This window comes from Pseudoxanthomonas sp. UTMC 1351 (assembly GCF_040948865.1).
In the GTDB taxonomy this organism is placed as follows: Bacteria; Pseudomonadota; Gammaproteobacteria; order Xanthomonadales; family Xanthomonadaceae; genus Pseudoxanthomonas_A.
This window is the reverse complement of the sequence record NZ_JAVGJT010000001.1, coordinates 57,672-115,342: the sequence shown is the minus strand read 5'-3', so window position 1 is coordinate 115,342 and position 57,671 is coordinate 57,672. Positions and strand designations below refer to the sequence as shown.

General features: G+C 62.1%; 47 protein-coding genes and 1 pseudogene (2 of these 48 cut by a window edge). 18 read left to right on the top strand and 30 right to left on the bottom strand.

Annotation, left to right across the window (positions count from 1 at the left end; all coding sequences use genetic code 11):
- From mscL to AB6O04_RS00465, 4 genes are all read left to right on the top strand, one after another.
- Positions 1-169, top strand: the final stretch of a protein-coding gene (gene mscL / locus AB6O04_RS00480) for a large-conductance mechanosensitive channel protein MscL (protein WP_368561649.1). The gene continues 233 nt to the left of window position 1, outside the view; only the last 169 of its 402 coding nucleotides appear in the window; its start codon lies beyond the left edge, outside the window; its stop codon occupies positions 167-169.
- An 81-nt stretch (positions 170-250) separates the two neighbouring features.
- Complete coding sequence (locus AB6O04_RS00475; RefSeq protein WP_368561648.1) at positions 251-1,657, top strand: M28 family peptidase; 1,407 nt, start codon at positions 251-253, stop codon at positions 1,655-1,657.
- Between the two features lie 63 nt (positions 1,658-1,720).
- Complete coding sequence (locus AB6O04_RS00470) at positions 1,721-2,770, top strand: LacI family DNA-binding transcriptional regulator (RefSeq protein ID WP_368561647.1); 1,050 nt, start codon at positions 1,721-1,723, stop codon at positions 2,768-2,770.
- Between the two features lie 133 nt (positions 2,771-2,903).
- Entirely contained in the window at positions 2,904-4,106 is a 1,203-nt protein-coding gene (locus AB6O04_RS00465; protein WP_368561646.1) for an AGE family epimerase/isomerase, read from the top strand.
- Between the two features lie 411 nt (positions 4,107-4,517).
- Here the strand turns inward: AB6O04_RS00465 and AB6O04_RS00460 are convergent, their stop codons facing one another.
- Together AB6O04_RS00460 and AB6O04_RS00455 are read right to left on the bottom strand one after the other, a co-directional pair.
- The gene (locus AB6O04_RS00460) at positions 4,518-7,499 is read right to left on the bottom strand and encodes a TonB-dependent receptor (RefSeq protein WP_368561645.1); all 2,982 of its coding nucleotides are present in this window, start codon (positions 7,497-7,499) and stop codon (positions 4,518-4,520) included.
- Positions 7,500-7,663: 164 nt separating this feature from the next.
- Positions 7,664-8,971 (bottom strand): sugar MFS transporter, encoded by a 1,308-nt coding sequence (locus AB6O04_RS00455; RefSeq protein ID WP_368561644.1) that lies wholly within the window; start codon positions 8,969-8,971, stop codon positions 7,664-7,666.
- Positions 8,972-9,540: 569 nt separating this feature from the next.
- Here AB6O04_RS00455 and AB6O04_RS00450 point away from each other — a divergent pair.
- Together AB6O04_RS00450 and AB6O04_RS00445 are read left to right on the top strand one after the other, a co-directional pair.
- Positions 9,541-11,520 (top strand): annotated as a pseudogene (locus tag AB6O04_RS00450) (glycoside hydrolase family 97 protein); the annotation flags it as partial.
- A gap of 114 nt (positions 11,521-11,634) precedes the next feature.
- A complete protein-coding gene (locus AB6O04_RS00445) occupies positions 11,635-12,168 on the top strand; it encodes a GDSL-type esterase/lipase family protein (RefSeq protein WP_368561739.1) in 534 nt (177 codons plus the stop codon).
- 295 nt (positions 12,169-12,463) lie between these two features.
- Here the strand turns inward: AB6O04_RS00445 and AB6O04_RS00440 are convergent, their stop codons facing one another.
- The 7 genes from AB6O04_RS00440 to cysD all read right to left on the bottom strand — a co-directional run bounded on the left by AB6O04_RS00440 (position 12,464) and on the right by cysD (position 23,473).
- Complete coding sequence (locus AB6O04_RS00440) at positions 12,464-13,339, bottom strand: TrmH family RNA methyltransferase (RefSeq protein WP_368561643.1); 876 nt, start codon at positions 13,337-13,339, stop codon at positions 12,464-12,466.
- A 1-nt stretch (position 13,340) separates the two neighbouring features.
- Positions 13,341-14,774 carry an alanine/glycine:cation symporter family protein gene (locus tag AB6O04_RS00435; protein ID WP_368561642.1) on the bottom strand — a complete coding sequence of 478 codons (1,434 nt, stop codon included), beginning with the start codon at positions 14,772-14,774 and terminating at the stop codon, positions 13,341-13,343.
- Positions 14,775-15,225: 451 nt separating this feature from the next.
- Positions 15,226-15,771, bottom strand: coding sequence for a GNAT family N-acetyltransferase (locus AB6O04_RS00430; RefSeq protein WP_368561641.1), 546 nt, complete (start codon positions 15,769-15,771; stop codon positions 15,226-15,228).
- Positions 15,764-18,898 (bottom strand): efflux RND transporter permease subunit, encoded by a 3,135-nt coding sequence (locus AB6O04_RS00425; RefSeq protein WP_368561640.1) that lies wholly within the window; start codon positions 18,896-18,898, stop codon positions 15,764-15,766. The genes AB6O04_RS00430 and AB6O04_RS00425 overlap by 8 nt, the downstream gene beginning before the upstream one ends.
- Positions 18,899-18,903: 5 nt before the next feature.
- Positions 18,904-20,022: an efflux RND transporter periplasmic adaptor subunit gene (locus AB6O04_RS00420; RefSeq protein ID WP_368561639.1), complete on the bottom strand. Its 1,119-nt coding sequence runs from the start codon at positions 20,020-20,022 to the stop codon at positions 18,904-18,906.
- A 255-nt stretch (positions 20,023-20,277) separates the two neighbouring features.
- On the bottom strand, positions 20,278-22,152 hold the full coding sequence (cysN, locus tag AB6O04_RS00415) for a sulfate adenylyltransferase subunit CysN (protein WP_368561638.1): 1,875 nt from the start codon (positions 22,150-22,152) through the stop codon (positions 20,278-20,280).
- 409 nt (positions 22,153-22,561) lie between these two features.
- The gene (cysD, locus tag AB6O04_RS00410; protein WP_368561637.1) at positions 22,562-23,473 is read right to left on the bottom strand and encodes a sulfate adenylyltransferase subunit CysD; all 912 of its coding nucleotides are present in this window, start codon (positions 23,471-23,473) and stop codon (positions 22,562-22,564) included.
- A gap of 208 nt (positions 23,474-23,681) precedes the next feature.
- On the opposite strand from cysD, the gene AB6O04_RS00405 reads away from it, so the two are divergent.
- From AB6O04_RS00405 to AB6O04_RS00365, 9 genes are all read left to right on the top strand, one after another.
- On the top strand, positions 23,682-25,532 hold the full coding sequence (locus AB6O04_RS00405; protein WP_368561636.1) for an assimilatory sulfite reductase (NADPH) flavoprotein subunit: 1,851 nt from the start codon (positions 23,682-23,684) through the stop codon (positions 25,530-25,532).
- 126 nt (positions 25,533-25,658) lie between these two features.
- Positions 25,659-27,362: an assimilatory sulfite reductase (NADPH) hemoprotein subunit gene (gene cysI, locus AB6O04_RS00400; protein ID WP_368561635.1), complete on the top strand. Its 1,704-nt coding sequence runs from the start codon at positions 25,659-25,661 to the stop codon at positions 27,360-27,362.
- Complete coding sequence (locus AB6O04_RS00395) at positions 27,359-28,084, top strand: phosphoadenylyl-sulfate reductase (protein WP_368561634.1); 726 nt, start codon at positions 27,359-27,361, stop codon at positions 28,082-28,084. Before cysI ends, AB6O04_RS00395 begins: the two co-directional genes overlap by 4 nt.
- Before the next feature lie 1,243 nt (positions 28,085-29,327).
- Positions 29,328-29,714 (top strand): hypothetical protein, encoded by a 387-nt coding sequence (locus tag AB6O04_RS00390; RefSeq protein WP_368561633.1) that lies wholly within the window; start codon positions 29,328-29,330, stop codon positions 29,712-29,714.
- Positions 29,715-29,887: 173 nt separating this feature from the next.
- Entirely contained in the window at positions 29,888-30,397 is a 510-nt protein-coding gene (locus tag AB6O04_RS00385; protein ID WP_368561632.1) for a hypothetical protein, read from the top strand.
- Positions 30,398-30,672: 275 nt separating this feature from the next.
- On the top strand, positions 30,673-31,176 hold the full coding sequence (locus AB6O04_RS00380; protein WP_368561631.1) for a hypothetical protein: 504 nt from the start codon (positions 30,673-30,675) through the stop codon (positions 31,174-31,176).
- 378 nt (positions 31,177-31,554) lie between these two features.
- Positions 31,555-32,814 carry a sensor histidine kinase gene (locus tag AB6O04_RS00375; RefSeq protein ID WP_368561738.1) on the top strand — a complete coding sequence of 420 codons (1,260 nt, stop codon included), beginning with the start codon at positions 31,555-31,557 and terminating at the stop codon, positions 32,812-32,814.
- Positions 32,804-33,574: a LytR/AlgR family response regulator transcription factor gene (locus AB6O04_RS00370; protein WP_368561630.1), complete on the top strand. Its 771-nt coding sequence runs from the start codon at positions 32,804-32,806 to the stop codon at positions 33,572-33,574. Before AB6O04_RS00375 ends, AB6O04_RS00370 begins: the two co-directional genes overlap by 11 nt.
- Positions 33,575-33,616: 42 nt before the next feature.
- On the top strand, positions 33,617-33,988 hold the full coding sequence (locus tag AB6O04_RS00365; protein WP_368561629.1) for a hypothetical protein: 372 nt from the start codon (positions 33,617-33,619) through the stop codon (positions 33,986-33,988).
- A gap of 243 nt (positions 33,989-34,231) precedes the next feature.
- Here the strand turns inward: AB6O04_RS00365 and AB6O04_RS00360 are convergent, their stop codons facing one another.
- The 8 genes from AB6O04_RS00360 to AB6O04_RS00325 form a co-directional block, all read right to left on the bottom strand.
- Positions 34,232-34,627 (bottom strand): putative quinol monooxygenase, encoded by a 396-nt coding sequence (locus AB6O04_RS00360; protein WP_368561628.1) that lies wholly within the window; start codon positions 34,625-34,627, stop codon positions 34,232-34,234.
- Between the two features lie 78 nt (positions 34,628-34,705).
- Positions 34,706-35,101: a GFA family protein gene (locus tag AB6O04_RS00355; RefSeq protein WP_368561627.1), complete on the bottom strand. Its 396-nt coding sequence runs from the start codon at positions 35,099-35,101 to the stop codon at positions 34,706-34,708.
- 71 nt (positions 35,102-35,172) lie between these two features.
- Positions 35,173-35,688 (bottom strand): nuclear transport factor 2 family protein, encoded by a 516-nt coding sequence (locus AB6O04_RS00350; RefSeq protein ID WP_368561626.1) that lies wholly within the window; start codon positions 35,686-35,688, stop codon positions 35,173-35,175.
- Positions 35,689-35,770: 82 nt separating this feature from the next.
- Positions 35,771-36,019 (bottom strand): hypothetical protein, encoded by a 249-nt coding sequence (locus AB6O04_RS00345; RefSeq protein WP_368561624.1) that lies wholly within the window; start codon positions 36,017-36,019, stop codon positions 35,771-35,773.
- Positions 36,016-36,240 (bottom strand): hypothetical protein, encoded by a 225-nt coding sequence (locus tag AB6O04_RS00340; protein ID WP_368561623.1) that lies wholly within the window; start codon positions 36,238-36,240, stop codon positions 36,016-36,018. Before AB6O04_RS00340 ends, AB6O04_RS00345 begins: the two co-directional genes overlap by 4 nt.
- A 79-nt stretch (positions 36,241-36,319) precedes the next feature.
- The gene (locus tag AB6O04_RS00335) at positions 36,320-36,712 is read right to left on the bottom strand and encodes a hypothetical protein (RefSeq protein WP_368561622.1); all 393 of its coding nucleotides are present in this window, start codon (positions 36,710-36,712) and stop codon (positions 36,320-36,322) included.
- Positions 36,713-36,965: 253 nt separating this feature from the next.
- Positions 36,966-37,301 carry a hypothetical protein gene (locus AB6O04_RS00330; protein WP_368561621.1) on the bottom strand — a complete coding sequence of 112 codons (336 nt, stop codon included), beginning with the start codon at positions 37,299-37,301 and terminating at the stop codon, positions 36,966-36,968.
- A 69-nt stretch (positions 37,302-37,370) separates the two neighbouring features.
- Positions 37,371-38,354: a LysR family transcriptional regulator gene (locus tag AB6O04_RS00325; protein ID WP_368561620.1), complete on the bottom strand. Its 984-nt coding sequence runs from the start codon at positions 38,352-38,354 to the stop codon at positions 37,371-37,373.
- 480 nt (positions 38,355-38,834) lie between these two features.
- Here AB6O04_RS00325 and cobA point away from each other — a divergent pair, with 480 nt between their 5' ends.
- Both cobA and cysK read left to right on the top strand, forming a co-directional pair.
- A complete protein-coding gene (gene cobA, locus AB6O04_RS00320) occupies positions 38,835-40,007 on the top strand; it encodes a uroporphyrinogen-III C-methyltransferase (protein WP_368561619.1) in 1,173 nt (390 codons plus the stop codon).
- Positions 40,008-40,031: 24 nt separating this feature from the next.
- Complete coding sequence (gene cysK, locus AB6O04_RS00315) at positions 40,032-40,991, top strand: cysteine synthase A (RefSeq protein WP_368561618.1); 960 nt, start codon at positions 40,032-40,034, stop codon at positions 40,989-40,991.
- 358 nt (positions 40,992-41,349) lie between these two features.
- On the opposite strand, the gene AB6O04_RS00310 is transcribed toward cysK, so the two are convergent.
- The 13 genes from AB6O04_RS00310 to gap all read right to left on the bottom strand — a co-directional run bounded on the left by AB6O04_RS00310 (position 41,350) and on the right by gap (position 57,144).
- On the bottom strand, positions 41,350-41,763 hold the full coding sequence (locus AB6O04_RS00310; RefSeq protein WP_368561617.1) for a hypothetical protein: 414 nt from the start codon (positions 41,761-41,763) through the stop codon (positions 41,350-41,352).
- A gap of 88 nt (positions 41,764-41,851) precedes the next feature.
- Positions 41,852-42,238: a VOC family protein gene (locus AB6O04_RS00305; protein ID WP_368561616.1), complete on the bottom strand. Its 387-nt coding sequence runs from the start codon at positions 42,236-42,238 to the stop codon at positions 41,852-41,854.
- Between the two features lie 319 nt (positions 42,239-42,557).
- Complete coding sequence (locus AB6O04_RS00300; protein WP_368561615.1) at positions 42,558-44,102, bottom strand: MDR family MFS transporter; 1,545 nt, start codon at positions 44,100-44,102, stop codon at positions 42,558-42,560.
- A 168-nt stretch (positions 44,103-44,270) separates the two neighbouring features.
- Positions 44,271-45,368: an efflux RND transporter periplasmic adaptor subunit gene (locus AB6O04_RS00295; protein ID WP_368561614.1), complete on the bottom strand. Its 1,098-nt coding sequence runs from the start codon at positions 45,366-45,368 to the stop codon at positions 44,271-44,273.
- A 3-nt stretch (positions 45,369-45,371) separates the two neighbouring features.
- Positions 45,372-45,848 carry a MarR family winged helix-turn-helix transcriptional regulator gene (locus AB6O04_RS00290; protein WP_368561613.1) on the bottom strand — a complete coding sequence of 159 codons (477 nt, stop codon included), beginning with the start codon at positions 45,846-45,848 and terminating at the stop codon, positions 45,372-45,374.
- A gap of 348 nt (positions 45,849-46,196) precedes the next feature.
- Positions 46,197-47,201: a class I fructose-bisphosphate aldolase gene (locus AB6O04_RS00285; RefSeq protein ID WP_368561612.1), complete on the bottom strand. Its 1,005-nt coding sequence runs from the start codon at positions 47,199-47,201 to the stop codon at positions 46,197-46,199.
- Between the two features lie 119 nt (positions 47,202-47,320).
- Entirely contained in the window at positions 47,321-47,902 is a 582-nt protein-coding gene (locus tag AB6O04_RS00280; protein ID WP_368561611.1) for a hypothetical protein, read from the bottom strand.
- A gap of 45 nt (positions 47,903-47,947) precedes the next feature.
- Complete coding sequence (gene pyk, locus AB6O04_RS00275) at positions 47,948-49,414, bottom strand: pyruvate kinase (protein WP_368561610.1); 1,467 nt, start codon at positions 49,412-49,414, stop codon at positions 47,948-47,950.
- Positions 49,415-49,689: 275 nt separating this feature from the next.
- Positions 49,690-50,334, bottom strand: coding sequence for an HAD family hydrolase (locus AB6O04_RS00270; RefSeq protein WP_368561609.1), 645 nt, complete (start codon positions 50,332-50,334; stop codon positions 49,690-49,692).
- Positions 50,331-51,521, bottom strand: coding sequence for a phosphoglycerate kinase (locus AB6O04_RS00265; protein WP_368561608.1), 1,191 nt, complete (start codon positions 51,519-51,521; stop codon positions 50,331-50,333). The genes AB6O04_RS00270 and AB6O04_RS00265 overlap by 4 nt, the downstream gene beginning before the upstream one ends.
- Positions 51,522-51,735: 214 nt before the next feature.
- Complete coding sequence (locus tag AB6O04_RS00260) at positions 51,736-53,106, bottom strand: DUF3999 domain-containing protein (RefSeq protein WP_368561607.1); 1,371 nt, start codon at positions 53,104-53,106, stop codon at positions 51,736-51,738.
- Positions 53,103-55,796, bottom strand: coding sequence for a DUF2339 domain-containing protein (locus tag AB6O04_RS00255; protein WP_368561606.1), 2,694 nt, complete (start codon positions 55,794-55,796; stop codon positions 53,103-53,105). Before AB6O04_RS00255 ends, AB6O04_RS00260 begins: the two co-directional genes overlap by 4 nt.
- Before the next feature lie 343 nt (positions 55,797-56,139).
- Positions 56,140-57,144 (bottom strand): type I glyceraldehyde-3-phosphate dehydrogenase, encoded by a 1,005-nt coding sequence (gene gap, locus AB6O04_RS00250; RefSeq protein ID WP_368561605.1) that lies wholly within the window; start codon positions 57,142-57,144, stop codon positions 56,140-56,142.
- A gap of 173 nt (positions 57,145-57,317) precedes the next feature.
- Here gap and AB6O04_RS00245 point away from each other — a divergent pair, with 173 nt between their 5' ends.
- Positions 57,318-57,671 carry the start of a S1/P1 nuclease gene (locus tag AB6O04_RS00245; protein ID WP_368561604.1) on the top strand. Its footprint extends 450 nt past the window's final position, so the window shows 354 of its 804 coding nt (coding positions 1-354); its start codon is at positions 57,318-57,320; its stop codon lies off the right edge, out of view.

Genomic DNA, 57,671 nt, shown 5'->3' with positions numbered 1-57,671 from the left:
GCTCAAGTACGGCGCGTTCCTGCAGACGCTCATCGACTTCCTGCTGATCGCCCTGGTGATTTTCCTGTTCCTGAAAGCGTACAACCGCGTGCGGACACCCGCGCCGGCCGCGGCCACGCCCGAAGACGTGCTGCTGTTGCGCGAGATCCGCGATTCGCTGAAGAAGTAGAACGCTGAAGTGGACTTTACGGGGTAGCCGGAACCACCCGCCTCCACTAAGCTCGGCGCTTCTTCTTTCACGGGAATTCGCATGCGCCTTGTACCGCTTCTGCTCGCCCTTGGCCTGACTGGCACCGCATTCGCCGCCGAGCGCGAAACCCGTATCCCCGAAGCGGCAGTGACCGCCGCCGCGCAACTGCGTGAGCAGGCATTGGCGGACAACACCGGCTGGAATGTAGTGGAATCGCTCACGACTGAAATCGGCCCACGCTTGGCTGGCAGCGAGGCCGATGCGCGAGCGGTGGCCTGGGCCCAGGCCAAGTTCAAAGCGCTGGGTTTCGATAAGGTGTGGATCGAGCCGGTGACTTTCCCCAAGTGGGAACGGCGTGGTGAAATCGCCTCGGTCCTCGGCGCTTACGCGCAACCACTGACGATCACCGCGCTGGGCGGCAGTCCCGCAGGTACCGTCGAAGGTGAAGTGGTGCACTTTGCCGATCTGGCCGCGCTCGAAGCCGCACCGGAAGGTTCGTTGACCGGCAAGATCGCGTTCGTGGATTACCAGATGAAAGCCGCACGCGACGGCAGCGATTACCGCAACGGCGGCGCGACCCGTTCGAAAGGTCCGTCGGCCGCGATCCGCAAAGGCGCTGCCGGTTTCCTGATGCGCTCGGCCGGTACCGATTCCCACCGCCTGCCGCACACCGGCATCACCCGTTTTGATGAAGGCCTGACGCCAGTACCATCGGCGGCGCTGTCGGTGCCCGATGCCAATCAGTTGGCGCGGCTGGCGGCGCGCGGCCCCACGAGCATCCGCATGGCGCTGGATTGCGGCTGGGATGGCCAGGCGACTTCGTACAACGTCATTGGCGAAATCACCGGACGTACCAAGCCCGACGAAGTGGTGCTGATCGGTGCGCACTTGGATTCGTGGGACCTGGGTACAGGCGCGGTCGACGACGGCGCGGGCGTGGCCATCACCATGGCTGCGGGTCACTTGATCGGAAAGATGAAGCAGCCGCCCGAGCGCAGCATTCGCGTGGTCGCCTTCGCCAATGAGGAACAGGGCCTGCACGGCGGCATAGCGTACGCAGCCAAACACATGGGCGACCTTCGCAAACACCAGCTCGGCGCGGAAAGCGACTTCGGTGCCGGACGTATCTACGCATTCAACACCGGCGCCCCTGCGCACGCCCGCGCCGCTACGGAACAGATCGCAAAGGCGTTGGCACCGCTCGGCATCGAGTATGCGCCGGATCAAGGCGGCGCCGGTCCGGACATCAGCCCGTTCTCCGCCAAGGGCCTCACCTGGGGCTGGCTGGCGCAGGACGGCAGCGACTACTTCGACCTGCACCACACCGCCGACGATACGTTGGACAAGATCGATCCCAAGGCGCTGGCACAGAACGTCGCCGCCTATGCGGTCTTCGCTTATCTCGTGGCGGAAGCCGATGGCGATTTCGGCAGCGCCCCCAGGGCGGACGCGGCGGCGAGCGAGTAAGCTAAGTGGCTGTTGCGCCGCAGCTGTGCGGCGCAAAGCCCACCACGGACCCGAAAGGTCAAGATGCCCAAGCGCAAACGCCCAGCCGGCGGCGCGGTGACGATCCTGGATGTCGCCAAGCATGCCGGCGTATCTCCGATGACCGCCTCCCGCGTCATCAACGAGAATCCCAATGTTGGCCAGGCAATGCGCGAGCGGGTACTGGCGTCGGTCAAGACGCTGGGCTATCGGCCGAATCTCGCGGGGCGTTCCCTGCGCACCTCCAGCACCGCGCGTATCGGCGTGCTCTACAGCAATCCCAGCGCCGCGTATTTGAATCAATTCATGCTGGGCATCCTGGAACAAAGCAGCTTGAGCGGAAGCCAGGTGCTGATCGAAAAATGCAGCGGCATCCGTAGCCAGCGCGCCGCGACGCAGCGTTTGCTGGATGCGGGCGTGGATGGGGTGATCCTGCCGCCGCCGTTGTGCGACTCGCCGCAAACGCTGCAAGAACTGGATGCCTTGGATATTCCAACGATCGCCGTGGCGACCGGGGCGCCATTGGAAGATGTTACCTCGGTGCGTATCGACGACTACCAGGGCGCCCGCGCCATGACGCGTTATCTGCTGGAGCTGGGGCATCGTGACATCGGCTTCATCAAGGGCGACCCCAAGCACACACCGACTGCTCTGCGTACAAAGGCGTTTTTCGACACCATGGCCGAAGCCGGCATCGAAGTTCCCGCGGAGTATGTTGCGCAAGGCATGTTCACCTACCGCTCCGGACTGACGGCTGCTTCGCAGCTGCTCAATCTCAAACGCCGCCCCACCGCCATTTTCTCCAGCAACGACGACATGGCGGCGGCGGCCATGGCGGTGGCTCATGGCATGGGCTTGCGGATACCCGAAGACCTGACGGTGGTCGGTTTCGACGATACGCCGGTGGCGACCACGGTCTGGCCGGAACTGACCACTATTCACCAGCCCGTCACGGCAATGGGCCGTGCCGCGGTTTCGCTGATGCTCGAAGACATCCGCCGCAAGCGTAATGGCCGCTCCAAGAACCCTGTTCACCAGGTGATGAAGTACACCCTGGTCAAGCGGCAGTCGTCGGCATCGCCACGCCGGAAGTGACCTGATCCACTAGGCCTGCCGTCTTGCGGCATGTGCTGTTAATAGGGCCGTGGTAACCTTACCACGCCTAGTGAGAAGGGCTCTGGACGAGGGCCGGCTCCGTGGGCCATCCTCTATTTTTCGGAGCAACGACATGGCGTTACGCCAGCAACCCGACGACGTGCAACATCCCGATTTCCGCTCGCGGGAGTTCCTGCTTGAGCATGTCGCCAGCACCATGCGTTTCTATCACCCGCATTGCATCGATCCTAACGGCGGCTTCTTTCATTTCTTCCGTGACGATGGCGAAATCTATGATCGCCACACTCGCCACTTGGTCAGCAGCACGCGCTTCGTCTTCAACTACTCGATGGCCTACCAAGCATTTGGCGGCGACGAGTATCGAGCCGCGGTGGCGCATGGCATCACGTTCCTGCGCGATGCTCACCGTGATCCCGCCACCGGCGGCTATACCTGGCTATTGCGAGACGGCGAAAAAGTCGACACCACCAATCACTGCTATGGATTGGCCTTTGTTGCCCTGGCCTACGCCAAGGCGGTAGAAGCAGGTTTCTCCGATGCGACTGCGTATCTGGAAGAAACCTGGAACCTGATGGAAAAGCATTTCTGGGAACCGCAGCACGGCCTGTATGCCGACGAGGCGGATGCGAACTGGAACCTGTCCGACTACCGCGGACAGAACGCCAACATGCATGCATGCGAAGCATGGCTGGCCGCTTACGAAGCCACGCGCGATCCTCGCTATCTGGAGCGCGCCGCGCTGCTCGCGGACAACATGGTCAATCGCCAGGCAGCGCTGTCCGGCGGACTGGTCTGGGAACACTACCGCAGCGACTGGAGTGTGGACTGGGAGTACAACTTCGGCGACCGCACCAATATTTTCCGGCCCTGGGGCTATCAGCCTGGCCATCAGACCGAATGGGCGAAGCTGCTGTTGATTCTCGACCGTCATGCGCCGGCGGATTGGCATCTGCCGCGCGCGCGCGAACTGTTCGACCGAGCACTCGCGTTGTCCTGGGATGAAGAGTACGGCGGCATGGTCTACGGCAACGATCGCGAAGGCCGCTTCTACGATGAGGACAAATACTTCTGGGTGCAGGCCGAATCGCTGGCTACCGCCGCGTTACTCGCCGACCGTACCGGAGACACTCGTTACTGGGATTGGTATGAGCGCTTGTGGGATTACAGCTGGCGTCATTTTGTCGATCACCGTTACGGCGCGTGGTACCGCATCCTGCATCGCGACAACAGCAAGTACAGCGACGAGAAAAGCCCCGCGGGCAAAACCGACTACCACACGATGGGTGCGTGCTACGAAGTGCTGAAGGTGGTTTGATTCCCGGCTCATAGCCGCAGCTCAAATCGTTTGGCGAGGCAGGTTTTGATTTTGAAGATGCTTTAGCGCTGGCGCGGATAGCCCATCGGGCCTGGTGGTTTACGCGCCTGCCGCGGGCGTCACTTGTTCTTTGCACGAGCAAAGAAAAGTGACGCCCGCTGCAAGCGCGTGAACCGTCAGCTCCGACGAGCTAACCGCGCCAGCGCCGTGACCTCAAAAACTAGAGCCTGCCGCATCCACCAATGCCGAAAACCACAACACAACAACAAAACGGCTGCGCCCAGCGTAAGCCGTGACGCAGCCAAAATGGGAGGGACTGCTAATCGCCGGGAAATTCCCCGGCAAAACTATGCAGTGAATCACCTCGCCTCTTCCAGAAACATGCAGAAGAGACGAGGTTTGAAACCACGGTCAGAAGCGGAAGCGAACACCCACGTAATAGCGACGCTCGAAGATATTCTGGTCGAAGTAGTGGTTGCTCCACTGCGCGTAGCGACGTTCGTTCTCGCCGGTCAGGTTCACGCCTTGCGCATACACGGTGAAGTTGTCGGTAATGTCGTAGCTGACCGACGCATCCAGATAGCCGACCTCATCATTCCAGACCGCCAGCGGGTCGCCCCACGCCGCGGTGTTCAAGCGAGCGAAGCGCTTGCTGCGCCAGTTGTAGGCTACGCGTGCCTGCAACTTGTCCTTCTGGTACCAGAGGATGGCGTTGGCCTGGTGCTTGGAGTTGTCTGGAATCGGCAAGCTGTTGCCATCGATATCCTCACCGCCGCTGTCCGCATCCGAGTAGGTGTAGTTGAGATTGGCACCGAAGCCGCTCCACCAGCCTGGCAGGAAGTCGAAGGATTGCTGATAGCCGACTTCGAAACCTTTGATGGTGCCGCCGCCGCCGTTGATGATGCGCTCCACTGGACCGCCTGCGCGGACCACGCCGTCGCCGTCGGGTAGCGGTTCGATCTGGGTGATGCTCGTCGGGAACGACTCTACGTCGATCAGGAACACACCGACATTGAACAGAGAGGCGTCATCGAAATACCACTCATAGGACATGTTGTAGTTGCTGGCGCGGTAGGGCTCCAGCTCCGGGTTGCCGGAACGGCCATTGAGGAAGATTGCCGCGTCGTCCGGCAACTCCGGATACCGGCCGCTGTTCGCGGAATAAAACACCACCAGCCCTCGGCCAAGATCCGGCAGATCCTGGCGCGCGACCGCCTTGTTGTAGGCGAAGCGGATCTTCTGCTCATCGGAAATATCGAACGCGATATTCGCCGAAGGCAGCACGTCGGTGTATTCGTTGACGATGCGATTGACGCCCAGGATGGGATTGACGCCGTTCCAGTTGTGGCTGCCGATGAAGACATCGTCCCGCACTTGATACTGGTCGATCAGCAGCTTTGTCTGCACCACCCGCACACCCAGGTTCGCCTGCCAGGGAATGCCGTTGTTCCCGGTGTCGCCCCCCAGGTTCGCCATGAAGTAAGCCGATGAGTTCTTCTCCGTGACCTTGTACGAATCCGGCGCGTGCGTGTATGCGACGTTGCCCGGATACAGGCTGTTGAGGTATCCGACCGGATCCTTCATCACGTTCGGATCGATCGCCGGCAGGCCGTTGCTGCCCAGGCCATTGACGGTGAGCGGATCGAAATCGTTGAAATAGGTCCAATAGCTGGGAATGGATTCGTACGGCAGCAGGCGCGCTTCGGAAAAGCCGGTGCAGGTGTCGGTGATCAAGGGATCCTTGTAGTAGTAGAGCGCCAGATTGGGGTCGGAACATGGCCCGGGCGATACCGGGGACAAGTAGCGATAGGCGTCGTATTGGAAGTCGCGCTCACCATGGCGGGCACCGAACTGGAGCGAACGCACCACGCCATCCTGGAACTCGAACACGCCGTCGGCGCGGAACGCATCGAGATTGGCCTCTATCTTGTTGCCCTGCGCCCAGGTCGACATCAACTGCCAGTTCGCGGGATCGGATACATCAGTGAGCATGTCCACGCGCGGATATTCCCCGCGAAAGTCGACCGATGCGGTCACCGTCTCCAATCCGTTGGCATTCGCCCACTGCGTGGTGCCGTCGGAGCGCGTGATTTCATTGCCGCGGGTCGCCACGGAATCCGCACGGGCTTCCTCGTACTGCCGCTCGGATTTGCCGTGCACCCAACGCAGCGAACCGCGGAAGGGACCGCCGTTGTCGAAGCGCAGCTCCAGATTGGTGTTGAGCGCCTCGGACTCACTTGTGCTTGCGAACGAATGCGCTTGGAACCGGTCGTATATGAACGTGCCTTGGTTCAGCACGCCATTCGCGTCCACGTTTGCACCGGGCTGCAGCTGGTTTGTCTGCCAGCCCGTATGCAGCTGGGCTGCGACGGAGGTCTCCAGGTTGTCCAGCTTGGTATACGCCGCGTCGGCCAGCAGCGTTACCGAGTCAGTGAAGTTGAACTGGAACGAGCCATTCAGACCGGTGCGCTCGCGTTGTGTCTTGCGGTTTTCCAGCTCGGTCGCCACCGCGTTGTAGAAGTACTGCCGCGGCCGGGTTTGGGGGCTGGTGTCGCACTCAGGGCTGCCGTCATCATTGAATCCGCCGGTGCCGAGCCGCCCATCGCCGTTGAAGTCGAAGCCTACGTCGCACTCGGTCGATTTTTGCGCACCGTTGCTGAATACGCTCGGCCGCTTGTTCTCCAGCGTCGCATCGGAATATGACACCGCTAGCAATCCGCCCCAGCGTTCATTCCGGTAACTGGCCAATGCGGAATAAAGTTCGTTCACTTCCTCGACCCGGTCCCCGTACGAGCCTTCCGCCTGACCACTGAACGTCCAGCCTTCCGGCAGATCGAATGGGCGGCGCGTGCGCAAAGAAATCGTGCCGCTGATTCCGCCATCCAGATCGGCGGCGGTCTGCGACTTGATCACGTCAACGCCACTGAACAGCGTCGGTGGAATATCGACGAAATCCGGCTGGGCGCGACCGATGTTCGGCTGATTCCACTCATCGCCGCCGCCGGCACTCAGGTACAACTCGCCATTCATCGTGGTCTGCACCTGGGGCATGCCACGGATGTTGACCTGCGAACCCTCGCCGGCCGAACGCCGGATCTGCACGCCGGTCACGCGCTGCAGAGAATCGGTGATGGTGACGTCGGGCAATTTGCCGATGTCTTCGGCGGAGATCGAGTCGACGATCTGCGCCGCATCGCGCTTGGTATTGATAGCCTCGGCCTGCGCCGCGCGCACGCCTCGTACGACGACTTTATCGAGTTCGGTGACGGGATCGGCCGTCGCCGGTGCCTGTTCCGTCGTGGTTTGCGCCAATGCCGGAACGGCCATCAGCAGTGCTGCCGCAATGGACACGGCAAGTGGTGTAACGCGATCGATCGAAAGCGAGTTCTTCATCTTCCCCTCCCAGGGTGATATCCAATCTGATGTAAAAACTGCGATTTGGTAACGATACCTCCAACACACCTGCTTCTACCGGCAACGCCGTGATGACGGCGTATTGCCGTTGCTCTGCCCACTTCCTCTGCTTAGTGATTTCTTGGAAAACTAGCGCCGAAGACTTACGGCTTCCGCGCGGCCACCGCATGCTTGCCCCGGCTCTCCAACAAGCCAAAGCGGACCAGCAAGCCGTACGCTGCCACCCATCCGTAACACAACACCGGCACCAGCAACGCCAGCGCCAAGCCGACGCGATCGGCAACCAACCCCATCAACAACGGCACCACGGCGCCGCCGACGATAGCCAAACACAAGATGCCAGAACCGCCCGCGGTGTCTTCGCCCAGCCCATCGATGGACAGCGTGAAGATGGTCGGGAACATCACCGAGTTGAACAGCCCAATGGCCAGGATCGCGACAGCGGCGGGCGTACCTTCCAGCACCACACCGGCCAGCAATGCCAGAAATGCGGCGCAGACCGCGCACACGGCCAACACGATGCCCGGTGCGGCGAAGCGCAGCACATAGGAACCGATGAACCGGCCCACCATCGCCAGTCCCCAGTACACCGAAATCAGATTGCCCGCCGCGTGCTCGGAATTGGTCGCGCCGACCATGATCAAGTAGTTGACCAATGCGCTGCCGATCGCGACTTCCGCACCGACATAAAGGAAGATCGACAGTGCGCCCAGGCTGAGCCGCGGATGCCCGAGCAGGCGGAAATAGTCAGCATGGCCGACCGGTCGTACGGACGGCATCGGTGAACGCCGCACCCACCAGCACACCGCCGCCAGCACCACCAGCACCGCAGCGATGATCATGTATGGCAGCCGCACATGGCCCGCCTGCTCCACGCGGAACGCTTCCAGCGCGGCATCACTCAGTCCCGCGTCGGGCGTGGCGACGCCAGCCGCCAGGATCATCGCCGATCCGAACAACGGCCCGATCATCGTGCCGACCGAATTGAATGCCTGCGCCAATGTCAGGCGACTGTGCGCACGCGCCGGATCGCCCAGCCCAGCCGCCAGCGGATTGGCCGCTACCTGCACGATGGTGATGCCCGCCGCCAGCACGAACAGCGCCAGCAGGAATGCCGGATACCAGCCCATCGATGCCGCCGGCGAAAACATCAGACAGCCGCCCGCCATGATCAACAGCCCGAGCACGATGCCGCGCAGATAACCGATCCGGCTGATCAGCAAGCCCGCGGGAATGGACACGATGAAATAGGCCAGGAAGAAGCAGAACTGCGTAAGCATCGCCTCGGCGTAGTTGAGTGAGAACGTCGCTTTCAGTTTCGGAATCAGCACGTCGACCAGCACCGTGCAGAAACCCCAGGCGAAGAACAACGTAATCACCAGCGGCAGCAGCCGTGTCGACCCCGGTGCGGGCGCCGCCGCTGCAGAATTCTGATCGCCGGTGAAGTGCATTGCGTTTACTCCTGTTCCAAGTGGGCGTGGGAAACGCCGTATGAGTGGGTTACGGACATGGGGTGGGTACTTCGTACGCCGGCGGGCTTGCTCGTCGGTACGGCTATCGTGGCTGAAGCAACATTCCAACCTCGTATACGGAGCCACGCCGACCATATATTCGCCGCCGGCATGTCGAACGCCAACTCGCAGGATTCACCGGGCACCACGTTCAGATAGTGGTCGTCGCACCCCGCTCCAATCCGCGGCGGCTGGCGACAGCGGCGACGGCAGCGCTTCGGCATCCAAACGACCCAGCGTGGAGCTATCGTAGGTGCCAGCCACAGCAGCCCGACGATCAAGCACAGGAGCGCTGACGGGCCAATCGGGAACTTCCTTCAAGCACCTCAGCATTAGAACCCTCCCAAGCCCTTCTGCCTTGCGTTCGATTTTCGGCCTGGGCTCACTGCCCCGAGCAACGGCCACGGAAATGCTGCGACTGTGACCTTCTGGTAACGTTATCTGATCGATCTGCCCATTACAACACGCCACAATCATCGGCTTCCGGCTCTGCGATGGAGAGACAATCAATGCGTTATCGCTATCTTGCCCCGGCATTTCTGTGGTTTTTCGCTTTGGCAGCCACGGCCGCCGACACTGGGCAGCCGCTTCAACTGCGCTCTCCCAACAAACAGGTCGAGGTGACCTTCGCGCTTGATCCGGATGGTGCACCGCAATATTCGGTGTCGTATCGGCAGGGCCAGGTGATCTCACCTTCACCTCTGGGACTGGACGTGGGTGATGCGGGCAAGCTGGCTTCCGGTTTCCGCGTATCGGGCGAGCGCCGCGAGGACGTGAATCAGCACTATCCGCAGATCGCCGGCAAGGCCAGCGTGGGCTACGACCGCTATACCGAATTGAATGTCGATCTGATTGATGAACAAGGCCGCCAGCTGGGCGTGGTATTCCGCGCCTATGACGATGGCGTGGCGCTGCGCTATCGGCTGCCGCGCCCACGCGATTCCGCTCTGACGATCCGCGGAGAACTCACCGGCTTCGCCTTTCCTCGCGACTACGCATGCTGGGCGCTCAATCTCGGCCGCTTCGGCACCAGCCATGAAGGCGAGTACGACCCGATAGCGGCATCACGGCTACGTCCGCATAACCTGATCGAATTGCCGCTGGTGTGCCGCACCGATTCGGCCGGCACCACACTTGCGATCGCCGAAGCCGACCTGGACCGCTACGCGGGCCTTTATCTGACCGGCCGTAGCGACGGCACACTGGGTGTTGAAGCCAAACTGTCGCCCCGATTGGACACGCCAGAAATCGCCGTACGTTTGGAAGCGAAGGACATCGATACCGAAGGATTCCAGACACCTTGGCGCGTCATCATGCTCGGCGATGCGCCGGGAAAACTGATCGAGTCGAATCTGATCGCCAATCTCAATCCGCCCACGCCCATCCAGGACACCGATTGGATCAGGCCCGGCAAATCCGCTTGGGACTGGTGGTCCGGCGGCCTTGCGCCGGATGTACCCAATGCCGGCATGAACGACGCCACCATACGTCGTTATATCGATCACGCGGCTGCGCTATCGCTGGAATACATGTTGATCGACGATGGTTGGTATCACGGCAGCACCGGCGACGGCCGCTACCACACCAACGCTGACATCATCCGTTCGATTCCGCAGATCGATCTACCCGGCCTGGTGCAATACGGCGCCGATCGCGGCGTCGGCATCTGGGTCTGGGCGCACTGGAAAGCGTTGGACCAGCGCATGGACGAAGCGCTGGCCTACTACGAGAAGCTCGGCATCAAGGGTATCAAGGTCGATTTCATGGACCGCGACGACCAGGACATGGTGGCGTTCTATCACCGCCTGCTCGCCAGCACCGCCAAGCACAAACTCATGGTGAACCTGCATGGCGCCTACCGGCCCACCGGGCTCAACCGCACCTGGCCGCAGTACCTGACGCAGGAAGGCGTGCTGGGTGCCGAATACAACAAGTGGACCCACCGCATCACCGCGACTCATAACCTGACGTTGCCATTTACTCGCATGCTGCTGGGCCCCATGGATTACACGCCGGGTGGTTTCCGCAACGTGCGGCCGGAGGATTTCCAGCCGCGTCACATCGGCCCGATGGTGATGACCACGCGCGCGCACCAATTGGCGATGTATGTGGTCTACGAAAGTCCATTCGCCGTGGTCGCCGACAGCCCGGACGCCTACGCCGGCGATGCGGCCAGCATCGATTTCTTGAAAGAGGTGCCGACCGCCTGGGACGAGACGCGCGTCCTGACCGGCGAGATCGGCCAGTACATCGCGATCATGCGCCGCAAAGGCGGAGACTGGTATATCGGCGCAATGACCAACGAAAGCGCGCGCACGCTGGAACTGCCGCTGGACTTCCTGCCTGCCGGACCCTATCAAGCGACGCGTTATCTGGATGGGGAAACCCCCGCGGACGTACGCCGCGAAACACGCCGCATCGACGTGACTGCTAGCGCGCTTACTTTGCCTTTGTCTCTTGCTGCGAACGGCGGCGCCGTGGTCCGGCTCACGCCGCCATCCCCTAACGCAGAGGACAGTCAGCGCCGCAAGGATTGGGCAAATCTTGCTCGCTATGAAAAAGCCAACCGCGAACTTTCGCCCGGCGGCGTCGAGGTGGTGTTCATGGGCGACTCGATTACTGAAGGTTGGTATGGCCTGACGCCGACGTTCTTTTCCACCGGCCGCGTCGGGCGCGGGATAAGCGGCCAAACCACACCGCAGATGTTGTTGCGCTTCCGCCAGGATGTCATCGATCTGCAGCCCAAAGCCGTGCACATCATGGCGGGCACCAACGACATCGCCGGCAACACAGGACCGATGACGCTGGAACAGACCCAGGCCAACCTGATGCGCATGACCGAACAGGCGCAGGCACAAGGCATCGCGGTGATACTTGCCGCGGTACCGCCCGCATCCAGTTTCCCTTGGCGACCGGGGTTGGAGACGACATCAAAGATCGAAGCACTCAACCGATGGATCCGCGATTACGCGCAACGTGTCGGCGCGGTTTATGTCGACTACTCGCAGGTGCTCGGCGATGGCCGCGGCGGCATGCGTGCGGAGCTGGCATCGGATGGGGTGCACCCCAATGCGCGCGCCTATGAGCTGATGCGTCCGCAGGCGGAAGCGGCGTTGCGTGAGGCGTTGAAGCAGTAGACGGAAGCCTGTTTAAGGGTTCCGCTGCTGTTTGACTGCGCGGCGAAGAGCAGCCGAGCAAGCTCGGCTCTACAAAGGCGCGGATACATCATTTGTGGGAGCGACGTAAGTCGCGACGTTGATGTGTCCGGTCGCGACTTACGTCGCTCCCACAGGGTAGCTTTGTCGGCGATCCCGGATGACCGGCGGATAGTTAACCTGGCATATTGGCTCAGAGCACGCGCTTCCCGTAGAGCGGAGCTTGCTCCGCTGCTCTTTACGTCGGCCCCGGACAAGCGCAGCCGAGCAAGCGGCTCTACGTAAGGCGCCGCGACCACTCCGCCAAAAACACCGCGGTAGCCGCTGCCACATTGAGACTCTCTACCGCACCGGTACCGGGAATCGACAACTGCAAATCGCAGGCAGCGGCCAGGTCCGCATCCATGCCTTCGCCCTCGGCACCCATCACATAGATCAACCGCTCGGGTAATCGCGCCGCGAACAGGTCTTCGCCACCGCGCACCACCGTTGCCGCCAACCGGAATCCTGCACCGCGCAACTGCGACATCGCGTTTTCCGGCTGCCCCATGCGCACCGAGGGCACGCGTTCGGCACCGCCTTCGGCCACACGCGCGGCGGCGCCGGACAAGGCAAGCGAGGAATCCTGCGATTGCAAAATCGCAGCGACACCAAAATGCGCGGCGGCACGCAGGATGGCGCCGAAGTTGTGCGGATTGCCAACGCCATCCAGCCACAACGCCAACACCGGCCCTTCTGGCAAGCCGCGCAGCCAATCGGACAATGCCAATGGCTCCTGCTTCAGCACATCGGCTACTACGCCTTCGTGATGTCCGCTGGCGGCCAGCTTGCCCAAGTCTGTTTCTTCCACCACGCGATAGCCGACGCGGTGCTTGACGCACCACGCCAACAGCGGTTGCAACTGCGGGATGCGGTATTCAGCGAGGTACAGCTTGCGAATGGATTCCGGGCGCTGGGCGAAGACCGCTTGCACGGCGTTGTAGCCGTAGATGCGCAGCTCGTCGCGGTGCGTGGCGGCATGCGCAGGGCGCTCTTCGCGCGTTGCCTGCTGGGACCGGCCCGGCCTGTCGCCAGCTGGATCGCGCGGCGAACGAGGACGGTCCGCCCGTTGTCCCGGCGATCGCGGCGGCCGGTTGTCCCAAGGATTGCTCACGTCAGTCCTTCTTCTTCCAGAAATCGGCGTTCTTGATGCCCAGCGCTTCCGGGTCAAAAGTCGGGTCGAGGCCCAGCTTCTTTTGCCGCTCGTAATCGCGTAGCGCCAGCAACGCGGGCTTCTGCAGGATCAATATGGCGATGATGTTCAACCATGCCATCAGCCCCACGCCGATATCGCCCAGGCCCCAAGCCAGCGCCGCGCTCTTGATTGCGCCATAGGTAACCGCCCCCATGATGCCGATACGCAGGACGAAGACCAACCAGGGCCGATGCACTTTGCGGTTGATGTAGGTGATGTTGGTTTCGGCCATGTAGTAGTAGGCCACGATGGTGGTGAAAGCGAAGAAAAGCAGCGCCAGCGCGACGAATCCCCGGCCCCAGCCCGGCAGGACCGATTCCACCGCAGCCTGCGCGAACCCGGGCCCGACCTCCACGCCCGGCAGCGCATTGACGATCATGGAGCCGTCCGGATGCACGACGTTGTACATGCCGGTCGACAGAATCATGAAGGCTGTCGCCGAACAAACCAGCAGCGTATCCACGTAGATCGAAAAAGCCTGCACATAGCCCTGCTTGGCCGGGTGCGACACCTCGGCGGCGGCGGCGGCATGCGGACCGGTGCCCTGCCCCGCTTCGTTGGAATACACGCCGCGTTTTACGCCCCACTGCACCGCCAGGCCCAGCACCGCACCAAAGCCGGCTTCCATTCCGAAAGCGCTCTTGATGATCAGCATGAAGATGATCGGCACCTGCTGGATGTTGATGAACATGATCACCAGCGCAACGAGGATGTACGCCAACGCCATGAACGGCACCACCACTTCGGCAAAGCGCGCGATGCGCTTGACGCCACCGAAGATGATGAAGCCCAGTACCACCACCACGATCGCCGCCGTCACCGATGGCGCGATACCCCACGCGTTGTTGAGGCCCGATGCGATGCTGTTGGCCTGCACACCCGGAAGCAGCAAGCCGGTGGCGATAGCCGTGACGACCGCGAACAGCCAGGCGTACCAGCGCTGTCCCATCGCTTTTTCGATGAAGTAGGCGGGACCGCCGCGGTACTGCCCCTTTTCGTCCTTTTCCTTGTATATCTGCGCCAAGGTGGATTCGACATAGGCGGTGGACGCGCCGAGGAAGGCCACCGTCCACATCCAGAACACTGCGCCAGGGCCGCCGAACGCAATCGCCGTGGCGACGCCCGCGATATTGCCTGTACCCACCCGGCCGGACAGCGACATTGCCAACGCCTGGAAGGAGGACACGCCGGCCTCGGAGGATTTTCCGCTGAACATCAGCCGGATCATCTCTCTGAAACCGCGCACCTGCATGAAACGGGTACGTAAGGAAAAATACAGACCGGCTCCCAGGCACAGATAAATCAGTGCGGGACTCCAGATGACGTCGTTGAGCAGGGTGACCAGTCGTTCCACTGAGGTCTTCTCCGTCGAAAGATAGCGGGCGGTGGCGGCGAACGAACGCCGCGGTTGTCCCGATTGTCCACGATTAGCGGCAGGAAGGGGAAAGCACGGCTGGCATGGCGGTCCGGGAATAGCCTCCGGCTGGTAGGAGCGGCCTTTGCCGATGTAGGAGCGGCGTCCCGCCGCGAGCTCTTCCTGTGCGACCGCGATAGAAGCGGAAAGCGGCGTGTTCGCCACCCGGACGCGCTGCGGCGCGTTCTTGATCGGGTGTGCTGAATGGCTATCGAGGCGCGGACGCGCTGCGGCGCGCTCTTGGTCGCGTGTGCCGAATGGCTATCGAGGCGCGGAGCGGCGTCTCGCCGCGAGCTCTTTCTGTCAGATCGCGATAGAAGCGAAAAGCTCTTCAACAGCGAAGCTGATCAAAGCTCGCGCCGGGACGGCGCTCCTACAACAGCGCAGACGCCTATGGCGTCCGCAACCTCGCAAACATCCGCAGGTCGTGCAGGCCGTCCTGTTTCATCACGACGCTGCGCAACACGCCTTCTTCGCTGAAACCGTTCTTCAGCAGTACTCGCGCCGACGCCGGGTTGATATCCAGCACCGTGGCCTGCAACCGCAACAGGGACAGCTGATCCATCACCCACGGCGCATAGATCGCCACGATACGCGTCATCAACCCCTGATCCCAATGCGCGTGGCCCAGCCAGTAACCAAGTTCGGCGCCGTGGCGGCGCTCGCCCGCACTGGGGCGAATGCCAATGCCGCCGCAGGCTTCGCCGCCGATTTCGATGGCGAGCACAGGATCGCTCAGGTCCACGACCTTGCCCGCCAGGAAATCCTCGCCATCCTGGCGCGTGTACGGAAAGGGAAAACGATCGCTGGTACCGCGCGACACCCTGGGATCATTGGCATGGCGGACCAGCGCTTCCAGGTCGTCACCGCGCCAGCGCCGCAGCACGAAGCCTTCGCCCTCCAAGCGCACGTCCTTCCACGCGGACGCGTCAGCCATGCCCACCTACCGAAGGCGTTTCCGCTTCCAGCTTCTCCAACCGGTGCGCCACCGCTTCAGGCGAGCGCGTGAAAGGCGCCAGCAGCGCGTAGAACGCCGGCACCACGTACAACGACAGCAACGTGGAGAACGACACACCGAAGATCACGACCACGCCAATGGTGGCGCGACTGGCCGAGCCTGGCCCGCCGGCCACCACAAGCGGCAAAGCGCCCATCACAGTCGCCACCGACGTCATCAGGATCGGGCGCAAACGCACCTTCGCCGATTCGGCGATGGCCTCCATCACGCTCCGGCCATCGTCGCGCAGCTGGTTAGCGAACTCGACGATCAGGATGCCGTTCTTGGCGGCCAGCCCAATCAACATCACGATGCCGATCTGACTGAACAGGTTCAGCGTGCCGCCGGTGACCCACAACCCGATCAATGCGCCCAGCACCGCCAGCGGTACCGTCAGCATGATCACCAGCGGATGGATGAAGCTTTCGAACTGCGCCGCCAATACCAGGTACACGATCAGCAAGGCCAGGGTGAACGTCAGCAGCACCGCGCCACCGGCTTTCAGGTATTCGCGGGACTCGCCTTTCCAATCGACTTGCGCATAGTCGGGCAGCTCTTCTTGCGCTACCTCCTGCGCCCAGGTCATCGCGTCGCCCAGGGTGTAGCCGGGCGTCAACGATGCGCTGAGGGTGATGGCGCGCAGGCGATTGAAGCGGTTGTAGCTCCCGGGTTCGGCAACTTCCGACAACGTCACCAGGTTGGACAGCGGGATCAGCTCGCCGGCGCCGCCACGCACGTAGGTGTTGGCCAAGTCCTCCGGCGAAGTACGCCGGCTGCGATCCGCCTGCATCAGCACGTCGTATTCCTCGCCGTTATCGACGAAGGTGGTGACCTGGCGCGAACCCATCATGGTTTCCAGCGTGCGGCCGATTTCCTGCACCGACACACCGAGATCCGCCGCACGGTTCCGGTCGATGTTCACCCGCATCTGCGGGCGAGTTTCCTTGTAGTCAGAATCCACGCCGTAGAGCTGCGGGTTTTGTTCCATCCGCTGCATCATGCGGTCGCGCCATTGCGACAACTCCTTGTAGTCCGGACCACCCAGCACCATTCGGAACGGCTGCCCGCCACCGCGCACCAAGCCGGTGCGCTGCGAAGGCTGCGCGCGGATGCTCGGCATCTTCTCCAGCTCGCCGCGCACGGATTCCAGTACTTCGGTGGTACTGACGTCGCGCTTGTCCCAATCCTGCAGGAATACGATCACCTGCCCCGTATGCATTTCCTCGCTGGCGCCCCAACTGCCCGGCACGCGCACGTTGGCCCGCTGGATCGGCTTGTCATCGCCGATCAAGCTGGCGAACAGGCCCTCCACTTGCTGTATCTGCTTGACGGTGTAGTCGAAGCCGGCGCCTTCCGGCCCCTGGATGGAGACGAAGAACGCACCGCGGTCTTCTTGCGGCGCCAACTCCGTGGGTACCCGCGAAGCCAACAACGCGATCAACCCAAGACAGGCAATCATGGTGATGGCCAACGTCACCAGCACACGCTTTGGACGCATCGCCACCAATCGCGCCACCTGCCCGCCATAGCCTTCACTCAAGCGACCGAGTTGCCGGTTCGTCCAGGCGTTGAGGCCTTTCGGTTTCGTATGCGGCCTGACCAGCTTGGACGACATCATCGGCGTCAGCGTCAGCGCGACGAAGGCGGAAATCGCCACCGCCGCCGCCAGCGCCACCGACAGCTCGCGGAACAACCGACCGGTGTTGCCTTCCATGAAACCCACCGGCAGGAACACAGCCACCAGCACCGCCGTGGTAGCCATCACCGCGAACGCCACCTGCGTCGTGCCACGACGCGCAGCGACCAACGGCGGCTCGCCCAAATCCGCACGACGCTGGATGTTTTCCAGCACCACGATGGCGTCGTCCACCACCAGGCCGATACACAGCACCAGCGCCAGCAAGGTCAGCAGATTGATCGAGAAACCGAACGCATAAAGCGCGATGAAAGAGGTGATCAGGCAAACCGGCACCGTCACCGCCGGAATCAGCGCCGCGCGCAAGCTACCCAGGAACAACCAGATCACCGCGAACACCAGGATCATCGCTTCGATCAACGTCGCATACACGCGCTCCACCGACGCTTCGATGAACACCGTGCTGTCGTAGGCAACGAAGATGTCGGTGCCTTGCGGCAATGTGGGCCGGATACGCTCGGCAGCGGCACGCGCAGCGCGTGCGACGTCCAACGCATTCGCGGTGGATGTCTTGACGATGCCCAGCCCGACATTGGGCTGGCCGTTGCTGCGGAAATAAGCCCTGCGTTCGGCGGTGGTCAGCTCCACCTTCGCTACATCGCCCACGCGCACCACATAGCCGTCCACGCCCTTGACCAGCGGCATCTGGGCGAACTGCTCGGCGGTCATGTAGCCACGTTCGACGCGCAGGGTGAAGTCGCGCGCGTTGGACTCGATGCGTCCGGCCGGCAGTTCGACGTTCTCGCGTCGCAGTGCCGCTTCCACGTCAGCAGCGGTGATCCCGCGCGCGGCCATCGCGCCGCGGTCCAGCCAGACGCGCATGGCGTAGCGTTGCGCGCCGCTGATCCGGACCTGCGCCGCGCCATCCAGTGCCGACAGCTGGTCGACGATATAGCGTTCGGCATAGTCGGTGAGCTGCAACGTATCCATCTTGGTCGAACGCATGTTCAACCACAGGATGACGTCGGCATCCGCTTCGACCTTCTGCACTTCCGGCGGATCGGCCTCGTCGGGCATGCGGTCCACCACCCGGCTTATCTTGTCGCGGACGTCATTGGCCGCGGCTTCTATGTCGCGCGTGAGCTTGAACTCGATGGTGATCTGGGAACTGCCGTTCTGGCTGCGCGATTCGATGGTCTCGATGCCTTCGATGCCCGCCAGCGCGTCTTCCAGTATCTGGGTGATGCGGGTCTCCACCACCGCCGCCGACGCGCCGGGATAGTTCACTTCCACCGACACCACCGGCGGATCGATATTGGGCAGCTCGCGCAGGGTCAGGCGCATGAAGGACATCACACCCAGCACGATCAGTAGCAGGCTCATCACCACGGCCAGCACCGGCCGCTTGATGGAAATGTCCGAAAGTTTCATCGTGGTCAGCCCTGCTGCTTGGCGCCGGTAGCCGCCGGTTGCGGCTTGGCTTCGATCACCTTCATGCCGGGACGCAACTTACCGCTGCCATCCACGACGACCTTGTCGCCGGCAGCGACACCGCTGGTGATTTCCACTTTGCCCCCGCGGCGCCCGCCGATGACCACGTCGGCTCGCGCCACGCTGCCATCGGCACCGACGCGGTACACGAAGGAATCGCGCCCCACCTGCACCACGGCGATCTCGGGCAGCACCAGCGCCTGGCGTTCCGGCCGGAACATGCGGACTTCCAGCAACATGCCGGGGCGCAGGTCGTGGTCCGGGTTAGGGAAATCGGCGCGCACGGTCACCGCTCGCGTGGTCGGATCGATGCGTGCGTCGACGGTGGTTACCTTGCCCTCGAACTCGCGCCCGGGATAAGCCGCCGTCGTGGCGGTGACTACATTGCCGATCTTCACCGATCCCAACGCCGCTTCCGGCACCTGGAAGTCCACGTACATCCGCGAGATATCGTCCAGCGTGGCGATCACCGTGGTAGGCGTGATCAACGAACCCGGGCTGACCTGGCGCAGGCCCAACACACCGGCAAATGGCGCGCGCACTGTGCGGTCGCCGATATCGGCGCGCATCTGCCCTACGCGTGCTTCGGCGGCGTTGCGCAATGCCTGCTGCGTATCGAGCGCGGAACGCGCGACCAGTTGCTGGTCGGCCAGTTCCTTCTGGCGGCGATACAACTGGTCGGCTTCCAGAAACGTGGCTTGCGCCTGCACCAGCGCGGCCTGCTGGGCGTCGCCTTTCAGCGTGATCAGGCGCTCGCCGGCGGCGACCTGCTGGCCGCTTTCGAAATGAACGTCCTGGACGATCTCGCTGACCTTGGCGGTCAAGGTCACCGATTCGCGTGCCTTGGCGGTACCCAGCGCTTCCAGCGTGTCGTTCCACGCTGCGGGCTGCACCACCTGGGTCGTGACGGAGACCGGCTTCTCCTCGGCGCCCGCTTTGGCGGCATTCCCATCCTTGCCGCAGGCGGCAAGCAGGAATACCGACAAGACGGCCACCGCCGTACCCGTGGCGGTACGGCGCAGGCGACTAGCCAATGGATGACACGCCCCAAACCGGCTCAACATGGACAACCCCGTAATTTTCGTTATCCGGGAGTTTACCGGCCCTACCCTGTATCGGTGTTGCCGATCCGGGCCGGGGAGCCATGACTAATGGGCCTTGTTGCAGTGCGACGACCTCCGATGTCGCCGGACGCGCGATCCAGCAGGAGCGGCGTCCCGCCGGCAGGAGCGCCGTCTCGGCGCGAGCTCTTCGCTTTTATCGCGATCTGACAGGAAGAGCTCGCGGCGGGACGCCGCTCCTACAAGAGCAAGGCGCCCCTATTCCAATCCCAGCTTCTGCAGCACGCGCAACGCGAGTTGCTCCGGGCTTTCCTCGCCCGCCTGCAGATGCAGGTCCGGATGCTCTGGCACCTCATAGGGCGAGTCTATTCCGGTGAAGTTAGGAATCTGTCCGGCACGCGCTTTACGGTACAGGCCTTTGACGTCGCGCTGCTCGGCGACCGCCAGTGGTACATCAACGAAGATTTCCAGGAATTCGTCTTCGCCGAAGCGCTCGCGCGCCATCCGCCGTTCCGCACGGAAAGGCGAAATGAAACTGACCAGCACGATCAGGCCAGCCTCGGTCATCAGCTTGGCCACTTCGGCAACGCGGCGGATGTTCTCCACGCGATCCTCGTCGGTGAAGCCCAAGTCTCTGTTCAGCCCGTGACGCACGTTGTCGCCATCCAACAGGAAGCTGTGATAACCCAATGCATGCAGACGCTTGTCCACCAGGTTGGCGATGGTGGATTTACCCGCGCCGGAAAGACCGGTGAACCACAACACCCGCGGTTGTTGGCCTTTGATGCGCGCGCGCGCCGCCTTGTCGACATCCAGATGCTGCCAATGCACGTTGCCGGCACGGCGCAAGGCGAAGTCCAGCGTGCCCGCGGCCACCGTGCCGTTGGTTTGCCGATCGATCAGGATGAAGCCGCCCAGCGCGTGGTTATGCGCGTACGGCGCAAACGCAATGGGTTCCTCCAGACTGAGGTTGCAGTAGCCGACTTCGTTCAAACCCAGTCGCTTGGCCGCTAGATGCTCCTGCGTATTCACGTCGATGCGGTGCTTGATCTCGCTGACGTTGGCCGCCACGGTGCGCGTGCCTATCTTCAGCCAATAGGGTCGCCCAGGCAGCAGCGGCGTGTCGTCCATCCACAGCAGATGCGCTGCGAACTGGTCGGCCGACTCTGGCGGATCATCGGCCGCGGCAATCACATCGCCGCGGCTGATATCGATTTCGTCATCCAGTGTCAGCGTGACCGCCTGTCCGGCACCCGCCCGCGGCACCTCGCCGTCGACGCCCAACACCTGCGCGATACGCGAACGGCGGCCGGAAGGCAGCACGATGATCTGATCGTCCGCCCTCGCTTCGCCAGCCGCGATCGTGCCGGCGAAACCGCGGAAATTCTGGTTCGGGCGGTTGACCCATTGCACCGGCAACCGCAAACCTGCGCCAGTGTCTTGCTGGGAGATTTCTACCGTTTCGAGATGCTCCAGCAAACTGGGGCCGGCATACCACGGCGTCCGCTGCGAACGCTCCGACAGGTTGTCTCCGTCCAACGCCGACAGCGGAATGCAGACAACATCTGGAATACCCAGCTGCGCAGCGAGCTTGCGATAGTCCTCGGCGATACCGTCGAACACCGCCTGATCGAAATCCACCAGATCCATCTTGTTCACCGCCAATACCACTTGACGGATGCCCAGCAGCGAAACGATGTAGCTGTGCCGATGCGTCTGCGTCAGCAGACCTTTGCGTGCATCCACCAGCACCACCGCCAAATCGGCCGTGGAAGCGCCCGTCGCCATGTTGCGGGTGTACTGCTCGTGCCCCGGGCAATCGGCCACGATGAACTTGCGCCGCTCGGTGTCGAAGTAGCGATAAGCCACATCGATCGTGATGCCCTGCTCACGCTCGGCCGCCAATCCATCCAGCAACAACGCGTAATCGATCTCCCCGCCACGTGTTCCATGACGCTTGCTGTCCGATGCCAGCGCAGCCAATTGATCATCGAACAGGCGCTTGCTGTCGAACAACAACCGCCCGATCAACGTGCTCTTGCCATCATCCACACTGCCACAGGTGATGAAGCGCAGCAGCGGCTTGGTTTCGTGCTGCTTGAGGTACGTAGCAATATCGCTGTTCGCGGTCATAAGAAGATTCCAACAAATTCCCGCAACTGTCCGTCAGCACGCTTGCCGTTGCCGTTGCTGTTGCCCTTACTCCCTCCGCGCCTTAAAGCGAACCGAGCATCGCAAGAGGGCGAGGCCGCAGAGGCGCCCTTGTTTGAGCGCAGCGAGTTTGGGCGCCGTGCCTCGCGCTCTGAGAAGCACAGGGAACCGGGACCGCTTTTTGGTCCCGGGTCGCGTCCGGCGCGGGCGCTTTTGGTTACTTTTGGCAAGACAAAAGTAGCTCGCGCACCAGCGCGAAAGCTTCTGCTTTCGCTTCTGCCGTTGTTGTCCGACGCCAGCACAGCAAGCCGGGAGGCGAAGAGCAAATCCCCCTCAATCCCCCTTTTTCTAAGGGGGAGGTAAAAGCAGGTATGCGGCAAAACGGCGCTCATCAGAAATACCCCTCCAACTTCTTCTTCTCCATCGAAGCCGTAGGATCCTGATCGATCACCCGCCCTTGGCGTTCCGAACTGGTAGCCACCAGCATCTCCGCGATGATCTTTTCCAACGTATCGGCTTCCGACTCAATCGCCCCTGTCAACGGATAGCAACCCAACGTCCGGAAGCGTACCTGCCGCAGCTGCGGCACTTCGCCCGGATGCAACGGCAGACGCTCATCGTCGACCAGGATCAGCGCACCGTCGCGCTCCACCACCGGCCGCTCAGCGGCGAAGTAAAGCGGCACCACCGGAATATTCTCACGGTAGATATAGAGCCAGATGTCCAGCTCGGTCCAATTGGACAGCGGAAACACCCGCACGCTCTCGCCCTTGTTGATGCGTGCGTTGTACACATTCCACAACTCGGGGCGCTGGTTCTTCGGGTCCCAACGGTGGTTGCCGTTGCGGAATGAGAACACACGCTCCTTCGCCCGCGACTTCTCTTCATCGCGGCGTGCGCCGCCGATGGCCGCGTCAAAGCCGTACTGATCCAGCGCCTGCTTCAGGCCCTGGGTCTTCATCACGTCGGTATGGACGGTGGCACCGTGGCTGATCGGGCCAATGTTCTGGGCGATGCCATCCGGATTGATATGCACGCGCAAATCCACGCCGGTCTCGGCGGCGCGGCGATCGCGGAAGGCGATCATCTCGCGGAACTTCCAGCGCGTGTCCACGTGCAGCAGCGGAATCGGCGGCGGACCGGGCGCGAACGCCTTCAGCAGCAAGTGCAGCAGCACCGAGCTGTCCTTGCCCACCGAATACAGCAGCACCGGGTTGCGGAACTCGGCCGCGACTTCCCTGAGGATATGAACGCTCTCGGCCTCCAGGCGGTCGAGATGGGACAACGGTGGGGAAGCACTCATCAAAGGTCGGATCGCAGAAAGGTCGGCATCTGGGTCAGAAAGATTATCAGCCCGGGCCTAGCGCGGCCGGGAAGGAGCGGCGAGTATTCCGGTTTTATGGTGCCCGGCAGAAATAAGCCGCAGCGATAAGGCCATAACCATAAGTCCTTTCTGCTCGCCTCCCCCTGTAACTAGCCTAGGACCTCCTCCACCAGACCCAGGCCGGTCCGTGACCGCTTCCCAACCCGCGCTAGCCCCTAGTCCCTTGCCCGAAGAACGCAAGGCGTTACTGGCGCGTGTGGTGGACGGCCTGGACGGCGCCTCTTTGTGGTGGCTGTCCGGCTACGCCGCCGGCCTGGCTCAGGTACAGCCCGCCGCACAAGGCTTGCGGACCGGCCACGCGCTCCCCAACGCTGCCGCGGTACCCGGCCAGCGGTTGACCGTGGTCTACGGCAGCCAGACCGGCAATGCCAAGCGAGTCGCCGAAAAACTGGCCCAGGACGCCGAAGCCGCCGGCCTGCAGGTGCGCCTGCTGCGCGCCGACGCCTACCCGCAGCGCGAACTCGCCAGCGAGCGGCTGCTTTATGTCGTCATCAGCACCCAGGGCGAAGGCGATCCGCCGGACGATGCCATCGGTCTGGTCGAGTTCATCGCCGGCAAGCGCGCCCCCAAGCTGCCGGAACTGAAATACGCCGTGCTGGGTCTGGGCGATTCCAGCTATGCCGACTTCTGCGGCATCGGCCGGCGCCTGGACGCGCGCTTGGCCGAACTGGGCGCCAGCCGCCTGCTTCCTGCTGGCGAAGCCGACCTGGACATCGACACCGTGGCAGCGCCTTGGCGCGATCAGGCGCTGGAGCGTGCCCGCGACCTGCTGAAGAGCACTCACGCGCCGCTGGCCACCGTCACCCCCCTGCGCCCAGCCGCCGCGTTGCCGGCGTGGTCGCACGACAAGCCCTTCGCCGCCGAACTGCTGCTCAACCAACGCATCAGCGGGCGCGACTTCAAAGGCAGCCGATTCCTGGAACACGGCCCGTCCAGCAAGGACGTGCGGCACTTGGAACTCTCGCTGCAGGGCAGCGGCCTGCATTACGAACCCGGCGATGCGCTGGGCGTTCGCCACCGCAATTCCAACGTGCTGGTTGACGCGGTGCTGCAAACGTTGAAGCTCGATGGCGATACTGCCGTTTCCCAGAAGGACGAAACACTGCCCCTGCGCGAATGGCTGGCTGCCCGCCGCGAACTGACCAAGCTGTCGCGCCCATTCCTGGCCACCCACGCGGCGCATGCGCGCGCGGACGAGCTGAATGATCTGCTGGCGCCAACGCAAAACGTCGGCTTGGCCGTGTTGCTCAACAGCCACCAGTTGATCGACGTGCTGCGCCGCTGGCCCACGCAGTGGGAAGCGCAGGAACTGGTCGCCGCGCTGCGGCCGCTTGCACCGCGCCTGTATTCCATCGCCTCCAGCCGCAAGCGTGTCGGCGAGGAAGTGCACCTGACCATCGACGTGCTGGACTACGAAGCCTTCGGCCATGCTCATTCCGGCGCTGCCAGCGGCTTCCTGTCGGCATTGCAGGAAGGCGACACCGCGCCTGTCTACATCGAAGCCAACGACCGCTTCCGTGTCCCTGCCGATAGCACGCGCGACATTCTGATGGTCGGCCCCGGCACTGGCGTCGCGCCGTTCCGTGCCTTCGTGCAGGAACGCGCCGAAGCCGGCGCCAGCGGCCGCAACTGGCTGCTCTTCGGCGCCCAGCATTTCAACCGCGATTTCCTCTACCAGACCGAATGGCAGGACGCGCTGCGCAAGGGCGAACTGCACAAGCTGGACCTGGCGTTCTCGCGCGACCAGCAGAGCAAGATCTACGTCCAACAGCGTTTGCGCGAACAAGGCCGCGAAGTCTACGAATGGCTGCAGAACGGCGCCCACTTCTATGTCTGCGGCGCCATCGCCATGGGCAAGGACGTGCACACCGCATTGCTGGATATCGTGTCCCAGCACGGCGGTCTGGATACCGAGGGCGCCACCGAATACCTGAGCCGCCTGCAATCGGAGGGACGCTATAGCCGTGATGTGTATTGAAGCTGGGAATGGTGAATGGGGAATAGGGAATCGATGGATGGTTCCGCGAACGCCCGACCTTTCACCAGCGCACGCACGGCATCTCGTCCCTATTCCCGATTCCCCATTCCCGATTCCCGGCCACCCATGAGCACCCACTCCGTAGAAGACATCAAATCCGAAAGCAAGCGCCTACGCGGCAGCTTGCTGGATAGCCTGGCCGATCCGGTCACGGGCGCCCTGCGCGAGTCGGACCAGACGCTCATCAAGTATCACGGCAGCTATCAGCAGGACGATCGCGATCTGCGCGATGAACGTCGCCGCCAAAAGCTGGAGCCTGCGTATCAGTTCATGATCCGCACGCGCACGCCCGGCGGCGTGGTGACGCCGGAGCAATGGCTGAAGCTGGACGACATCGCTACCCGCTATGCCAACCACTCGTTGCGTATCACCACGCGCCAGGCCTTTCAGTTCCATGGCGTCATCAAGCGTGAACTGAAGGCCACGATGCAGGCCATCAACGCCGCGTTGATCGATACGCTGGCCGCATGCGGCGACGTCAATCGCAACGTGCTGGTCGCGGCCAATCCGCTGGAATCGCGCGCGCATGCGCAGGTCCAGGACTGGGCGGCCAAGCTGTCCGAGCATCTGCTGCCCAACACCCGCGCCTACTACGAAATCTGGCTGGATGAAGAACGCGTGGCCGGCAGCGGCGAAGAGGAAGAGCCGGTCTACGGCGCCACCTACCTGCCGCGCAAGTTCAAGATCGGTTTCGCCGTGCCGCCGATCAACGACGTGGACTTATTCGCCAACGACCTGGGCTTCGTCGCGATTATCGAGAACGGCGAACTGATTGGCTTCAACGTCACCATCGGCGGCGGCATGGGCGCAAGCCATGGCGATGCCGAAACCTATCCGCGCATCGCCAACGTCATTGGTTTCATCACGCCGGATCAGCTGTTGACCGTTGCCACCGCCGTGGTCACCACGCAGCGCGATTTCGGCAACCGCGTGCTGCGCAAGCGCGCCCGCTTCAAGTACACCATCGACGACCACGGACTGGCTTTTGTTGTGGGACAGATTGAAAGCCGTGCCGGGATATCTCTCCAACCGGCACGTGCTTTCCGTTTCGATCACAACGGCGACCGCTATGGTTGGGTCGAAGGTGAAGACGGCCGCTGGCACCTGACGCTGCACCTTTCCGCCGGGCGCATCGCCGATAGGCCGCATGCGCCGCATCTGACCGGGCTGCGCGAAATAGCGAATGTCCATCGCGGCGAGTTCCGCATGACGGCCAACCAGAACCTGGTGATCGCCGGCGTTCCCGCGGGCGAGCGCGAGCGCATCGATGCGCTGGTGCACGCGCATGGGTTGGATACTGGCCTGCGCACCGGCACCGCATTGGCACGCGCCGCCGCGGCCTGCGTGGCACTGCCTACTTGCGGATTGGCGATGGCCGAGGCGGAGCGCTACCTGCCCGACTTCACCACCAAACTAGAGCCACTGCTGGAAAAACATGGGCTGCACAACACCCCCATCCTGCTGCGCATTTCCGGTTGCCCCAACGGCTGCTCGCGCCCATATCTGGGCGAGATCGCGCTAGTGGGCAAGGCACCCGGCCGCTACAACCTGATGCTGGGCGCCGATCACCGTGGCCAGCGCCTCAACACGCTGTACCGCGAAAACATCACCGAAGCCGAAATCCTGGACACGCTGGAACCGCTGTTCGCACGTTATGCGGGCGAACGCGAGAGCGGCGAAGGTTTCGGCGATTTCCTCCACCGCAGCGGCATCGTTGCCCTGCCGCCTTATCCCACTCACCGCCAAATCGCACTGGAACTGCACGCATGAGCGCCACCCAACCTGCCACTGGACCGTACGAAAAGGACGCCACAGCGGAACAGAACGCCTGGCTGGAAAGCCGCACGCCGGAAGAACGCGTCGCATGGGCGTTGGAGAACGGACAAGCCAACCCGGCGATGTCCTCCAGCTTCGGCGCGCAAGCCGCTGTGTTGCTCCATATGGTGACGCAACAGAAGCCGGATATCCCGGTGATCCTGATCGACACCGGTTATCTGTTTCCGGAGACCTACCGTTTTGCCGACGAATTGCACGAGCGCCTGAAGTTGAACCTGCAGGTATTCCGTCCCCTGGTCAGCCGCGCCTGGATGGAAGCGCGCCATGGCCGTCTGTGGGAACAGGGACTAGTCGGCATCGAACAGTACAACGACCTGCGCAAGGTCGAACCGATGAAGCGCGCATTGGACGAACTGGAAGTGAAAACCTGGTTCACCGGCCTGCGCCGCAGCCAATCCACCAGCCGCGCCAATACCCCCGTGCTGCAATTGCGTGGCGGCCGGCTCAAGGTCAATCCCATTGTCGACTGGACGGACCGCGATATCTGGGTCTACTTGAAGGAGCACGATCTTCCCTATCACCCACTATGGGAACAGGGCTACGTCTCCATCGGCGACTTCCATACCACATCCCGCTGGGAACCGGGCATGCGTGAAGAAGACACCCGCTTCTTCGGCCTGAAGCGCGAATGCGGCATTCACGGTGGTGATCTGTAACTGAGCAAATACCCACAGGTGTTCGCCGTTGCAGATACGCAGCATCGATATGCGATCTTTGTAGGAGCGGCGTCCCGCCGCGAGCTCCTCCTACCAGATCGCGGCAAAAGCAAGAGCTCGCGCCGAGAACGGCGCTCCTACAAAAAAGCGGATGGCATCGGAAGCCGTCAGAAAAGTAGCAGAGCACGGATAGATTCCTTGTTCCTGCTTGTAGAGCCGAGCACCGAAAGCCACCCTGTACGAGCGGCGTCTCGTCGGTAGGAGCGCCGTCCCGCCGCGAGCTCCTCCTACCAGATCGCGGCAAAAGCAAGAGCTCGCGCCGAGACGGCGCTCCTACAAAAAAGCGGATGGCATCCGAAGCAGTCAGAAAGTAGCAGAGCACGGATAGATTCCTTGTTCCTGCTTGTAGAGCCGAGCACCGAAAGCCACCCTGTACGAGCGGCGTCTCGTCGGTAGGAGCGGCGTCCCGCCGCGAGCTCCTCCTACCAGATCGCGGCAAAAGCAAGAGCTCGCGCCGAAACGGCGCTCCTACAAAACCGTGTGGCATACGAAGCCGCCAAAAGCAACTGAGCACGCATAGATTTCCTTGCAGGAGTGGTGCCGGCATGCCGGCACCGGTGAGTCGCGACGTTGATGATTCCGGTAGCGACTCACATCGCTCCCACAATGGATCCTCCGCGCCTTTGTAGAGCCGAGCTTGTTTAAATCCCCTTTGGAAAGCTCGGCTGCTCTTCGCGACGCCACAATTATTCGTGGCTAGCGAAGCAGGCTCCGCTCTAGGCAGAGATCGATCGAATAAAAAACCGATGGCGCAGTGTGCCGCCGGGGAGGTACAGCGCGATCTCATCCTCCATTGATCACGCGCTGCACTTTGGCAGGAAACTCCCTTTCCACCGTGATGTTTACCAGCCCAACTCGGGCCAGCATCCTTGCCGGCCCCGTGGGGGAAGCGGGCGGCGGAGCCGCGCGATGCCGCGGAGGGGTGGTCACCCGCCAATGCAGTCTACATATCAACGGCCCGCACAACACGCCGCTTGTCGGTTCTACGCTACATATTATGATCGGCGTGACTACTTTCATTATTTAGGTAAATATATTTACTCCCATATTTTCCAGGGAACACGGCACTTCCAGCAGAAGTTAAGTAACGCATTTACCAACCACTTTGCGTGCATTGCGCTTCAGGCCGCCTTCGATAGTTCAGCCATTTCTATGGCCTGGCTTCGGCTGAGCGGAGCCCGACATGTTCGACCAGCGCTCGCGTGTGATCGCCTTGGAAGGCTTGCATCAGTTGAGTCCGCGCTGGGAAATCGCCGCCAAGATCGCCGGCCGCTGGGGCGACTATCGCAGCGGACGCGGCGCTGGCACCTGGTTCGACAGCCGCGCGCAATTCGGTGCCGTGCAGGTGCGTTACCACCTGATCGCCCGCTGGGACGCCATGGCCGAATACCGTGGCTTCAGAGTGAAGGATGGCGGCACCCGGCGTGGCTGGTTGATGGGCGCCGACCGTCAGATGGGCGAGAACTTCAAACTGGGTGCCGGCTACAACTTCACCGACTTCAGCGATGATCTCACGGATTTCAGCTACGACAACCGCGGTTGGTTTCTGAATTTGACGGGCTACTACTGAGTGGTTGGATCCATCGCGTGATAGCCGAATAGCTTCATCGGAAAACTCCGACAAACGTCAGGCATGGCAGCCGACACAAATATCAGTCTTTCTCTGATGGGATCAAGCGCCCAAAGCGGCGATCTTTTGGACGCGGCGCCGCCGCACCATCATCCCACTCAATGAAGAACGCCATGACCCAGACAGGACACGTCCGCTTTTTGCTCGCTGCCAGCCTCACACTACTATTCTGGATATCCGCGAATGTACATGCCGCTCCGTCGCCGTCGACGACAGGAGCCTACGTCGACGCGACAACCTACCTGTCGGACACCCAGCTCGATGCGTGGTACAGCATGACGCGGAGACTGAAGAACAACTTCGACAACGTTTGTGGCGATTCATTCTGCGGAGGCGAGTACAGCAATATCGAAGCACTGCGCTACAACTGCTCGGTGAATCAGGCCACCGGCCATATCGGCATGTGCGCCTGGACGTTCGCCGCCAGCAACGAAGAGGTTGATCCGGTCAGCGGCAACATCATTGTGCAGAAAGGATCCTGGCGCTGCCGCACACCGCTTGAACAGAATATCGGCATCGACAAACTGGTTACCGCGCTGGCGGGCAACAATCCGTTGTATGCACCGCTGCCTGGCTCCTATCGCACGATCATGGACGGTTTGATCGACGACTGTTTCTTCTAACCCGCATGAAGGCCTCTCATCGAGAGGCCTTCATGCTCCGGTTCCGTTTACCTTCGATATGCGGCACTCCTGGCAGCCGCTAGGTGTGGATCAAGAGTTCGCGGCGGGACGCCGCTCCTACATGGTTCAGAACTAGCGCGTCCGCTTGGTAGGAGCGGCGCCCCGCCGCGAGCTCTCCGCTCTCCGCTTCTCGCCCTTCGCCCTTCGTCGCGCTTGAAGGCGGCTACTTTTGAACGCGGCACCGCCGCGCAACCATCACACTCAAGGAAGATACTATGACCAAGACAAAACACGCCGGCCTTTTGCTCGGCTTCACCCTGCTGTTCTCGCTGTCCGCAAATGCACTTGCTTCGCCATCACCGCCCACCACCGGAACCTATATCAACGCGACAACCTATATGTCAGGCGCTCAGCTCGATGCGTGGTACAGCATGACGCGAAGACTCAAAAGCAATTTCGATAACATCTGCGCCGACAGTTTCTGTGGCGGCTATTTCAGCAACATCGAAGCGCTACGCTACAACTGCTCGGTGGATCAGACGACCGGCCACATTGGCATGTGTGCCTGGACGTTCGCCGCCAGCAACGAAGAGGTCGACCCGATCAGCGGCAGCATCGTCGTGGAGAAGGGTTCGTGGCGCTGCCGCACGCCGCTGGATCAGAATATCGGCATCGCTAAACTGATAACCGCGTTGGCGGGTAGTACACCTTTGCATGCACCCCTGCCTGGTTCCAGGCTCACGATCCTGGATGGCTTGGTCAACGACTGTTTCTTCTAGACTCCGGAGAAGGCCTCTCGTCGAGAGGCCTTCTCATTTATATGGTTCGTTGTGTCCGACCCCGCGGCGTTCCTGGCGGCTCTGGATGCTGATCAAGAGCTCGCGGCGGGACGCCGCTCCTACAAGGTTCCGACACACATCGTAGGAGGGCGTTTGCTGGGTAGGAGCGGCGTCCCGCCGCGAGCTCTCCGCTCTTCGTCGTTCGCCCTTGCCCCTAGTCACCGAAAACGACCGCCGCTGTGAACGCTCCAAACCATCAAGGTTCACTCCCAAAACCCGGCGTTTCGTCGCCAAATTTCCCACCTCGTCGCTTCACCAGACACAGCGCCCGCGCGGCCCGCTATGCTCCCCGGCAATCCAGCAATGCCGGTACCTCCCGTGTTCGCCAGTCTCTTTCTTGTCGCTCGCATCATCGCCGCCTGGGTCGCCGCCATTATCGTGGCCGCTTTCTTGTGGAGCGGCGTCTTCAGCGGCATGGACGAATCACCCGGGTGGTTCTTCGGCCTGCTGGCCATGCTGGTCATGGTGTCGGTGTTGATCAGCACCATCTCCCATCTGCGCCGGGTCTGGCTGGTGGCGGGTCGCTTGGACCACGGCACCTTGTCCAGCCGCCAGCGCCGCCAGATCGAAGTACCGTTCGATGCCGGCGTGGCTTTCGATCTGCTGGACGCAGCCATTCGCGAGTTGCCGCGCAGCGAGGAAATCGAAAGTGCGCGCGACAGCCTGCAAGTCAGCGCCAAGGTCAAGCGGGTCGATATCTACGGCGGCAAACCGCCCTCGCGCTTCAACGTGTTCGCCCGTTTTGCGATTACCCGCAACCAAGTGCTGGCGACGGTCACCCCGCGCAACGGCATCAGCAGCGTCCTGCTGATCTGCGGTCCCGATGCCGATGCCTGGACCGACCTGTTCACCCTGGACGACGGCAGCAATCTGGAAAACGCCGAGGCGTTGACCCGCGCCCTTACCCACCGCGTGGCCGAGCACCGCCGCGGCGAGCAAGCCGCCGCCGAGCAGACCGCTACCGAAAAAGAACTCACCGTGGCGCGCCTGAACCTGTTGCATGCGCAGGTGGAGCCGCACTTCCTCTACAACACCTTGGCCAGCGCCCAGGTGCTGACCCGCACCGATCCCGCGCGCGCCGACCAGATGCTAGGCCACCTCATCCAGTACCTGCGTAGTTCGCTGCCGCGCACCGAAGACTCGCTTTCCACGTTGGGCGATGAGCTGCAACTCACCCAGGCATACCTGGAAATCCTGAAGATCCGCATGGGCGCGCGGTTGAACCTGCATATCGAGGTGCCGGATTCGCTGAAGGCGCTGCCGCTACCTTCGATGATGCTGCAGACCCTGGTGGAGAACGCGATCAAACATGGCCTGGAGCCCAAGCCAGGCGGCGGCACCGTCTGGATATTGGCGCGCCAGCATGACGACCACGCCACCCTGACCGTGGCCGATGACGGCCAAGGCTTCAACACCCAGAGCAGCGGTACCGGCATTGGCTTGAAGAACCTGCGAGAGCGTCTGCGCCTGACCTATGGCCCCGCTGCTTCGTTCGCCATCGTCTCCAATTTTCCGAACGGCGTAGCGGCCACGCTGACCCTTCCGAAGCCGGCCGAAGGAGCGCGCCATGTCGCTTAAGTGCGTCATCGCCGAGGACGAGGAACTGCTGCGCACTGCGCTGGCCTCACTACTGCGCGAAGTCTGGCCGCACCTGGATATCGTGGCCGAATGCGAAGACGGCGCATCCGCGCTGGAAGCCATTGCCGAGCATCAGCCCGATGTTGCGTTCCTGGATATCCGCATGCCCGGCCTGACCGGAATCGAAGTGGCACGGGCGATGAGTGAAGCCAGTCCGCGGACGCAGGTGGTCTTCGTCACCGCATACGATCAGTACGCCATCGATGCCTTCGAACAAGGCGCGGTGGATTACCTGCTCAAGCCCATCGCCCGTGACCGCCTGCTGGCGACGGTGCAACGTGTGCAGACGCGCGCCGCGGCCGGTCATCCTGATGCCGCCACCCTGGACGCGCTGCTGCGTCATTTGTCGGCACGCTTGCCCAATTCTTCTAAGCCACCACTGGTGTGGATCACCGCCAGCACCGGCAAGGAAACGCGGCTGATCATGGTGGACGACGTGGCCTATTTCCAGGCCGACAACAAGTACACCACCGTAATGACCGCGGACGGCGAAGCGCTGCTGCGCACGCCGATCCGCGAGCTGCTGGATGCATTGGATCCCAACACGTTCAAGCAGATCCACCGTTCCACCATCGTCAATCTGAAGGCCATCGCCTCGGTCACTCGCGATGACACCGGCAAGGGCAAGGTGAAGTTGAAGACCCGGCCAGAAACACTGACGGTCAGCCAGCCATTCATGACCCTGTTTCGCAACATGTAAACCGCGGCGCCTGCGCCGCTCTCGTCAGCTCAAGGAATCGCCATGCGTATCATCACGTCCCTGATGTCCTGCCTGATGACTTTGGCGGGATGCAACGAAAAACCCAGCGTCACCCACATCACTCGCACCAGCGGCGGCGATGCCGGCGCCATCTTCAGCAAGGCCACGCAGGTGGATGACGTGGCTACGTTCCAATGTTTCGAAAGTGATAGCGGCCGCTGCCACTACCTGATCTATGCGGAAAGCTGCCCAGTAGCCGCGCCGGGTGAAAACTCGAACTGCACACGCCAGACACTGGATCAGTTCGCATTGGCGCCGGGCGAGCGCCGCGAGGTTCACGGATTGCCATCCGGCTTTCGCTTATGTGTCGATCGGCGGGAAATTTCTGCGTCGACGTCGGGATGTGGGGCTTGATCTTGGCGGTTGCCTAAGGAAGTAGGCGAAATTCCCTTCTCCCCTCGAGAGACAAATCGGCAGGACCGCCGATTTGCACGGCGAAGCCGCCCGAAGGGCGAGCCACATGGATGTGGCGAGTGCACGTGCCCGAAGAGAGAAAAAAAACACGCCTGCCGAGTCCAGCTTCACTGATCCGCGACGGTGCCCGCAAATGCATGGAGCGCATCTGTATCCCGCCAGCTCTTTGAGCATGATTAGTTGCTAGCTACCCAGAAGCAGCCCATGCCCGCCCACCGGCCGCGTTTCGAAACTCTCTTCGAAACCCGCGATGATCGGCTTCGCGCGGGAAATAGCCTGCTGCACTGATGGCAGCGACAACGAAGCGCGATGGCTTTCCTGGCTATCCCATACTTCGGTTATCCAGATGGCATCGTCGTCCTTCGGGTCCTCCGCCACGACGTAGCTATGGCAGCCAGGCATCTCGCCCACGTCTTCCAGCAATATCGCGATCAGCGCAGCGCGCTGTCCCGGCGCCGCCTTCATCTTTCCAATCAGACCGTACATGTCTTTTCCTCTCTCAGAAATCCAACCCGGAATGGCAGTAACCATCGCGGTCGCCGCCGTCGTTGCCATGAAGTCTCGACGCGTGATTTGCATGATCTGTACCCAGCTCTTGCTTGTGGTCCGGTCGCGAATCGCTCGACCCTCATTTCCCCGTCACCCTAGCATTCACATCTACCGATCCGCGGGATGATTTACGCCGTCGTTGGTGGGCACATCCGCAATGTCGAATGGATTGACGCCCTCCAGGCAGCCGACATTGAATCCATACTGCTCAGGATTGGATCGGCGCTGATGGTGGGTGTAGATGCCGCAATGGGAGCAAAAATAGTGCTTTGCCGTGCAGGTGTTGAACTGATAGAGCTTCAGGTGCTCCGCACCTTTGACGATGCGTATGCCGCTCAGCGACACCGAAGCAACGACAGCACCCTTGCGCCTGCAAATGGAGCAATCGCATCGCCTTGGATTCACGATGCCGTCGGGAAGATCAAGCTCCAACTCCACCGACCCGCAGTGACACGTTGCACGGTGCTTGGCTCGTATGGGTACTCCACCTACTTGCTTGAGCATGGTTGGTCTTCTGAAGTTTTGAATGCGTCCATAGTTTAAAGCTGGAAGCCACGACCTCCCGCGGCGCTAGATCAAGGCGCCGGACCATGCGCATAACTCATCACCCGCGACAGCTTCCATTCGCCATTCACCTGCTGCCAGACGTGGGCGAACTTGGCGATGCCGGTCAACGATTCGGGACCATCGTCCCGCCGCTCGTAAAAGCGATGCGTTCCCACTTCCATCGCACCGTACCCGGGAATGGAATAGACCTCCAACGAAGTTTCTACCAGCTCGCGCCGCGACCGATAGCCAGGTTTCTTCCGGTCGGCGCAACGCTTGTCGACCACATCGATAAACTCGCCTCCTGAGCGAGCCACCACGCCGCCTTTGTCGTGATAGAACTCCATGTCGTCGGCGATCAGAGCGCGAAGCGCGGTCAGGTCGCACGTTTCGAACACCGCGTCGAACACCGCCTGGCTGCGGTCACGGATCGAAGTTTTCAGTTCATCGGGGGTGGTAGCGGTGGCCGGACCGGCAGCCTCTTCTGCCAGGCAAGCCATGGGCAGGCACAACATGGCAGACAGCAATAAAAACCGGAGTTTCATGGCAAACCTCGTCGAAAAATCTGAAGGGCCGGCGAATCGCAGCCGGCAACGAATCGATACCGAGAACGGATTGTTGCCGACCTCAGCCGGTATGCGGACCTTTGACCTCTCCCCAACCCCAGCGCGGCATGGGCGCATGTGGATCAACTGCCGCGCCGGGCTGCGAATTGATGACCGCCAAGCGCGAGCCCCACTCCAGATAACCCACCAGCGCGGAACGGAATTCAGGATCATCCGGCAACCGCAATTCATCCGCCGTCGCCAACAGCAAACTGACCCAACGCCGCCGCTGTTCCTGAGTGAGATGGCGATTGAGATGTTGCCGGATCATATGCGGGTGGCCGCCGTGCTGCGCGGATATTCAGCGGGCCCACCAAGCACTTCTGCGAGAAACGCAGCGACATGGCTTGGGTGTTCACCGTCCATATGCGCGAATACCGGCGCGAGTACGGAATCTTCCCTGACCCGCTCATAGAAGCGCTCGGTCAGCCGGTTCAACGCATCCATGCCGCCGAGCCAGTCGTAAAGCGTGGGGATATCCTGGGAAGGCATGCGGCAATGAGTTCCTATGGCAATGGACCCGGAGGCCCGTTCGTCGAGCGGATTCCGCCAATGACGTTGTGCGGGAAACTCATTGCGTTCTTATGAACTCGCGCGCCACAGCCTCTGGGTCGGGCCGCATGCTTGCACGCCCCGCCAGTTCGACCACCGGCAGCGCATAACCCCGCTCGCCGGCCAAACCCGTGCCGTCGAACTTATCGTGGAAAGCATTGTAAGCACTGGTGTAGTCGATGTTTACGTACGTAACCGGCACGCCGTTGGCCTGCAACGCTGCAAGGGTCTTCCGGGTGTAGCTGCAATTGTCGCGTCCATATACGACTACGGTACCCTCGGACGACGAGCCAAGAGACGACGCTTCCGTCGATGCTTGGGAGGAGACTTGCTGAGCATCCCCCTTGAAGTGCCGCCAAGCACCGAACGATGCCAAGCAAAGCATCAAGACCAGAATAAAGTTACGCGACATGGATATTCCTCCTCGTTGTAGTGTGTAGTCCTTGAATCGCCCAACTTTGAATGCCGAAGCTGTCACCCGGCCGAGCTTTATTCGTCACGGCTTCTTGTCGATAACTCTGCAGATTTTTTCCGGCTAGTCGTAGGTTGTCCACCCATTAACTTGTCCCCTTTGCGGAGCTGTCGATAACGATATTGGACAGTCATGCGGCGCGTATGCCTGGTCGAGGAACGCTGTTCTGGCGATGGCGGCAATAGTGGCCCACTCAATGCGCCATATGCTCCGACTTACATCCGCAAGCCAGACACTTGCGATAAGCCTCGCCCTGCCGGTCGGTACGCACGCGGGACATCAGGCCGCCGCAGGCGCAGCGTAGTTCGCGGCCGCGGGCCCAACGGTATAAGCGCCAAGTCGCGTACAGCGCCCAGGTAGTGCCCAGCAGGATGGCGAGCAAAAAAGACAAAGAAGCGATGCGACCCGCAGTAAGCGTGGCAATCGCGCTTTGCGTGCGTGCCACTGTTTCGGCCACGGCGAATCCACCGGTGACGATAACCACCGGCGGCGCGTACATACGCAATACCATCTTCGAAATCGGCCTCATGCGCTCTTCCCCGACGCGGTCCTGCGGCGAGCCTGCCTGTGGCGAGCGTGTACGAACTGCGGCTCAGCGTCAATTGGTGATGCTTTGGCTCAGCGATTCCCAGGTGGGCGGTTCGGGCCAGTCTGGCTCCTGGTTGCCGTCCAGCACCCTGCGCAGGTCGCGCCGGTCCACCTGAGGGGCCAGCACATGCACTAGTTCCAAGGCGTAGTCCCGCAGCACCCGCTCGCGTGGCAGTACCGCCCAAGCAATGCATTCCTTTACTTCCTTGGGCGCCGGCCAGGCGCGCAGGTCGGTATCGCTGGCGTTGACAGCCATCTCCGCCAGCAGGCCTACGCCCAGGCCGGTACGCACGTAGGTCTTGATCAGGTCCGCATCCAATGCGGTCAGCGCGATGGTCGGTTCCAGCCCCACGCTGGCGAAGGAACGCTGCAACGACGACTCCGGGCGGGTCGAAGATTCGTAGCTGATCAGCGGCTGCTGTGCCAGTTCGGCCATGCCGGGCGCCGGCCCAGGCCGATCCAAGGCATGCCCTTTGGGCACTAGCACCAGCCGGCGCCAACGGTACAGCGGTACGGCGATGCCGGCTTGTGGCTGCTCGCCGGCCGTGCTGATAACGGCAATATCGGCGTCGCCCTCGCTCAGCAGGTCCAGCGCCGCGCTTTCCGCCGCGTGTTGCAGGTGCACGCTGACCTGCGGGTAAGCGCGTTTGATCTGGGCGATGGCCGGCGGCAGCACGAAGCGAGCCTGCGTGTGGGTGGTGGCCAGGATCAACTGGCCCTGACTTTCGTGGCGCTGGTTGGCGGCGTAGGTGCGGATGTTGGAGGCTTCGGCCAGCACCGCGCGGGCGCGTTCGATCACTTCGCCACCGGCGGGGGTGATGGATTCCAGGCTGCGGCCCTTACGGACGAATAGCAGGAAGCCCAGCTCGTCTTCCAACTGCTTCAGCTGCTTGGACAACCCCGGCTGGGTGGCGTGCACGCGCGCGGCCGCCAGTGTGATGTTCAGATCGGCATCGGCAATGGCGACCAGGTAACGGAGTTGCGTCAGCGTCATTAGTAGGGCCTGTTAACACTTATGGAGCATGCCGCGCCGAGCCTGTGGGCGTGCGAGGCAAGGAAGAACGAGGGCGCGTATGTCGATACGCAACCAAGTGATGACGCGGCCACGCGCGTCCACAGGCCCGGCCCTTCGGGTTGCTTCCCAATGGCCACCATGCGGCGCCGCGCAGCTTGACCCCTGCCTTCGCAGGGGCAGGCTCTGGCAAGACAGCGAGGCGCAGCGCTGCGCAACACCACCTGGCGGCCATTGGGAAACAACGCGGCATACTCCATAAGTGTTAACAGGCCCTAGGTCTCGATGGCTGCGTCCGGGCGCGGACAGGGACAGCCAGGGGGTTGTTCAAAGACTAGTGGATTTACCTGGACCGTAGCCGCCTGTGCTTATAACCGCAAGACATATGCTATTCGGGCCAAGTTATTTCCGGCGGTTCTCAGCCAGCGTTACGGTCAGCAACCCGATCCGATGATTACCTGCGTGAGCGCTCCGCTGTTTCCCTTGTTCGCCGACCTGCGCCACCGCCCCGTACTGGTGGTGGGCGGCGGCGCGGCGGCTGAACGCAAGACCGAAGCCCTGCTCCAATCCGGCGCCCTGCCCCGCGTCGGCGCGCCGGTACTTACCGCGCAACTAAGTGCCTGGGTGCAGGCGGGACGCATCAGGTGGTTGACCGGCGAGTTTCAGGAGGACTGGCTGGAAGGCGTCTGGCTGGCGATCGCGGCCACCGATGACGTGACTATCAGCCAGGCTCTGATTGCTTCCGCCGAAACCCGGCGCCTGTTGGTGAGCGTGGCAGAAGACGTCGAGCTATCCAGTTCCCGGGAGTCGGCGGCACAAGCCGCACAGGTGCCGGGTTCCGTCGTGCTGGTCGGCGCCGGCCCCGGCGACCCGGGCCTGCTTACTTTGAATGCGCTGCGTGCGTTGAACCAGGCCGACGTGATCCTCCACGACCGCCTGGTCAGCGAAGGGATCTTGCGACTGGCGCGGCCCGGCGCTGTTCGCATCGAAGTCGGCAAATCGGCCCAGGGCCATAGCATCCGGCAGGAAGAAATCCACGCGTTGATGCTGGAACACGCCCGCGCCGGTCAACGCGTGGTGCGGTTGAAGGGCGGCGACCCGTTTGTGTTTGGGCGCGGTGGCGAAGAGCTTCAGTTCCTGCAAGCACATGGCATCCCCTATCAGGTGGTGCCCGGCATTACCGCCGCTGTGGCATGCGCCGCCTACGCCGGCATTCCGTTGACCCATCGCGACCATGCGCAATCAGTGCGCCTGATTACCGCACATTGCAAAGCCTCGCTGGATACGCTGGATTGGCCGGCATTGGCGCGGGAGCGGCAGACGCTGGCGTTCTATATGGGTGTTGGCGAACTCGACACATTGCGCGCGCGCCTGACCGACGAAGGGTGTCCGGCTTCCACCCCATTTGCGTTAGTCGAGAATGGGTCCCGTGAGGAACAGCGCGTGGTGATTGGCCAACTCGATGATCTGCCGCATACCGCTCGCCACCACGGGGTCCGTTCGCCCGCCCTGCTAATCTTGGGCGAAGTGGCCGCGCTGGCCGAAACACTACACTGGTTTGGCGGCCCTCCTCTGCGAGCGCCCTTGCCATATTCCGACAACCTTTCCGCGCCTACACTGCCGCGGGCGGCCTGACCTCATTCGATCCCGGAGAACTCCATGGCTATTTACAACAGCATCCTCGACACCATCGGCCATACTCCGGTGATCCGGCTTAACCGTGTGGCGCCGCAACACGTCACGCTGTACGCCAAAGCGGAATCGTTCAACCCGGGCGGCTCGGTCAAGGATCGATTGGCGCTGGCCATCGTGTTGGACGCGGAAGCCAAGGGCCTGCTGAAGCCGGGCGACACGATTATCGAAGCGACCTCCGGCAATACTGGTGTCGCATTGGCGATGGTGGCCGCAGCGCGCGGCTACAAGTTCGTGGCGACCATGGTGGAAACCTTCTCCATCGAGCGCCGCAAGCTGATGCGTGCCTACGGGGCGAAGGTGATCCTGACGCCCGCCGCCGAGCGCGGCAGCGGCATGGTGCGTCGCGCGGAAGAACTGGCGAAGAAGCATGGCTGGTTCCTGGCGCGGCAGTTCGCCAATCCCGCCAACCCGGCCTATCACCGGCAGACCACGGCCGCAGAAATCCTGCGGGATTTCGCGGGGCAACGGTTGGATCATTTCGTCACCGGCTGGGGCACCGGCGGTACGTTGACCGGCGTGGGCGAAGTGCTGCGCGTGGCACGGCCGGAAGTGAAGATCACCGCCTCCGAACCCGCCGGCGCTTCGCTGCTGCAGGGCAAGGAATGGCAGCCGCACAAGATCCAGGGCTGGACGCCGGACTTCATACCGGAAGTATTGAACCGCGACGTGGCCGACCAGATTTTGTCGATCACCGACGTCGACGCCATCGCGATCTCGCGCCGGTTGGCGGCCGAGGAAGGCATTTTTGTCGGCATCTCTGCGGGCGCCACCGTCGCCGCGGCGTTGCAGGTCGCTGAGCAGGCCACCGAAGGTTCGGTAATCCTGGCCGTATTACCCGACACCGGCGAGCGCTATTTCTCCACACCGCTGTTCGAAGGCGTCAACGAAGGCTCGGATGACGAGTGGTTGGCGTCGCTGGGGTGACGTAGAGCGGAGCTGCGCCTCGCGATAGCACCGGGTCAGTGACAATGAGGCCGTCGCAACGGCCGGCGGTAGCGAATAGCCGCTACGCGCTTTTCGTAGAGCGGAGCTTGCTCCGCTGCTCTACCACAACAAGCTTCGGACACATCAAGCCGAGCAAGCTCGGCTCTACGAAAAGCAACGGACCCAACTTGTGGGAGTGGTGCCGGCATGCCGGCACCGGTCAGTCGCGACGTTGATGTTCCGGTCGCGAGCACCTCAAGCGGCGATTCGCTACCGCTCGCCGTTGCGACGGCCTCATTGCCACCGGCTCGGTGCTACCGCGAGGCGCAGCTCGGATCTACGAGAAGTGGCATGCGTTCTACCGCAAGAAATAAAAAGCCGCCAGCAGTGCGAGACCCAAGAATATCCACCAGCCTTGCGGCAGCATCTTGTCGCGCTGCACCGTCGATGTCTTGATTGCCTGCCTGTCGTGTGAAGGATGCTTGGCTAAATAAGCATCTACCTTGTCCTTGGCTTCCTTCAGATGCAGACCGTAATGCTCCCGGACTATCTTGACCGCTTCTATCCGCTTGCCCTTGGCAAGCGCGGCGAGCGCTTCTGAAGGTAGCTCGCCTGTATCCACGTGGACTTCCTTTGGTGTTTCGAACGCCTCGGTCGAGAAGCTCCGCTCTCCCAACAGATAGGCTTCTACCGTTTGTTTGGCAGTGCGCAGATCCATGTCATTGGCGGAACGCACCAGCTTGATCGCGACGATGGCATTGCCTTGCTCCAACGCAGCGATCGCCTCGGGCGGGAATCGGATTTGACTGGGTGACATGCTGGATGACCGATGGTTGTCCGGCCTCACCATAGCCCGAGGGTTAGTCGGCGTACAACTCCAGCGGCAGGTCGTCCGGATCGGCGAAGAACGTAAAGCGCTTGCCGGTGTATTCGTCCACTCGTATGGGTTCGACCGGTACGCCGCGATCATTCAGATGCGCCACCGCAGCATCAAGATCGTTCACACGAAATGCAACATGACGCAGCCCGCACGCTTCAGGGCGCGACACCCGTGGCGGCGGTGACGGAAACGAGAAAAGTTCTATCTGCACTCCGTCGCCGACGCGCAGATCGAGCTTCCAGGAATCACGTTCTTGCCGGTAAACCTCCGCGATGACCGCAAGGCCCAGTATCTCGGTGTAGAAGTGCTTGGAACGCGCATAGTCCGAAGCGATGATGGCGACGTGGTGGATGCCGGCGATATTCATGGTCGCATTGTAGAGCGGAGAGCGCTCCGTTGCCTCGCCGCCCGCGTAGAGCGTAGCTTGCTGCGCTGCCCTCGTAGAGCGTAGCTTGCTGCGCTGCCCTTAGAGTACGGGCTTCGGATACGCTCAACCGAGTCAGATTTGAACAAGATTCAACAAAGAAAACATGGATGCATCTCTTGTGGGAGCGACGTGAGTCGCGACGTTGATGTTTCCGGTCGCGACTCACGTCGCTCACACAGGATGGCAATGTCGGCATTGTCGCCAAGGCAGATTGACAATCGGCGTAGCAACGGTTTCCCAGAGCAACGGCTCTCAACGATCAATGCACCGCAGCGGCATCGGCGCTTGCCTTACCGGCGGGAGATTTCCCGCTCTGCATCAACAAAACCAAGGGCATCGACAACAACGTCAGCAGCATCATCAGTTTGAAATCATTGAGATAGCCGATCGCTGCAGCCTGGCGCAGGACCTCATTGTTCAACAGCGCGGCGCCGGCGGTGGTGTTCGGATCCCATAGCGAGGGCAACAATGTGGTTTCCGCACCGAACGCCGGAATGCGCGCACCGATTTCCGCATGATTGATCTGCGACGCGCGGGACAACAGCGTCATCACCACGGAGATTCCCACCGACGAACCGATATTGCGCACCAGGCTGAAAAGTCCCGCGGCTTCGGTGCGTTGATGTGGCTCCAGCGTCGCATAGGCCACGGCCGAGATTGGCACGAACACCAGCCCCAATCCCATGCCCTGGATCACACCCAGCCAGACGATAGCTTCCATCGATGCGGTCGGGCCGAACTGGGTCATGCCGTGCAGCGAGTACACCATCATGGCCATGCCGGTAAGGATGGGCCAACGCGCATCTACCCGGCCCATCATCCGACCCACCACCATCATGCTGAACATCGTTCCCACACCGCGCGGCGCCAGTACCAAGCCAATCGTCAGCACCGGATAGTTCATCAACGTGTTGAGGTACGGCGGTAACAGCGCCAGCGTGGCGAACAGCACGATACCCACCACGAAGATCAGCGCGCAGCCGACCGCGAAGTTGCCATTTTTCAGCAACCCCAGGTCAAGCAAGGCATGCTCGCGCCGGCGCCACCACCACAGTCCATATAGGTACAACGCGAGGAAAGCGAGCGCGGCTTCGACCTGGATTTCCAGGCTGCCAAACCAGTCTTCGCCCTGCCCGCGATCCAGAAACAATTGCAGCGCGCCAATGCCCAGCGCCAATAATCCCAGCCCTACGCCATCCAGCGAACGCTGGTGCAGTTCGTCCTTCTTGACGCTGGCCATGATGCCGATCAACGCCAGGATGCCGATGGGCAGATTGATCAGAAATACCCAATGCCAGCTGTAGTTCTGGGTCAGAAAGCCGCCCAGCGGTGGTCCGAGAATGGGACCGACCATGATGCCCATGCCCCACATCGCCATCGCAGCGCCGTGCTTCTCTTTGGGAAAAGCATCCAGCAGCAGCGATTGCGAAATTGGCACCAGCGATGCACCGAACACGCCTTGCAGAATGCGGAACATCACCATTTCGCCAATGCCCGTAGCGATGCCGCACAACAACGACGCCACGGTGAAACCGCCGACCGCGATGATCAACAAACGGCGGCGCCCCAGCCGGCCCGCCAACCATCCGGTGACGGGCGTCAGGATGGCTGCGGCCACGATGTAGCTAGTGAGCACCCACGACACTTGGTCCTGAGTGGCTGACAGTGAGCCCTGCATGTCCGGCAACGCCACATTGGCGATGGTGGTGTCCAGCGCCTGCATCAGCGTGGCCAACATCACGGAAGCCACCAGCAAGGGACGCTTGGCGTCGGCGGCGTCGCTTTTCTTATGCAATTCGTTCATGGGTTGGATTTTTCCTTCTCTCTCAGAGAAGCCGCTCCGCGAGGCGGATGACGGAAGGACGAATCAGAAGGCTGCGATCAACTGCGGAGAGCCAGGCCCCTGCCTCGCCTTTGTTTTGTTTGTCTGAAATGCGGGACGGCTGTTATCTCGAGTACATGGGAATACGCTTCATCGCGATGCGGTTGCGTGCGTCGAGCTGGCACCACCACCATCACGCAGATCGACGCTCACTTCCGCGCTCATGCCTGCACGCAACTGCGGTGCGTCCGCGCGATGGGCGCTGTCGATCTCCACCCGCACTGGAATACGCTGCACGATCTTTACCCAGTTGCCGGTGGCGTTCTGCGGCGGCAGCACACTGAACTCGGCGCCGGATGCGGGCGCGATGGAGGCCACGTGCGCCTTCCACTTCACACCGGGATAAGTGTCGACTTCAATCGTTGCCGGCTGACCGATGTGCATCTTGGTCAGTTCGGTTTCCTTGAAGTTGGCTTCAACCCAGATAGGCGAGGTGGCCACCAGCGGCATCGCAGTCTGGCCCACATTGATGTATTCGCCGACCTGCAAGTCGTGCAACCCAACAATGCCGTCCACCGGTGCGCGCACTTCCGCGTGCGCCAGGTCCAGCTTCGCCTTGGCCAGCATGGCCAGTGCGGCGCGATATTCCGGCAGATCCTGCGTGGGCGTACGGATGTTGCCGCTCAAGGTTGCAGTGGCCTCGGACCGCGTGGCGATGGCCTCGGAAAGATCGGTGCGCGCTTCGGCGACGGCATGGCGCGCGTCGTCCAGCATCTTGCGGGCCACCAATTGCTGCGACGCCAGGCTTTCCATGCGCACAAGGTCGCGTTGTGCCCAGACCAAGGTTTCCTTGGCGGCAGCGATGGAACTACCGGTGCCCGTCACTTTCGCGCGGCTCGCGTTGGCCGTATTGGCCATGCGCGCTACCAGCGCTTCGTTCTGGGCCACGGCGATTTCCAGCGGATCGATATCGATCTTGAACAGCAGATCGCCCTTCTTGACCGGTTGGTTCTGGTTGACCGCCACTTCCACGACACGCCCGCCGACTTGGGGCGCGATCAGGATGCGATCGGCTTTGATGTAGGCATTGTCGGTATCGACTTCGCGGCTGGATTGGATCCATTCCCAGCCGAAAAATCCCGCAACGGCCAACGGCCCGGCAAACCACAGCCAAAGAGGCACACGGCGACGCTTGGGAGCAGGAGCGGTAGCCGCCGCTTCGGCGGTTTCGTTGATCTTGGTGGTCATGGTTCAGCCCTTGCGGAGGGAAGACTCGCCGCGGCTGGCGCGGTCGAGCTGGGAGAGGGTTTCGCGGATCTGGGAAAGCACCTTGAGTGCGGTCTGCAATTCGCCGGGATCGACACCCGCCACGCTGTCCTGGCGCACACCGACCGACACCTGTTCGATCGCGTCCATGATCTGGGTGGATTGCGATGACAGGTGAAGGCGCCATACCCGGCGGTCGTCGGGATCGCTGCGGCGTTCGACGAAGCCGGCTTTCTGCAGTCTGTCGATAACCCGACCCACGGCGATGGGTTCCATATCCATCAGGTCGGCCAGCGCCGCTTGGGTGATGCCTTCAGCTTGGTGGATACGTTTCAGCGCACGCCATTGCACCCGGGTCAGACCCAGATGTGCTGCGCGGCGGTCGAAAACCCGGCCGTAGAGGCGGCTGAGATCGGCGATCAAATAGCCGATGGTCGAGGTGGACTCATGTACTTGGCTCATGGGTGCGTAGGATATAGCTGCTTAGGCAGTTATTTGTACGCTGCGCGTGAATTTCGGCTGCCGGTGTTGCTGCCCGTTCATTTGGAGCCGATACCGATAGCCTCAGAGCACGGACACGGGGGACAGGGAACAAGGAGCGCGATAACGTCTCGCCTCCCCCTTTTGCAAAGGGGGATGACCCGCCATTCGGCGGTTGAAAAGCATTTGAGGGGGGATTTGCTTAGAAGCTCGCGCCGGAACGGCGCTCCTGCATGACGCGGGCGACCGGAGCTATCTGCCGATCAAGACGCAAAAAAAACGCCGGCACTGGCCGGCGTTTCTTCTTAACGCTGAATTTCTAAGCTCGAATCAGCCTTCCCACTTACCCAGCGCTGCCAAGCCGTTGTCCTTGGCGCGGGCGTGCACGATGGTCTGGGCCTTGGCGAAATTGCCGGCCAGGTCTTTCGACCACAGCGCCAGTGCGGCGGACTGCATGGCGCGACCATAGGAGAACGACAGCGGCCACGGCAGATTGCCCAGCTGGTTCATAGCGTTGAGGTGCGCGGTGGCGTCTTCGTCGTTCTGCCCGCCGGACAGGAACACGATGCCCGGCAGGATCGCCGGCACGGTGCTCTTCAGGCACATCACGGTGGATTCGGCGACCTCTTCCACGCTGGCCTGCTCTTCGCAGTCCTTGCCCGGAACGACCATCGAAGCCTTCAGGATGGTGCCTTCCAGCAGCACGTTCTGCTCGTACAACGCACCGAACAGCGAACGCAGCGTGGCTTCGGTGACTTCGTAGCAGGTCTGGATGTCGTGATCGCCATCCATCAGGACTTCCGGCTCCACCATCGGCACCAGGCCTTGCTCCTGGCACAGCGCGGCATAGCGCGCCAGCGCGTGGGCATTGGCTTCGATGCAGGTGCCAGAGGGGATGTCTTCGCCAATGGTGATGACAGCACGCCATTTGGCGAAACGCGCGCCCAGGCTGTAGTACTCCTTCAGGCGATCGCGCAGACCGTCCAGGCCTTCGGTAACCACTTCACCCGGGCAGCCGGCCAGGGGATGGGTACCCTTGTCGACCTTGATGCCCGGAATGATGCCGTTGGCGGCCATGTATTTGGCGAAGGGCACGCCATCCTTGGTGGACTGGCGGATGGTTTCGTCGTACAGGATGGCGCCGGAAATGTAGTCGCTGAGCTTGGGGGTCGTGAGCAGCAGCTCACGATAGGCGCGGCGATTTTCTTCGTTGTTCTCGATACCCACGCCCGCGAACCGCTTGGCGATGGTCGTGGTGGATTCGTCGATGGCGATGATGCCCTTGCCGGCGGCCACCATGGCCTGGGCGGTTTCGGCAAGCTGTTCAATGCTCATGGGTTTCCTACGGGGCGACGGGGAAGATACCAATTATAGCCCGTTGTACATGGCGCTTCTGCGTGAACGTGACTACAAACGGGTTCCAGGGTGTAGCACTTGCGTAATGGCGCCAAGGCTTATATCTGCGAGCCGCCTTCGGCGTTCCCATAGCGCATGCGCTGGACCCAGCGGGCAATTCCCTGCCCACGCAGCAGGAACAGGATCGCCAATGCAACCTCGAACACCGCTGAAACCATCTCGGCTACAAAGTCTGGCTGCTGCTGAACAGCCTCCAGAACGTCGGCGTTCGCCCGCGACAGCAGCATCCATCGCATCAACAAATAAACGCCGTCCTTCAGGGCAAAGAACAAGAACCAGGCACCAATGACGGACACCGCCAGCCCAAACCATACGCGCGGTTCAAGGTCGCTTTCGAATATCGGTTCCTGTGGGCGCGCGAGTGCGAGTCGGGCCAACTTATCGGCATAGAGCCAGATCAAAGCCAGCAGGCCAAACGACACGGCCATGCTCGCTGCCAGCATGCCAACCAAACCGCCATCCACTATTTGTTGGCGCATCTGGATGAAAATCGCCGGAAATTGCACCAGCGCGGTGGCCAGTACAAAGATGACGATGGCGCGAATGACGGTGCACAACAGGCTGAAAGCATTCGTCCGTATCACATTAAGCTCCCTGGCAATGGAATCGGATGATGCCATCGCCAGGTGCCACGTGCCACGGCGCCGCGTGCTGTGCTCACGCGCTCAGAGTTCGCCAAGCCCCTCGGGCTTGCCATCGCTGCCGATCTGCAGCAGGCGCATGGTGTTGGTGGCGCCATGGCGCTCCATGTGGTCGCCGCTGGTGAAGATGACGCGGTCGCCTTCCACCAGCAAGCCACGGTCACGCAGGACCTGCATCGAATCACGCGCTGCTTCGCGCGGGGCGAGGCCGCGACTGTCGAAGGCGATTGAGAACACATCACGCATCATCGCCATCTTGCGGCGTGCGCCGTCGTGACGCGAGAACGCGTAGATCGGTGCGCTGGAACGGAACCGCGACAGATAGCGTGCGGTGCCGCCGGATTCCGTCATCGCCACGATCGCACGCACGCCGATGTGCTCGGACAGGAACATCGTCGCCATCGCGATGGCCTGGTCGGCGCGTTCGAGATTACGCGGCGCCTTTTCGAAATCGGTGTCCATCTCGAACTGCTTCTCGGCGCCCAGGCAGATGCGCGCCATCGCCTCGACCGCACGTACCGGATAGCTGCCCGCGGCGGTTTCGGCCGATAGCATCACCGCATCGGTGCCGTCGATGACTGCGTTGGCCACGTCCAGCACTTCGGCGCGGGTGGGAATGGGGCTATCCACCATGGACTGCAACATCTGCGTGGCAGTGATCACCACGCGGTTGCGTGCCAACGATTCCCTGATGATTTTCTTCTGCAGGCCGGGCAACTCGGCGTCGCCGATTTCTACGCCCAAGTCGCCGCGCGCCACCATCACCACGTCGCTGGCGTCGATGATCTCGGCCAGGTTCTCGATGGCTTCAGTGCGTTCGATCTTCGAAACCAGTGCCGCGTCGCAGCCGTGCTCCAGCGCGATACGGCGGGCGTCGTGCATGTCCTGCGCATTGCGGCAAAACGATACCGCAATGAAGTCCACGCCGATCTGCGCCACGATGGCGATCAATTCCTTGTCGCGTTCGGTCAGCGCGCCCAGCGACAGACCGCCGCCCTGCTTGTTCAAGCCCTTGCGATTCGACAACGCGCCATCGTTCATCACGGTATTGACGATGCGCTCGCCTTCGACGCGTTCCACACGCAACTGCATCAGCCCGTCATCGAGCAGCAGTACATCGCCGGGGACGACATCGTTTGGCAGACCCAGATAACTGACGCCGACCTGCGTGGTATCGCCCAGCGGCGCATCCGCACTGGCCACCAGATCGAAGCGGTCGCCCGCCTTCAACATCACCTTGTCTTCGGCGAAACGTTCGATGCGGATCTTCGGACCGGGCAGGTCGGCGAGGATGCCGACTTCGGCGCCAACGCGTTGCGCCGCAAGCCGGACCGCGGCGGCACGCTTGGCCTGTCCGGACGGATCACCATGCGAAAAATTCAGGCGGACGACGTTCACGCCGGCGCGGAACAGATCTTCCAGCACGCCCGGTGGATCGGTCGCCGGTCCGAGGGTGGCGAGGATCTTCGTACGGCGCTGGCGGTCGGTCATGATGCGGTCCCTGGAAAACTAAAACGCTAACACACCGCGCACATAGCGCAACGACTTGCGTTGGCCTTGCGAAGTACACATACGCGGATTGTCTCAGGACAAGCGCGCGGGGGCGCTCCGATACCGCAAAAATCGCTTGTTTTCAGCTGTAGCGACGCAAAAATTGATTGGTATTTTTTTGGTCTTTCATGCGCTGGCGCTTGTTGCGAGCGCACAACGATCCGCGCGGGGTTTGCGCGGAATGGGATCCGCTTTTTGCAGTGCGATCCACGTGTTCACGCTGTTAGTAGCGCCAGCAGCTGTGCTGGCTCCGAGGCCAGACGATCCGCCCCCGCTTTGCGCAACTCGGGTTCGCCACCGAAACCCCACAGCACGCCGATATTGCGCATCGTGTGATGACGAGCACCTTCGATGTCCATGTGACGATCGCCAATCATCCAGCAGTCGGTCGGACTCACCGACAGCCGACGCAAGGCTTCGGCGATCAGCTCCGGCTTGTGGCTCAAAGTGCCGTCGGGCGTCGCCCCGATGACATCTTCAAAGTAGTTGCCAAACGGCAGATGGGCCAGGATTTTGCGCGCATGCGGTTCGTTTTTGGCGGTAACTACCGCCAGCCTATAGCCGGCGGCATGCAGCGCAGCGAGGGCTTCATTGATGCCAGCATAGACCTCGTGCTCAGCCCAGCCAAAGCTTTCAAAGCGATCGCGGTAATGCGCAACCGCTCGCTCCACAAGTTCCGGATCGACCAGCAGCGGCGCAAAACTGGTGCGCAGCGGCGGACCAATCCACCGGCGCAACTCCGGCTCGGGAGGTACGGGATGATTCAGCTGCGCCAGGGCGTGGGCGACGCAGCGAGTGATGCCGACAGCGGAATCGATCAGCGTGCCATCAAGATCGAAGAACAGCGTGGGACGGCTCACTGACCGCGTGCTTCCAGCGCCGCTACTGCCGGCAGCGTCTTGCCTTCCAGGAACTCCAAAAACGCACCGCCGCCGGTCGAGATGTAGCTAATGTCGTCGGCGATGCCGTATTTGTCCACCGCCGCCAGCGTGTCGCCACCCCCGGCGATGGAGAACGCCGTGGAGTCGGCGATGGCGCGCGCCAGGGTTTCGGTGCCCTTGCCGAAGGCATCGAACTCGAACACGCCCACCGGTCCGTTCCACACCACCGTGCCGGCTTGCTTGATCAGTTCGGCATAACGGGCAGCGGTTGCCGGACCGATATCCAGGATCAGATCGTCGTCGCCTACGCCATCGACCGGCTTCACGGCAGCCGGAGAGTCGGCTTTGAATTCTTTTGCCACCACCACATCGGTGGGCACCGGGATGTCGGCACCGCGCGACTTGGCGTCGGCACCGATCTTCTTGGCGGTATCCAGCAGATCCGCCTCGTACAACGACTTGCCGACCGCGTGTCCGTCCGCGGCGATGAAGGTGTTGGCGATGCCGCCACCGACGATCAACTGGTCGACCTTGCCGACCAGATTCGACAATAGCTCCAGCTTGGTGGATACCTTGCTGCCGGCCACGATGGCCAGCAATGGACGCGCGGGCTTATCCAGCGCTTTGGCCAACGCATCGAGTTCGGCCATCAGCAGCGGACCGCCGGCAGCGATCTTGGCGAAGCGGATCACGCCGTGCGTGGATGCCTGCGCACGGTGCGCGGTGCCGAAGGCATCCATCACGAATACATCGCATAGCGCGGCGTATTTCTTCGATAGTGCCTCGTCGTCTTTGCCCTCGCCGACATTCATGCGGCAATTTTCCAGGAGCACGACCTGACCGGATGCGACGTCCACGCCCTCCACCCAATCCTTGACCAGCGGCACTTCGATACCCAGCAGTTCAGACAAGCGCTGTGCGACCGGCGCCAGCGAGTCTTCCGCCGTCCAGACACCTTCCTTAGGCCGGCCCAGGTGCGAGGTCACCATCACCGCAGCACCTTTTTCCAGCGCCAGCTTCAAAGTGGGTAGCGAAGCGGTGATGCGCTGTTCGGAAGTGATGCGCGCGGGTTGTCCTTCCGCATGTTCGATGGGCACGTTCAGATCCTGGCGGATCAGCACGCGCTTGCCGGAGAGATCGAGGTCGGTCATGCGGATGATGGACATGGGGGTTCCCGGTGCGTGGACAGACCCTTATTGTCCGGGCTGGGGCGCTGCGCGGCAATGCATGCCGTGTGACGACAACCTTTGCAGGAGCGCCTCCTGTAGGAGCGGCGTCCCGCCGCGAGCTCTTCGCGTTTCCGTGCGATCTGACAGGAAGAGCTCGCGGCGGGACGCCGCTCCTACGACAGCAGATGGCTTGCATGGCAAGCCGCAACTGTCATTTCACTGCTGGCTTGTTCCGCAACAAACTGAAAGCGAAGCCCGCCACGAGAAGTGCGCCGCCAACCAACAACGCCCACAGCAGCCAATTCTTCCAATCGCGCTTGGGCGGAGCTGGCTTCAAGGCCGCCTCTCCGGCCAAGGCTTGTGCTTGCCCAAGATAGGCGGGCGATGGTTGCCAGTCGTTGCCGCGTTCGCGCCGCAGCGCTTCCACCAGTTGCGGCAGCGGCGCTTCGGCCCGGCGTGCGCGGGCGCTTCCGGCCAGCAAAGCGTAAGGCGGTTGTCCTTGCGCCAGGAACACCACCACTTCCGGCCGGTAGCCCAGCTTCAATGTCGGCAATTGGCCCTGCAGCGGCTGCTTGGAGAACAACCGCCAGTAGCGGTGGCGCGAAGTCCCGTCCAGCGTCTGCGGCGCCGACCGGTTGGCTGCGCCGGCGCCTTCGACCTGGTAAGTCAACCAGGGCGCTGCGGCGAACTGCCACTCTGCCTTCGGATCGTCGCGGCTCTTCAGCATCCACTCGTTGGCGCTGTTGCCCGGCAGCGAGACATCGGCCACCTGGAAGGGAAACCGGCCCTGCACCTCGAACTCGTAATACTCCACGCCGGCCTCCTGCACGCGCTGCGCCGGCAATTCCTCCCATTGCCACTCAGGTGCCGCCACCCGCTCTGGCAACTCCGCCAGTACCCGCGTCAGCTGCAAACCGCGTCGGTCATTCCCCACTGGCAGGACGCGCAGATATTTCGCTTGCACGCTGTCCAGTTCGATACGGTTGTCGCTGATGCGCTGGCCAGCGCGCTCCAATTGAACATTCTCCAGCTGGATCAGCCGGCCGTTCGTCTGCACGGTACGCCAGGTCTTGAGATCATCCGACGCGGCGACTTGGTATGCATGTTCGAACGATGGCTGCTCCGCTTTCCACTCGAACCGCAATGCGGAGACGGGTTCACGTAGCCGGCTGATGTCGATCAGATATTCGTCACCGTCGCCGGGCGCTGTCGCATTGGCCATCTCCACCCGTCGCAAGCTGCCGTCGCTGGCGATTTCGCTGATGGAAGAAATGTTGGACGGCTGACCATCATTGCCGCGTGGCAGCGGGAACCAGGGCACCTCCACGGCATTCGCCGCTTGTGCCAACGGTTGCTCGGGACCAAACAACGAAGATGCCAGCGGGATGCCATCGGCGTTGACGACGTCCAGATCTTCCAGCGTCGCCGACCGCAATTGCCGATAGACATCGCGATTCAGCACTACCCGGTAAGCACCGCCGTCATCACGGCTGAGCGCCAGCGGCCATTGTTGCGCATAGTCGTCTCGGATACCGGCCATTGCGACCAGCGGCACCAGAGCAAGCCAGGCGAGTTTCTTCATGCGGGGGATTCCTCGGAAACGGTGCGCGGCGGCGCGGGCGCCAGATAACCCACGACGGTGCAAAGCAGGCCGTAAGCGATGAAGGAAGCGATGCCCAGCACGTCGCCAAGGTTGCCGCGGTCGACCAGAATCAGCTTACCCAACACGATGCCCATCAGCACCGCGCCGGCAAGCCACAGAACGCGTTGACCACGGCGCGAACCGACCACCCAGCCCAGCACGCCTAGCACGCTCCAGACCATCGTCAAGCTGGTTTGCGCCAGGCTGGTGTATAGCAGGCCGTCGGTCCACGCCACACCGCCCCAGTGATGCACTGCGTGCAGCACGACGGACGTGACGAAGATGAAGGCGACGGCGGACAGCTTCATCAACCGGATCGATCTCAGCAGCTGCGGCGAATGCTCCGACCACAACCAGCGCGCCGCCAGCACCAGCACCGCCAATTGCGCCAGTTCCATCGGATTGATGATCGGCAACCAAGGCAACGGTGCACTGCTACCCGCTTGGGTCAGTGCATACAGCCACCAGACCGACAACACGACGAAGTACACCATCTGCAACCATGTGCGCAGAGAGTCGAAACGTTCGCCCAGCGGCGCAGCCAGCCACGGCCAGCGATACAGGCTCAATGCGGTCACAGCCAGCCACGGCAGCACGATGCCGACCAGACGCCAGCCATCGTCCAAGGCGAAGTATTGGCTCAGCCAATCGAGCAACATCGAGGCCACGAACGGCCACACCAGCAGCCAGACGAATTGCGCGCCCGCCGCCAGCCTTTGCTCGCTATTGCGCAGGCACACCAGACTGCGAATGCCCAAAACCGTATAGACCAGCCACGCCCACAAGCCGTATTCCGCGAACGGCTGCTGGTGCACTTCAACCTGCACGAGCGCCAGTGGTGCCGCAGCGGCCAACGCCAGCAGCGTCGTCATCACCAGCGCAGTGCCGGGACGACGGCGGTGCACTTCCGCCGCAAGCCAGCCGGTCACGGCGACGAAGGCAAGCAACGCATCTACTCGGCTGTCACGGACGACAAATCGTTCGATTTCATTCACGCCGCTACCGAGCCACCACAGCAGTCCCCACAGATAGAACACCAGCGCAAGCGCGCTGCGCCCGACGGACCGGTAGCTCCATGCACTGGCGAAACCAGCCAACGTGATCAACAGCCCGCCCATGAACGTTCCATTGGCGACGATTACATCGGCAGTCGAACCACTGGCTTGCCCAATCGCGAAAGCGAATGCGGCGGCCAACTGCAATCCCATGCCGGTGAGCTGAGGCAATAACCGTTGTTGACGTAGCCCCAGCCAGACCAGGGCAGCCCCTTCTAGCGCAAATACGCAAGCGGTCGCCTTGGCCGAAAACGCCAGCGGTATCGCCAACGTGGAGAAGCCTACGGCCAAAAGTGCGTACGACTGTCCCAGTGCGGCGAAGTTGAGGCGGCGCAGGAAGCTCCATGCCAATCCCGCGTACAACACACCCAGCCCCAAGGCGCAAAACGCCAGCGGCATGCGCTCCCCGCGCAGCAATCCTGCCTGTAGCGAGAACGCGATCAGCGGCGTGCCGAACACCAGGCAGCCGTCGATGAAATCACGGCGGCTGGCCGGCTGTTTCCGCGCATAAAGCATCGGAATGATCAGGTAGAACGCGAAGAACAGCAGCAGGAAAGGTTCGGTGCTGTTGAAGTTCGCGGGCTTGTAATCCAGAACGCCCCACAACGTGCCGATACCAAAGGTGAAAACAAAACCCAGCAGGTTGAGCACACGCCACGCGCGCCACCAGGCGATGACCAGGATGGCTGCATTCAATACCGCGTAGTAGGAAAACAGCGCCACGTAGTTGCCACTGCCAGTGGACAACCAGATGGGCGCCAGGAAGCCCGCCAGAACCGCGAATACCGCCAGCGCTTTCGCGTCCTGGAGCACTGCAAGCACACCGGCACCGGCTATCAAGCCCACGCTCAGCGCGAACGCACCGGCAGGTGGAATCATGCCCAACTTGAACGCCGCAAATACCGTCAGCAACAAGATGCCGATGGCGCCACCTTGCACGCTCAGCGCAAAGACCCGATTGCTCTCACGCTTGCGCCAGGCGAATACCAGTGCCGCCATCGCCGCGGCGGCCACGCCTGCCAGGCGCAATTCGACCGGCACCACCAGCATGCCCTGGTCGCTGGCGTACTTCAGCAGCGCGGCGACGCCCGCGAACAACACCAGGATGCCGATCTTGACCGGCACATTGCCTACGGTGAACCAGCGCTTCACCGCGCGCGCGGCAAGGGTCAGGATGTCTGGCTTCGAAGGCGTGGGCGGCGGTGCCGGGCGTGGCGGTGAAAGTGGCGAAACCGCAGCAGGAGCCTCGGACGCGGCGGGACGCGGCACTCGCGGCGGCAACGGCGGCGGCGCCTGGCTGGCGATGGCATCGGGTGGAGGTGCGGCTTCGCGGATCGGTGCCACGGAGGGTAGCGGTCGCTTCGTGAGTTCCGCCAAGGTCGGTTCGGGGGCGGGTTCGGCGACACGGCCGGCTCCGGCTTCCCCTGGCGCAACAGGAGCCGCCGCCAATCCGGCCACTCGGTTTTCCAGCTCAGTCACGCGCCGCTTCAAGCCGCTAACGCTGACCAAGGCAAAGATCAGCAGCACCGGCACGGCCAGCACCGCCAGACCCAATAGAACCAGTATCCCTTCCACGCTCTTTCCCCTGATCGGTGCACTTCCCTATTGATTCGGAACGAATTCTTATCGAAACGACCGAATCAATTCCTCCCCACCCTTGCCCGCCCCAAGACGGGAGGGAAAAAGGAAGGCACTCAGGTTCGTTGAGTGCCACTTTTATGACAAACGGCAAAGATGCCGCTGGCGGGACGCCGATGCAGCCTCAGCTAACCACCGTCAATTTGCAACAGAGTTAGCCGTCAGTACCGCCATTAGCGTCCCAAGGTAGCGAAAAGCGATACTCCTGATACGACAAAGGCGCCTTGCGGCGCCTTTGTCTGCTGGGATGCGGCGCCTAGCGGCCGCATCGCATGCCGGCTTACTTGCCGGCCACCACGCGCACCATTTCCAGGCACTTGGTGGAATAGCCCCACTCGTTGTCGTACCAGCTGACCAGCTTGACGAAGGTCCCGTCCAGCGAAATGCCGGCGTCGGCATCAAAAATCGAGGTGCGGGTGTCGCCGCGGAAATCGGTGGCGACCACCTTGTCCTCCGTGTAGCCCAGGATGCCCTTCAACGCGCCTTCGCTCTGGGCCTTCATCTCGGCGCAGATTTCGGCGTAGGTGGCCGGCTTCTCCAGTTCGCAGGTCAGGTCGACCACCGACACGTCGCTGGTCGGCACGCGGAAGGACATGCCGGTGAGCTTCTTGTTCAATTCCGGAATCACCACGCCCACCGCCTTGGCAGCGCCGGTGCTGGACGGAATGATGTTCTCCAGGATGCCGCGACCACCGCGCCAGTCTTTGTTGGACGGACCGTCGACGGTCTTCTGGGTAGCCGTCGTTGCATGGATCGTGGTCATCAGGCCGCGCTTGATGCCCCACTTGTCGTGCAGCACCTTGGCCAACGGCGCCAGGCAGTTGGTGGTGCAGGAGGCGTTGGAGATGATCGCTTCGCCCTTGTAGGTCTTGTCGTTGACGCCGTAGACGAACATCGGCGTATCGTCCTTCGACGGCGCGGACAGGATGACCTTCTTGGCGCCGGCGTCGAGATGCTTCTGCGCCGTCGTCTTGTCCAGGAACAAGCCGGTGGATTCGATGACTACTTCCGCGCCCACCTCGTCCCACTTGAGGTTGGCCGGATCACGTTCCTGGGTCAGGCGGATCTTCTTGCCATTGACGATCAGGGTATTGCCCTCGACCTTGACGTCACCCTTGAAGCGGCCATGCACGGAGTCGTACTGCAGCATGTACGCCAGGTAGTCCGGTTCCAGCAGATCGTTGATGGCCACGATCTCGATATCGTTGCCGAAATTCTGCACGGCGGAACGCAGCACATTGCGCCCGATGCGGCCGAAGCCATTGATACCAACCTTGATCGACATTGCTCAAAACTCCTGCGGCCGCGCAACGCGCGGCAGGGTTGACGGGGCTCCCATTCTAACAGGCAGCGGCGTGCCCCTTTCACAGCTCCGGCAGCGCAAGTTGGGCTGACGTTATGAGCGCGAGTTATGAGGCCGTAACCTGCGACTTAGGCGACGTCGGTTAAAGTGCCGGCATGAACCGGACCCTTTTCTTTCTTCTTACTGCCGCCCTGCTGATTCCCGCTCCCGCGCACGCCTGGGGCGCGCTCGGCCATCGACTGGTGGCGCGGCTCGCCTATGACCAGCTGACACCGCAAGCGCGCGCGCAGATAGCCGAACTGCTGTCCGGTGAAGTCGAACCCACCTTGGCGGGCATCGCCAACTGGGCCGATGATCTTCGCGGCAACGACCCGGACCTGGGTAAACGCACATCGCGCTGGCACTACGTCAACATCGGAAGCCACGATTGTGTGTACGAAGCCACGCGGGATTGCCGCAAGGGCGATTGCGTGATCGAAGCCATACAGCGCCAAAGCGCGGTCCTTGCC

Bases quoted from the DNA above. Each gene is read 5' to 3' on its own strand.
- AB6O04_RS00350 (WP_368561626.1), bottom strand. From the start codon at position 35,688: ATGAAACTCCGGTTTTTATTGCTGTCTGCCATGTTGTGCCTGCCCATG.
- AB6O04_RS00355 (WP_368561627.1), bottom strand. From the start codon at position 35,101: ATGCTCAAGCAAGTAGGTGGAGTACCCATACGAGCCAAGCACCGTGCA.
- AB6O04_RS00335 (WP_368561622.1), bottom strand. From the start codon at position 36,712: ATGTCGCGTAACTTTATTCTGGTCTTGATGCTTTGCTTGGCATCGTTC.
- cysN (WP_368561638.1), bottom strand. From the start codon at position 22,152: ATGACCGCGAACAGCGATATTGCTACGTACCTCAAGCAGCACGAAACC.
- cysD (WP_368561637.1), bottom strand. From the start codon at position 23,473: ATGAGTGCTTCCCCACCGTTGTCCCATCTCGACCGCCTGGAGGCCGAG.
- AB6O04_RS00390 (WP_368561633.1), top strand. From the start codon at position 29,328: ATGTTCGACCAGCGCTCGCGTGTGATCGCCTTGGAAGGCTTGCATCAG.
- AB6O04_RS00365 (WP_368561629.1), top strand. From the start codon at position 33,617: ATGCGTATCATCACGTCCCTGATGTCCTGCCTGATGACTTTGGCGGGA.
- AB6O04_RS00460 (WP_368561645.1), bottom strand. From the start codon at position 7,499: ATGAAGAACTCGCTTTCGATCGATCGCGTTACACCACTTGCCGTGTCC.
- AB6O04_RS00290 (WP_368561613.1), bottom strand. From the start codon at position 45,848: ATGAGCCAAGTACATGAGTCCACCTCGACCATCGGCTATTTGATCGCC.
- AB6O04_RS00340 (WP_368561623.1), bottom strand. From the start codon at position 36,240: ATGCCTTCCCAGGATATCCCCACGCTTTACGACTGGCTCGGCGGCATG.
- cysI (WP_368561635.1), top strand. From the start codon at position 25,659: ATGAGCACCCACTCCGTAGAAGACATCAAATCCGAAAGCAAGCGCCTA.
- AB6O04_RS00330 (WP_368561621.1), bottom strand. From the start codon at position 37,301: ATGAGGCCGATTTCGAAGATGGTATTGCGTATGTACGCGCCGCCGGTG.
- AB6O04_RS00305 (WP_368561616.1), bottom strand. From the start codon at position 42,238: ATGAATATCGCCGGCATCCACCACGTCGCCATCATCGCTTCGGACTAT.
- AB6O04_RS00455 (WP_368561644.1), bottom strand. From the start codon at position 8,971: ATGCACTTCACCGGCGATCAGAATTCTGCAGCGGCGGCGCCCGCACCG.
- AB6O04_RS00465 (WP_368561646.1), top strand. From the start codon at position 2,904: ATGGCGTTACGCCAGCAACCCGACGACGTGCAACATCCCGATTTCCGC.
- AB6O04_RS00370 (WP_368561630.1), top strand. From the start codon at position 32,804: ATGTCGCTTAAGTGCGTCATCGCCGAGGACGAGGAACTGCTGCGCACT.
- AB6O04_RS00285 (WP_368561612.1), bottom strand. From the start codon at position 47,201: ATGAGCATTGAACAGCTTGCCGAAACCGCCCAGGCCATGGTGGCCGCC.
- AB6O04_RS00395 (WP_368561634.1), top strand. From the start codon at position 27,359: ATGAGCGCCACCCAACCTGCCACTGGACCGTACGAAAAGGACGCCACA.
- pyk (WP_368561610.1), bottom strand. From the start codon at position 49,414: ATGACCGACCGCCAGCGCCGTACGAAGATCCTCGCCACCCTCGGACCG.
- AB6O04_RS00380 (WP_368561631.1), top strand. From the start codon at position 30,673: ATGACCAAGACAAAACACGCCGGCCTTTTGCTCGGCTTCACCCTGCTG.
- AB6O04_RS00360 (WP_368561628.1), bottom strand. From the start codon at position 34,627: ATGCAAATCACGCGTCGAGACTTCATGGCAACGACGGCGGCGACCGCG.
- AB6O04_RS00385 (WP_368561632.1), top strand. From the start codon at position 29,888: ATGACCCAGACAGGACACGTCCGCTTTTTGCTCGCTGCCAGCCTCACA.
- AB6O04_RS00345 (WP_368561624.1), bottom strand. From the start codon at position 36,019: ATGATCCGGCAACATCTCAATCGCCATCTCACTCAGGAACAGCGGCGG.
- cysK (WP_368561618.1), top strand. From the start codon at position 40,032: ATGGCTATTTACAACAGCATCCTCGACACCATCGGCCATACTCCGGTG.
- AB6O04_RS00260 (WP_368561607.1), bottom strand. From the start codon at position 53,106: ATGAAGAAACTCGCCTGGCTTGCTCTGGTGCCGCTGGTCGCAATGGCC.
- AB6O04_RS00445 (WP_368561739.1), top strand. From the start codon at position 11,635: ATGGGCGACTCGATTACTGAAGGTTGGTATGGCCTGACGCCGACGTTC.
- AB6O04_RS00325 (WP_368561620.1), bottom strand. From the start codon at position 38,354: ATGACGCTGACGCAACTCCGTTACCTGGTCGCCATTGCCGATGCCGAT.
- AB6O04_RS00265 (WP_368561608.1), bottom strand. From the start codon at position 51,521: ATGTCCATCATCCGCATGACCGACCTCGATCTCTCCGGCAAGCGCGTG.
- AB6O04_RS00420 (WP_368561639.1), bottom strand. From the start codon at position 20,022: ATGTTGAGCCGGTTTGGGGCGTGTCATCCATTGGCTAGTCGCCTGCGC.
- gap (WP_368561605.1), bottom strand. From the start codon at position 57,144: ATGTCGATCAAGGTTGGTATCAATGGCTTCGGCCGCATCGGGCGCAAT.
- AB6O04_RS00300 (WP_368561615.1), bottom strand. From the start codon at position 44,102: ATGAACGAATTGCATAAGAAAAGCGACGCCGCCGACGCCAAGCGTCCC.
- AB6O04_RS00280 (WP_368561611.1), bottom strand. From the start codon at position 47,902: ATGGCATCATCCGATTCCATTGCCAGGGAGCTTAATGTGATACGGACG.
- AB6O04_RS00470 (WP_368561647.1), top strand. From the start codon at position 1,721: ATGCCCAAGCGCAAACGCCCAGCCGGCGGCGCGGTGACGATCCTGGAT.
- AB6O04_RS00425 (WP_368561640.1), bottom strand. From the start codon at position 18,898: ATGAAACTTTCGGACATTTCCATCAAGCGGCCGGTGCTGGCCGTGGTG.
- AB6O04_RS00475 (WP_368561648.1), top strand. From the start codon at position 251: ATGCGCCTTGTACCGCTTCTGCTCGCCCTTGGCCTGACTGGCACCGCA.
- AB6O04_RS00295 (WP_368561614.1), bottom strand. From the start codon at position 45,368: ATGACCACCAAGATCAACGAAACCGCCGAAGCGGCGGCTACCGCTCCT.
- AB6O04_RS00430 (WP_368561641.1), bottom strand. From the start codon at position 15,771: ATGGCTGACGCGTCCGCGTGGAAGGACGTGCGCTTGGAGGGCGAAGGC.